Annotated in this window: 58 protein-coding genes, 1 tRNA gene and 1 pseudogene (1 of these 60 cut by a window edge); 24 read left to right on the top strand and 36 right to left on the bottom strand. The window is 72.3% G+C overall.

Annotated elements, in window-relative coordinates; translation table 11 throughout:
* Positions 1-51 precede the first annotated feature (51 nt).
* A complete protein-coding gene (locus EYW40_RS03720) occupies positions 52-492 on the bottom strand; it encodes a luciferase domain-containing protein (protein WP_161973154.1) in 441 nt (146 codons plus the stop codon).
* Positions 493-532: 40 nt separating this feature from the next.
* A complete protein-coding gene (locus EYW40_RS03715) occupies positions 533-808 on the bottom strand; it encodes a DUF7967 family protein (RefSeq protein ID WP_135820261.1) in 276 nt (91 codons plus the stop codon).
* Positions 809-880: 72 nt separating this feature from the next.
* Here EYW40_RS03715 and EYW40_RS03710 point away from each other — a divergent pair, with 72 nt between their 5' ends.
* Positions 881-1,186, top strand: coding sequence for a DUF8142 family protein (locus EYW40_RS03710; protein ID WP_135820260.1), 306 nt, complete (start codon positions 881-883; stop codon positions 1,184-1,186).
* Positions 1,187-1,200: 14 nt separating this feature from the next.
* On the opposite strand, the gene EYW40_RS03705 is transcribed toward EYW40_RS03710, so the two are convergent.
* Positions 1,201-1,779, bottom strand: a complete 579-nt coding sequence (locus tag EYW40_RS03705) for a GNAT family N-acetyltransferase (RefSeq protein ID WP_135820259.1) — start codon at positions 1,777-1,779, stop codon at positions 1,201-1,203.
* 94 nt (positions 1,780-1,873) lie between these two features.
* Here EYW40_RS03705 and EYW40_RS03700 point away from each other — a divergent pair, with 94 nt between their 5' ends.
* On the top strand, positions 1,874-3,883 hold the full coding sequence (locus EYW40_RS03700; RefSeq protein ID WP_135820258.1) for an AMP-binding protein: 2,010 nt from the start codon (positions 1,874-1,876) through the stop codon (positions 3,881-3,883).
* A gap of 27 nt (positions 3,884-3,910) precedes the next feature.
* On the opposite strand, the pseudogene EYW40_RS03695 reads toward EYW40_RS03700, so the two are convergent.
* The 7 genes and pseudogenes from EYW40_RS03695 to dnaJ form a co-directional block, all read right to left on the bottom strand.
* A pseudogene (locus tag EYW40_RS03695) lies at positions 3,911-4,321 on the bottom strand (GNAT family N-acetyltransferase); the annotation flags it as partial.
* Between the two features lie 21 nt (positions 4,322-4,342).
* Complete coding sequence (locus tag EYW40_RS20365; RefSeq protein ID WP_310732449.1) at positions 4,343-4,474, bottom strand: hypothetical protein; 132 nt, start codon at positions 4,472-4,474, stop codon at positions 4,343-4,345.
* Positions 4,474-5,049, bottom strand: coding sequence for a GNAT family N-acetyltransferase (locus tag EYW40_RS03690; protein ID WP_135820257.1), 576 nt, complete (start codon positions 5,047-5,049; stop codon positions 4,474-4,476). The genes EYW40_RS20365 and EYW40_RS03690 overlap by 1 nt, the downstream gene beginning before the upstream one ends.
* Positions 5,049-5,615, bottom strand: coding sequence for a GNAT family N-acetyltransferase (locus EYW40_RS03685; protein WP_135820256.1), 567 nt, complete (start codon positions 5,613-5,615; stop codon positions 5,049-5,051). Before EYW40_RS03685 ends, EYW40_RS03690 begins: the two co-directional genes overlap by 1 nt.
* Positions 5,615-6,154: a GNAT family N-acetyltransferase gene (locus EYW40_RS03680; RefSeq protein ID WP_135820255.1), complete on the bottom strand. Its 540-nt coding sequence runs from the start codon at positions 6,152-6,154 to the stop codon at positions 5,615-5,617. The genes EYW40_RS03685 and EYW40_RS03680 overlap by 1 nt, the downstream gene beginning before the upstream one ends.
* A gap of 60 nt (positions 6,155-6,214) precedes the next feature.
* On the bottom strand, positions 6,215-6,928 hold the full coding sequence (locus EYW40_RS03675; protein ID WP_135820254.1) for an acyl-CoA synthetase family protein: 714 nt from the start codon (positions 6,926-6,928) through the stop codon (positions 6,215-6,217).
* Positions 6,929-6,980: 52 nt separating this feature from the next.
* Positions 6,981-8,144, bottom strand: coding sequence for a molecular chaperone DnaJ (gene dnaJ / locus EYW40_RS03670; RefSeq protein WP_135820253.1), 1,164 nt, complete (start codon positions 8,142-8,144; stop codon positions 6,981-6,983).
* A gap of 135 nt (positions 8,145-8,279) precedes the next feature.
* Between dnaJ and EYW40_RS03665 the strand changes: the two genes are divergently transcribed.
* Positions 8,280-8,489 (top strand): hypothetical protein, encoded by a 210-nt coding sequence (locus EYW40_RS03665; protein ID WP_135820252.1) that lies wholly within the window; start codon positions 8,280-8,282, stop codon positions 8,487-8,489.
* A 24-nt stretch (positions 8,490-8,513) separates the two neighbouring features.
* Here EYW40_RS03665 and EYW40_RS03660 read toward each other — a convergent pair whose 3' ends face one another.
* Both EYW40_RS03660 and EYW40_RS03655 read right to left on the bottom strand, forming a co-directional pair.
* On the bottom strand, positions 8,514-10,061 hold the full coding sequence (locus EYW40_RS03660) for a 2-isopropylmalate synthase (RefSeq protein WP_135820251.1): 1,548 nt from the start codon (positions 10,059-10,061) through the stop codon (positions 8,514-8,516).
* Between the two features lie 80 nt (positions 10,062-10,141).
* Positions 10,142-10,516, bottom strand: coding sequence for a DUF192 domain-containing protein (locus EYW40_RS03655; protein ID WP_135820250.1), 375 nt, complete (start codon positions 10,514-10,516; stop codon positions 10,142-10,144).
* A gap of 134 nt (positions 10,517-10,650) precedes the next feature.
* On the opposite strand from EYW40_RS03655, the gene EYW40_RS03650 reads away from it, so the two are divergent.
* Positions 10,651-11,205, top strand: a complete 555-nt coding sequence (locus tag EYW40_RS03650; protein ID WP_135820249.1) for a DUF7097 family protein — start codon at positions 10,651-10,653, stop codon at positions 11,203-11,205.
* Between the two features lie 80 nt (positions 11,206-11,285).
* Positions 11,286-11,723, top strand: a complete 438-nt coding sequence (locus EYW40_RS03645) for a VOC family protein (protein WP_135820248.1) — start codon at positions 11,286-11,288, stop codon at positions 11,721-11,723.
* A gap of 28 nt (positions 11,724-11,751) precedes the next feature.
* On the opposite strand, the gene EYW40_RS03640 is transcribed toward EYW40_RS03645, so the two are convergent.
* Positions 11,752-11,949 carry a DUF5800 family protein gene (locus tag EYW40_RS03640; protein WP_135820247.1) on the bottom strand — a complete coding sequence of 66 codons (198 nt, stop codon included), beginning with the start codon at positions 11,947-11,949 and terminating at the stop codon, positions 11,752-11,754.
* Between the two features lie 130 nt (positions 11,950-12,079).
* Between EYW40_RS03640 and EYW40_RS03635 the strand changes: the two genes are divergently transcribed.
* On the top strand, positions 12,080-12,934 hold the full coding sequence (locus EYW40_RS03635) for a polymer-forming cytoskeletal protein (RefSeq protein ID WP_135820246.1): 855 nt from the start codon (positions 12,080-12,082) through the stop codon (positions 12,932-12,934).
* A 114-nt stretch (positions 12,935-13,048) separates the two neighbouring features.
* Here the strand turns inward: EYW40_RS03635 and EYW40_RS03630 are convergent, their stop codons facing one another.
* Complete coding sequence (locus EYW40_RS03630) at positions 13,049-14,038, bottom strand: transcription initiation factor IIB (RefSeq protein ID WP_135820245.1); 990 nt, start codon at positions 14,036-14,038, stop codon at positions 13,049-13,051.
* A gap of 319 nt (positions 14,039-14,357) precedes the next feature.
* Between EYW40_RS03630 and EYW40_RS03625 the strand changes: the two genes are divergently transcribed.
* Complete coding sequence (locus EYW40_RS03625) at positions 14,358-15,539, top strand: redox-regulated ATPase YchF (RefSeq protein WP_135820244.1); 1,182 nt, start codon at positions 14,358-14,360, stop codon at positions 15,537-15,539.
* Between the two features lie 19 nt (positions 15,540-15,558).
* Here the strand turns inward: EYW40_RS03625 and EYW40_RS03620 are convergent, their stop codons facing one another.
* A complete protein-coding gene (locus tag EYW40_RS03620; RefSeq protein WP_135820243.1) occupies positions 15,559-16,149 on the bottom strand; it encodes an NADPH-dependent FMN reductase in 591 nt (196 codons plus the stop codon).
* Between the two features lie 149 nt (positions 16,150-16,298).
* Here EYW40_RS03620 and EYW40_RS03615 point away from each other — a divergent pair, with 149 nt between their 5' ends.
* Complete coding sequence (locus EYW40_RS03615; protein WP_135820242.1) at positions 16,299-17,096, top strand: aldo/keto reductase; 798 nt, start codon at positions 16,299-16,301, stop codon at positions 17,094-17,096.
* On the opposite strand, the gene EYW40_RS03610 is transcribed toward EYW40_RS03615, so the two are convergent.
* From EYW40_RS03610 to EYW40_RS03595, 5 genes are all read right to left on the bottom strand, one after another.
* The gene (locus EYW40_RS03610; protein ID WP_135820241.1) at positions 17,093-17,944 is read right to left on the bottom strand and encodes a UbiA family prenyltransferase; all 852 of its coding nucleotides are present in this window, start codon (positions 17,942-17,944) and stop codon (positions 17,093-17,095) included. The genes EYW40_RS03615 and EYW40_RS03610 overlap by 4 nt on opposite strands.
* A gap of 60 nt (positions 17,945-18,004) precedes the next feature.
* Positions 18,005-19,126, bottom strand: coding sequence for a pyridoxal phosphate-dependent aminotransferase (locus tag EYW40_RS03605; protein ID WP_135820240.1), 1,122 nt, complete (start codon positions 19,124-19,126; stop codon positions 18,005-18,007).
* 49 nt (positions 19,127-19,175) lie between these two features.
* Positions 19,176-20,564, bottom strand: a complete 1,389-nt coding sequence (locus EYW40_RS03600) for a two-component system sensor histidine kinase NtrB (RefSeq protein ID WP_135820239.1) — start codon at positions 20,562-20,564, stop codon at positions 19,176-19,178.
* A 51-nt stretch (positions 20,565-20,615) separates the two neighbouring features.
* Positions 20,616-20,762 carry a hypothetical protein gene (locus tag EYW40_RS19810; protein ID WP_202614419.1) on the bottom strand — a complete coding sequence of 49 codons (147 nt, stop codon included), beginning with the start codon at positions 20,760-20,762 and terminating at the stop codon, positions 20,616-20,618.
* Between the two features lie 121 nt (positions 20,763-20,883).
* Positions 20,884-21,624 carry a proteasome assembly chaperone family protein gene (locus tag EYW40_RS03595; protein ID WP_135820238.1) on the bottom strand — a complete coding sequence of 247 codons (741 nt, stop codon included), beginning with the start codon at positions 21,622-21,624 and terminating at the stop codon, positions 20,884-20,886.
* Positions 21,625-21,742: 118 nt separating this feature from the next.
* Between EYW40_RS03595 and EYW40_RS03590 the strand changes: the two genes are divergently transcribed.
* Complete coding sequence (locus EYW40_RS03590) at positions 21,743-22,651, top strand: RsmB/NOP family class I SAM-dependent RNA methyltransferase (protein WP_135820237.1); 909 nt, start codon at positions 21,743-21,745, stop codon at positions 22,649-22,651.
* Positions 22,648-23,151: a DUF7122 family protein gene (locus EYW40_RS03585; protein ID WP_135820236.1), complete on the top strand. Its 504-nt coding sequence runs from the start codon at positions 22,648-22,650 to the stop codon at positions 23,149-23,151. Before EYW40_RS03590 ends, EYW40_RS03585 begins: the two co-directional genes overlap by 4 nt.
* Positions 23,152-23,173: 22 nt before the next feature.
* On the opposite strand, the gene EYW40_RS03580 is transcribed toward EYW40_RS03585, so the two are convergent.
* On the bottom strand, positions 23,174-24,682 hold the full coding sequence (locus EYW40_RS03580) for a DUF790 family protein (RefSeq protein WP_135820235.1): 1,509 nt from the start codon (positions 24,680-24,682) through the stop codon (positions 23,174-23,176).
* A gap of 112 nt (positions 24,683-24,794) precedes the next feature.
* On the opposite strand from EYW40_RS03580, the gene EYW40_RS03575 reads away from it, so the two are divergent.
* Positions 24,795-25,265 (top strand): hypothetical protein, encoded by a 471-nt coding sequence (locus tag EYW40_RS03575; protein ID WP_135820234.1) that lies wholly within the window; start codon positions 24,795-24,797, stop codon positions 25,263-25,265.
* Here the strand turns inward: EYW40_RS03575 and EYW40_RS03570 are convergent.
* Complete coding sequence (locus EYW40_RS03570; RefSeq protein ID WP_202614418.1) at positions 25,262-26,659, bottom strand: DEAD/DEAH box helicase; 1,398 nt, start codon at positions 26,657-26,659, stop codon at positions 25,262-25,264. The two genes, EYW40_RS03575 and EYW40_RS03570, sit on opposite strands and share 4 nt — an antisense overlap.
* A gap of 140 nt (positions 26,660-26,799) precedes the next feature.
* Here EYW40_RS03570 and grpE point away from each other — a divergent pair, with 140 nt between their 5' ends.
* From grpE to EYW40_RS03555, 3 genes are all read left to right on the top strand, one after another.
* Entirely contained in the window at positions 26,800-27,678 is an 879-nt protein-coding gene (grpE, locus tag EYW40_RS03565) for a nucleotide exchange factor GrpE (RefSeq protein WP_135820232.1), read from the top strand.
* Positions 27,679-27,807: 129 nt separating this feature from the next.
* Positions 27,808-29,688 (top strand): molecular chaperone DnaK, encoded by a 1,881-nt coding sequence (dnaK, locus tag EYW40_RS03560; protein WP_135820231.1) that lies wholly within the window; start codon positions 27,808-27,810, stop codon positions 29,686-29,688.
* 232 nt (positions 29,689-29,920) lie between these two features.
* Complete coding sequence (locus EYW40_RS03555) at positions 29,921-31,096, top strand: tubulin/FtsZ family protein (protein WP_135820230.1); 1,176 nt, start codon at positions 29,921-29,923, stop codon at positions 31,094-31,096.
* Positions 31,097-31,151: 55 nt separating this feature from the next.
* Here EYW40_RS03555 and EYW40_RS03550 read toward each other — a convergent pair.
* Positions 31,152-31,236, bottom strand: a tRNA-Ser gene (locus EYW40_RS03550).
* Positions 31,237-31,333: 97 nt separating this feature from the next.
* On the opposite strand from EYW40_RS03550, the gene EYW40_RS03545 reads away from it, so the two are divergent.
* The gene (locus EYW40_RS03545; protein WP_135820229.1) at positions 31,334-32,284 is read left to right on the top strand and encodes an AAA family ATPase; all 951 of its coding nucleotides are present in this window, start codon (positions 31,334-31,336) and stop codon (positions 32,282-32,284) included.
* A gap of 7 nt (positions 32,285-32,291) precedes the next feature.
* Here EYW40_RS03545 and EYW40_RS03540 read toward each other — a convergent pair whose 3' ends face one another.
* Genes EYW40_RS03540 through EYW40_RS03525 form a run of 4 tightly spaced genes read right to left on the bottom strand, consistent with a single transcriptional unit; the run spans position 32,292 to position 35,699 of the window.
* Positions 32,292-32,792 (bottom strand): DUF7519 family protein, encoded by a 501-nt coding sequence (locus EYW40_RS03540; RefSeq protein ID WP_135820228.1) that lies wholly within the window; start codon positions 32,790-32,792, stop codon positions 32,292-32,294.
* Positions 32,789-34,165, bottom strand: a complete 1,377-nt coding sequence (locus EYW40_RS03535) for a DUF58 domain-containing protein (protein ID WP_135820227.1) — start codon at positions 34,163-34,165, stop codon at positions 32,789-32,791. Before EYW40_RS03535 ends, EYW40_RS03540 begins: the two co-directional genes overlap by 4 nt.
* On the bottom strand, positions 34,162-34,746 hold the full coding sequence (locus tag EYW40_RS03530) for a DUF7269 family protein (RefSeq protein ID WP_135820226.1): 585 nt from the start codon (positions 34,744-34,746) through the stop codon (positions 34,162-34,164). Before EYW40_RS03530 ends, EYW40_RS03535 begins: the two co-directional genes overlap by 4 nt.
* Positions 34,743-35,699: a DUF4129 domain-containing protein gene (locus EYW40_RS03525; protein WP_135820225.1), complete on the bottom strand. Its 957-nt coding sequence runs from the start codon at positions 35,697-35,699 to the stop codon at positions 34,743-34,745. The genes EYW40_RS03530 and EYW40_RS03525 overlap by 4 nt, the downstream gene beginning before the upstream one ends.
* Before the next feature lie 206 nt (positions 35,700-35,905).
* On the opposite strand from EYW40_RS03525, the gene EYW40_RS03520 reads away from it, so the two are divergent.
* From EYW40_RS03520 to EYW40_RS03490, 7 genes are read left to right on the top strand one after another with little or no spacing between them, the layout of a single operon-like run.
* Complete coding sequence (locus EYW40_RS03520; protein ID WP_135820224.1) at positions 35,906-38,179, top strand: type II/IV secretion system ATPase subunit; 2,274 nt, start codon at positions 35,906-35,908, stop codon at positions 38,177-38,179.
* Positions 38,176-40,089 (top strand): type II secretion system F family protein, encoded by a 1,914-nt coding sequence (locus EYW40_RS03515; RefSeq protein WP_135820223.1) that lies wholly within the window; start codon positions 38,176-38,178, stop codon positions 40,087-40,089. Before EYW40_RS03520 ends, EYW40_RS03515 begins: the two co-directional genes overlap by 4 nt.
* Positions 40,086-40,844, top strand: coding sequence for a DUF7289 family protein (locus tag EYW40_RS03510; RefSeq protein ID WP_135820222.1), 759 nt, complete (start codon positions 40,086-40,088; stop codon positions 40,842-40,844). The genes EYW40_RS03515 and EYW40_RS03510 overlap by 4 nt, the downstream gene beginning before the upstream one ends.
* A complete protein-coding gene (locus EYW40_RS03505) occupies positions 40,837-41,325 on the top strand; it encodes a DUF7266 family protein (RefSeq protein WP_135820221.1) in 489 nt (162 codons plus the stop codon). The genes EYW40_RS03510 and EYW40_RS03505 overlap by 8 nt, the downstream gene beginning before the upstream one ends.
* On the top strand, positions 41,322-42,002 hold the full coding sequence (locus EYW40_RS03500; protein WP_135820220.1) for a DUF7263 family protein: 681 nt from the start codon (positions 41,322-41,324) through the stop codon (positions 42,000-42,002). The genes EYW40_RS03505 and EYW40_RS03500 overlap by 4 nt, the downstream gene beginning before the upstream one ends.
* A complete protein-coding gene (locus EYW40_RS03495) occupies positions 41,995-42,402 on the top strand; it encodes a DUF7262 family protein (protein ID WP_135820219.1) in 408 nt (135 codons plus the stop codon). Before EYW40_RS03500 ends, EYW40_RS03495 begins: the two co-directional genes overlap by 8 nt.
* Complete coding sequence (locus EYW40_RS03490) at positions 42,390-42,986, top strand: DUF7261 family protein (RefSeq protein WP_237560558.1); 597 nt, start codon at positions 42,390-42,392, stop codon at positions 42,984-42,986. Before EYW40_RS03495 ends, EYW40_RS03490 begins: the two co-directional genes overlap by 13 nt.
* A gap of 2 nt (positions 42,987-42,988) precedes the next feature.
* Here the strand turns inward: EYW40_RS03490 and EYW40_RS19500 are convergent, their stop codons facing one another.
* Positions 42,989-43,132: a hypothetical protein gene (locus EYW40_RS19500; RefSeq protein WP_161973153.1), complete on the bottom strand. Its 144-nt coding sequence runs from the start codon at positions 43,130-43,132 to the stop codon at positions 42,989-42,991.
* A 190-nt stretch (positions 43,133-43,322) separates the two neighbouring features.
* On the opposite strand from EYW40_RS19500, the gene EYW40_RS03485 reads away from it, so the two are divergent.
* Entirely contained in the window at positions 43,323-45,254 is a 1,932-nt protein-coding gene (locus tag EYW40_RS03485; RefSeq protein ID WP_135820218.1) for a PAS domain S-box protein, read from the top strand.
* A 272-nt stretch (positions 45,255-45,526) separates the two neighbouring features.
* Positions 45,527-47,104, top strand: coding sequence for a CARDB domain-containing protein (locus EYW40_RS03480; RefSeq protein ID WP_135820217.1), 1,578 nt, complete (start codon positions 45,527-45,529; stop codon positions 47,102-47,104).
* Here EYW40_RS03480 and EYW40_RS03475 read toward each other — a convergent pair.
* From EYW40_RS03475 to cobT, 8 genes are all read right to left on the bottom strand, one after another.
* Positions 47,069-47,644, bottom strand: coding sequence for a DUF8054 family protein (locus EYW40_RS03475; RefSeq protein WP_135820216.1), 576 nt, complete (start codon positions 47,642-47,644; stop codon positions 47,069-47,071). The two genes, EYW40_RS03480 and EYW40_RS03475, sit on opposite strands and share 36 nt — an antisense overlap.
* Entirely contained in the window at positions 47,641-48,414 is a 774-nt protein-coding gene (locus tag EYW40_RS03470) for a nucleotide-binding protein (RefSeq protein ID WP_135820215.1), read from the bottom strand. Before EYW40_RS03470 ends, EYW40_RS03475 begins: the two co-directional genes overlap by 4 nt.
* A gap of 227 nt (positions 48,415-48,641) precedes the next feature.
* A complete protein-coding gene (locus EYW40_RS03465) occupies positions 48,642-50,141 on the bottom strand; it encodes a cobyric acid synthase (RefSeq protein WP_135820214.1) in 1,500 nt (499 codons plus the stop codon).
* A 6-nt stretch (positions 50,142-50,147) separates the two neighbouring features.
* Positions 50,148-50,765 carry a cob(I)yrinic acid a,c-diamide adenosyltransferase gene (locus EYW40_RS03460; protein ID WP_135820213.1) on the bottom strand — a complete coding sequence of 206 codons (618 nt, stop codon included), beginning with the start codon at positions 50,763-50,765 and terminating at the stop codon, positions 50,148-50,150.
* Positions 50,766-50,785: 20 nt separating this feature from the next.
* Positions 50,786-52,099: a cobyrinic acid a,c-diamide synthase gene (locus EYW40_RS03455; protein WP_135820212.1), complete on the bottom strand. Its 1,314-nt coding sequence runs from the start codon at positions 52,097-52,099 to the stop codon at positions 50,786-50,788.
* Complete coding sequence (locus tag EYW40_RS03450; protein WP_135820211.1) at positions 52,096-52,806, bottom strand: adenosylcobinamide amidohydrolase; 711 nt, start codon at positions 52,804-52,806, stop codon at positions 52,096-52,098. The genes EYW40_RS03455 and EYW40_RS03450 overlap by 4 nt, the downstream gene beginning before the upstream one ends.
* Positions 52,799-53,809 carry a threonine-phosphate decarboxylase CobD gene (cobD, locus tag EYW40_RS03445; protein ID WP_135820210.1) on the bottom strand — a complete coding sequence of 337 codons (1,011 nt, stop codon included), beginning with the start codon at positions 53,807-53,809 and terminating at the stop codon, positions 52,799-52,801. Before cobD ends, EYW40_RS03450 begins: the two co-directional genes overlap by 8 nt.
* Positions 53,806-54,759 carry the 3' portion of a nicotinate mononucleotide-dependent phosphoribosyltransferase CobT gene (gene cobT / locus EYW40_RS03440; protein ID WP_135820209.1) on the bottom strand. It continues 39 nt past the right edge of the window, so the window shows 954 of its 993 coding nt (coding positions 40-993); the start codon falls outside the window, past its right edge; its stop codon occupies positions 53,806-53,808. Before cobT ends, cobD begins: the two co-directional genes overlap by 4 nt.

Below are 54,759 nucleotides of genomic sequence, written 5' to 3'. Positions count from 1 at the left end.
GCGGCGGGCGGCGCTCCCGCGTTCGCGCCACGCGGCCCGTAGCCGCCCGAATCAGCGGCGTTCGAACGCGTCCCGGACCGCCCCGTCCGGGTCCAGTTCGTCGAGGTCGGCTGCGACGTCCACGTCGGCGAACTCCTCGGCACCCGCGGGCGTCCGCTTCAACGCGTTGACGTGGTAGAGGTACGACAGCCGGAGGAGCCACCGCGCGTGGTCGTAGTCGTCCGGGGACTCGACGTAGTACGTCGTCCAGCCCGACTCCGGCAGCAGGTGGTGGGGGCCGGTGTGGCCCGCGTCGACCAGGACGTCGCGGAGCTTCCGGAGGTACGCGATGTCGACCATCCCCCAGGCGTGGACGTGGCCTATCTCGCGTGGCCCGACCCGGAACTCCGTGCCGCCGAAGCGGTGCTCGCCGACCTGGACGTGCCGCCAGCCCCCCGCTTCGTCGACCAGGTCGTCGACGGCGTTCGCCACGGCCTCGCGATCGGATACCATGGTGAGCGGACGCGACGCGGCGAGTTAAACCCGGCAGGCCTCACACGGCGTCGCCGGGGTCGTGGACGGCGGCCATCCGCCCGGCTTCGGCGGCGTAGCGCTCCGTCGTCTCCGCGTCGCCGACGTTGCCGAGGCGCTCCGGGTCGACGTCGAGCGCCGCCGTCGTCTCCGGCCCCGCGGACTCGAAACTGGTCAGCGCCCGCTCCTTCCGGAGATAACGCTCGCCGTCCGACGTGGCGTACACGAGGATGATGATGTTCTGCTCGTCGTCGGAGTACGTGCGCTCGACCAGCCAGACCCGCTCCGTGTCGGCCATGTGTCGGGCTACGCGGGACGGCGTGAAACCTTCACCGGTCAGTTTTTGCCCGTGGCGGTCCCACCGTCACGTATGTCGACGCCCGCTCCCGACGACGAGGCCGCCGCTCCGGCCGACGGAGCGCCGATACCCGACGACGACGGCGCGACGAACCGCAAGCGCGCGGCGCTGTACATCGCGCCGTTCGTCGCGCTGGGGGTGGGGAACCTGCTGCTCATCCTCACCTGGGGGGTCAACCCGCTGTGGGGCTTTGCCATCCTCCCGCCGATCCTCTTTATCAGCGTCATCGGCTGGGTCGCGTTCAAGGGCGGGTTCGTCCACGAGCGGGACGCCGAGGCCGACGCTCGCGAACACGAACACGAGAGCGCCTGGGACTGACCGGCCGGTCCCGCTCAGCCGCCGGTGTCGTACTTGTATGAGGCGCTCTCGGGATCGATGCCGAAGTCCTCCGGCGACTCCTCGGGTTCCTCGCTCCCGTCGAGGGCCGCGTCCTTGAACCGCTGCCGGAGGCGGTCGGGCATCACGAACTCGGAGACGGAAAGCACCATGGGGACCGCATCGGGCGCGGTCGCCTCGCGCTTTTTCTCCAGGCGGTCGCGGAGCCCGTTCGGGAGTTCGTCCTCGCCGATGCGCTCGAAGCCGAACTGCGCGAGGTAGGACGGCTCGTCGACCAGCGCGTACACGAACGAAAAGCCCTCGTCGCGGGCGTGTTCGACGAGGCGCTCGACGACGTGGGCGCCGACCCCCTGGCCCCGCCAGCCGTCGAGGACGCCGATGCTGGTGAGTTCGCAGACGTCGTCGCCCTCGGTCTTGTGGATCCGGATCCGGCCGAAGCCGGCCTTCGTACCGCTCCCCTCGTCCAGGGCGATCACGTAGTCGCGGGACCGAAACGCCGTCTCGTCCAGCCCCATCGCTTCGAGGTGGTCGAGCAGCCAGACTTCCTCCCTGTTTTTCGCGTCCCGGACGTACATGGGCACTCGTTGGCACCCCGCGGTGAAAAGCGTGTGCAGTGCTCGGAACCTCGGAAAGTTCTTGGTCGATCCTGCAAGACTTGCCAACGGGACCATGGAATCACTTGCCGACGTGGACGAGGTCGTCCACACGCCGAGCGAGGAGTTCGTCGAGGCAGCGAACGTGACGGCGTTCATGCGCGAACACGACATCGACGACTACGACGAGTTGATCCGGCGGACGACCACCGAGATAGCGGGCGTCGAGGCGTCGGGCGTCGACTGGTTCTGGGACGAGGTCGTCGACTACCTCGACGTGGAGTTCTTCGAGGCGTACGACCAGGTGCGGGACGACTCCGAGGGGCCGCAGTTCACCGACTGGTACCCCGGCGGCACCATCAACGTCGCCCACAACACGCTGGACCGCCACGCCGCCACCGACAGCGGGACGCGCAACAAGGTCGCCTGCATCTGGGAGGGCGAACCCGGCGACGTGCGGGAGGTCACCTACCACGAACTCCACCGTCAGTCGAACCAGGTGGCGAACGCCCTCGAAGCCCGCGGCGTCGGCGTCGGCGACACCGTCGCGCTGTACATGCCGATGGTCCCCGAGGTCGTGAGCATCCTCTATGGCTGTTTCAAGGTCGGCGCGGTCGCCGTCCCGATCTTCTCGGGCTTCGGCGTCGACGCGACCGCGACCCGGATCGCCGACAGCGAGCCGTCGGTGCTTTTCACCGGGGACGGCTTCTACCGCCGCGGCGATGAGGTGTACCTGAAGGGGACCGCCGACGAGGCCATCGCGGAGGCGGGCCACGTCGAGCACACCGTCGTGTACGACCGCCTCGGCGCCAGCGACCCCGACGCCGACGCGTCGATCCCGTGGGACGACGGCCGCGACGAGTGGTGGAGCGACGCCGTGGCGACCGAGTCCGACGAGTACGACACGAAGGAACTCCCCTCCGACCAGGAGTCGATGCTGCTGTACTCCTCGGGGACGACCGGCCGGCCGAAGGGGATCGTCCACACCCACGCGGGCGTGCTCACGCAGTGTGCCAAGGAGATACACTTCGGCTTCGACCAGAAGGACCACGACCGCTTCTTCTGGGTCAGCGACATCGGCTGGATGATGGGGCCGTGGACGCTGATCGGCAACCACCACTTCGGCGGCACCGTGTTCATGTACGAGGGCGCGCCGGACCACCCCGAACCGGACCGCTTCTGGGGGATGATCGACCGCCACGACCTCTCCGTGTTCGGCATCTCCCCGACGGCGATCCGCGCGCTCCGCAAGCGCGGCGACGAGTGGGTCGAGGGCCACGACCTCTCCAGCCTCCGGATACTCGGGTCGACCGGCGAGCCGTGGGACCCCGAGTCCTGGAAGTGGTTCCACGAGACGGTCGGCGGCGGCGACGCGCCGATAATCAACATCTCCGGCGGCACGGAGATCTGTGGCTGTTTCCTCATGCCGATGCCGACCCAGCCGCTCAAGCCCTGCACGCTCGGCGGCCCCGGCCTCGGCATGGACATCGACATCGTGAACCGCGCGGGCGAGTCCGTCGCCGACGACGACGAGCGGGGCTTCCTCGTCGCGCGCGACTCCTGTCCCAGCATGACGAAGTCGCTGTGGGAGGGCGACGAGCGCTACATAGAGGAGTACTGGTCGACGTGGGACGACCTCTGGGACCACGGCGACTGGGCCCAGCAGGACGCGGACGGCTTCTGGTTCCTCCACGGCCGGGCAGACGACGCCCTGAACGTCGCCGGCCGGAAGGTCGGCCCCGCCGAGGTCGAGGGCGCGCTCATCGACCACGACGCGGTGAACCAGGCGGCCGCCGTCGGCGCGCCCGACGACACCACCGGCACCGCCGTCGTCGCCTACGTCATCGTCGCGGACGGCGTCGAGGAGACGGACGACCTCCGCGAGGAACTGCGCGCGCAGGTCGGCGCGGAACTGGGCAAGCCATTCCGCCCCCGCGAGGTGCTGTTCGTCGACGAGTTCCCCAAGACCCAGTCCGGGAAGATCATCCGCCGGGCCATCGAGGCGACGTACTCCGGCGAGGACCTGGGCGACATGAGCAGCATCGAGAACCCCGAGGCGCTGGAGGGGATCGAGGCGGCGCGGTAGCGCGGTCGCCGGCGCGTCGGGGCCGCCCTACGACTCCCACTCGCGGCGCAACAGCCCGTACTGGATCCCGTCGCGGTACTCGCCGTCGACGTACCACGCGTTCCGCAGGCGGGCCTCCTGCCGGAACCCGAGCGATTCGAGCAGCCCGCGGGAGGCCTCGTTGTAGTCGTACGCGCCGGCGCTGACCCCGTGGACCGGGTGCGAGTCGAACACCTCGTCGACGACCAGTTCGACCGCCTCGCCGGCGTAGCCCTCGCCGTGGTAGTCGGGGGCGAGCCAGTAGCCGAGCCACGCCCGTTCGCCGTCGAGGCCGCGGACGTGGACCGCGCCGACGGGCGTCGTCTCGCCCTCGTCGGGGCAACCGGCCGGGGCGTCCGGGTCGTCCAGACAGACGAGGAAGCCGAGCGTCCCGTCGGTCTCCGTGTCTTCCTCGACCCGCTCTCGGCTCTCGGCCTCCGACTAGTGGGCGGCCATGCCGAGCGAGAACCGGACGCGGGGGTGGGTCGCGGCCGTCTGGAGGAACGCGGCGTCGTCGCGCTCGACGGTCCGGAGGGCGACGCGCTCCCCGGACGCGACGACCGGGCCGGGCATCAGTCGCCCTCCCACTCCCGGCGCAGCAGGCCGTACTGGAGTTCGTCGCGGTACGCGCCGTCGACGTAGCGGGACTGCCGCCGCCGTGACTCCTGTCGGAACCCGAGCGATTCGAGCAGCCCGCGGGAGGCCTCGTTGTAGTCGTACACGCCCGCGCTGATCCCATGGACCGGGTGCGAGGCGAAGACGTCGTCGACCGCGAGGCGCACCATCTCGGTGCCGTACCCCTCGCCCTGGTGTTCGGGGAGCAGCCAGTACGCCAGCCACGGGCGGTCGCCGTCGAGGCCGCGCGCGCTGACCATCCCGACCGGCGTCGTCGCGTCGGCCGCCTCGTCGTCCGGCCGCCCGGCCGGCGCGTCCGGGTCGTCGACGCAGGCGAGGTACGCGGCGACGCCGTCGGTCTCCAGCCACCCCTCCATCCCCGCCTCCTGCTCGGCGCGGCTGCCGGGGTACATCGCCCCGAACGGGAACCGGATCCGCGGGTCCGTGCTCCCGCGCTGGACGAACGCGGCGTCGTCGCGCTCGACGGTCCGCAGGACGAGGCGGTCGCCCTCCCTGACGATGGGTCCCGGCATCAGCGGTCCTCCCACTCCTCGTGAAGCAGTCCGTACTGGGACACGTCGCGGTACTCGCCGTCGACGAACAGCACCTCGCGGTTGCGGCCCTCCTCGACGAAGCCGATCTCCTCGACGCGGTCGCGCGCCCGCTCGTTGCCGGCGACGACCTCCGTCCCGACGGTGTTGGCGTCGTACGTCCGGAACACCGTGTCGACCGCGAGTTCGAGCGCCTCGACGCCGTACCCCTCGCCGCGGAACTCCGGGGCGACCCAGTGGACGAAGCCCGGGCGGTCCCGGTCGACGTGGGTCGCGACGACCAGTCCGACGGGCGTCGTCTCGTCCTCGTCGGGGTGGTCCCAGGGCGCGTCCGGTTCGTCGACGCAGGCGAGGTACGCCGCCGCGTCGCGCTCCTCGAACTCCTCCTCGAGTATCTCCTCGACCTCGGCGCCGTTCTTGTGGCCGTGCTCGTGGAAGCCGACCCGCGCCCACCGGTCCGCGTAGAGGCGCTGGACGAACGCGTCGTCCTCGCGCTCGACCGTGCGGAGGACGACGTCGTCGCCGGTCTCGACGATGGGTCCCGGCATCAGCGGTCCTCCCACTCCTCGCGGAGCAGTCCGTACCACACGACGTCGACGTACTCGCCGTCGCGGAACCGGGCGTCGCGCAGCGTCCCCTCGTGGGTGAACCCGAGGTTCTCCAGCACGCCGACCGACCCCTCGTTCGGCGCGAACGCCTGCGCCTGCAGGCCGCGGATCTCTTGGGACTCGAACGCGTAGTCGACGAGGACGCCGACGGCCTCCGTGCCGTACCCCTCGCCGTGGTACTCGGGGAGGAGCCAGTACGATATCTCGGGCCGGGTGTGGTGGAGGTTCATCAGCGTCACCTTGCCGATGGGGGTCGGCCCGTCGCCGTCGTCGAGGCAGGCGAGCAGGCTCACGTTCAGCGGGTCGTCCTCGCCGCTCTCGATGTTGGCCTCGGCCTCGCTCTCGTTCTCGGGGCGGTCGAGCCCCAGCGATACGCCGACTTCCGGGTGGTTGTGGCCGCGCTGGACGAACTCGGCGTCCTCTCGCTCGACCGTGCGGAGGGTGACACGGTCGCCGCGGCGGAAGGCTGCTCCGGGCATATCACGGGGATCGAAAAGGGGGCCTAAATTCCTTCCGCGGGACTGTTACCCATTCCCACGTTACGGCGCGGCGTCCGCGGGGTCGACCGTCCGCCCCTCCGGCGCGTCCCCGGCCGCCACGGCGACGGTCCCGGCGGCCGCCTCGCCGGGCAGCGACACCGCAGCGCCCGCGAGCAGCGGCGCGACGACGCCCGCGACGACGGTGCCCGGACGAGCGAGCGGCGCGCGGACCGCGACGGCGTCCTCGTCGGTCAGCCCCGCCGACTCGACGACGCGCTCGGCCGCCGTCAGCAGGTCGCGGTGGGAGTAGGTCGCCCCGTCGGCCGCCAGCACGGCCGACTCGGGGTCGCGCTCGACCGGCGGGAACGAGGGGTTCTCGCTCCAGACGTCCCGCCCGAAGTGGGCGACCGCGGGGTCGGTCGGCTCGTCGCCGTAGCCGACGCGGTTCGTCCGGGCCGGGACCGTCGCGGCGTCGGCGGCGGCCGCCGGGTAGACGACCGCCTGCACGTCGCCGGGCGACTCGGCCGGGTCGACGAAGCGCGTCGCGCCGCCGAGCATCGCCGTCCCGAGAAAGGTAAACAGCGGCTGGGAGGCGCGGTCGTCGGCGGCGGCGACGGTCACGCCCTCGCGGACGCCCTGGTGCCGCAGGAAGTTCCCCGTCTTCCAGGCCGTCGTCAGGAAGCGGTGGTAGTCGTACGTCGCCCCGTCGGCGACCGAGAGCGCCGTCGCCTCGCTCCGCCGGTCGCGAGCGAGGAGGTCGTCTACCGTCTCCATGCCCGACGCTTCGGCCCCCGCCGGAAAAAGCCCGCCGGGACGCCGTCGCCGGTCACAGCGAACTCTTTATCTTCTCGAAGAAGCCCTTGTCGACCTCTATCTCCTCGCCGCCGGCCTCGGCGAACGCCTCCAGGGCCTCGCGCTGTTCCTCGTTCAGGCTCTCGGGGGTGACGACCTGCACCGTGACGTGGAGGTCGCCGTGCCCGCGCCGGCGGAGGCGGGGCATCCCCTTGCCCTGCAGGCGGAACGTCTCGCCGCTCTGGGTGCCGGCGGGCACGTCGAGTTCGACCGGGCCGTCCATCGTCGGCACCTCGATGGTGTCGCCGAACGTCGCCTGCGGGAAGCTGATGGCGTGGCGGTGGTGAAGGTCGTCGCCGTCGCGCTCGAACTCGGGGTGGTCCGCGACCGACACCTCGATGAGCAGGTCGCCGTTGGGGCCGCCGTTCTCGCCCGGCGCGCCCTCGCCCTCCATCCGGAGGGTCTGGCCGTCCTGGATCCCGGCCGGGATATCCACCGAGAGCGTCGCCTCCCGGCGCACCTGTCCCTGGCCGCCGCAGTCGCTACAGGTCTCCTCGTACAGTTCGCCCTCGCCCTCGCAGCGGCGACAGGTGCCCGTCTGCTGGACCCGGCCCAGCGGCGTCTGCTGGACCTGTCGCGTCTGCCCGCGGCCGTTGCACTCGGGGCAGGTCCGGGCGTCGGTGTCCGGCGGGTGGCCCGCGCCGTCGCACGCCTCGCAGCGCTCGGGCCGGCGCACGGTGACGCTCTTCTCCGAGCCCTCGTACGCCTCCTCTAAGTCGATCCGGACTCGCGTCCGCAGGTCCGACCCCTGGCGGGCGCGGTTGCGACCGCCGCTGGCCCCGCCGCCGAAGAACTGCTCGAAGATGTCGCCCATCCCGCCGCCCCCGCCGCCGAACGGCCCGCCGCCGCCGAACGGGTCGCCGCCGGCCCCGCCGGCGCCGCCGCGGCCGCCGTCGAACCCGCCGCGCTTCTCGGCCTGTTCGAACCGCTCGTGGCCCATGCGGTCGTAGGCCCGGCGCTTCTCCTCGTCGGTCAGCACCTCCTTGGCTTTCTTCGCTTTCTTGAACTTCTCCTCGGCGTCCGGGTCGTCGCTGACGTCCGGATGGTACTCGCTCGCCATCTCCCGGTAGGCCCGCTGTATCTCCTCCTCGGACGCGTCCGAACTCACGCCGAGAACGTCGTAGAAATCCTCGCTCATCAGTTGTGCCACAGTACTGGGTTGAACTACTTGAAAAGCTTGGCTCGGGGGCGCGGGGCTGTGCCGGGGTGGCGACCGCTCCGTGACCCGCTGCGAGCCGCCACGCCTATTCGCCCCCGCGCCGACCGTCCCGGCATGCGCGTCCGCCTCCGCCGGTTCGCCGTCGCCATGTACGCCCTGTGGCTCGTCGCCGTCGTCCTCCACGTCGCCGCCCAGTTCACGCCGCTCCCGGCGCTGCCCGGCGTCTTCGCGGGCGTCGTCGTCGGGACGGCCGTCTTCGCCGTGGTCGGCGCGGCACAGATCGGTCGCAGGGGCGTCCGCGCCGTGAGAAAACGGGTCAGCTAACGGCGCGGCCCGCCGCGGTCGGCGTCAGTCGTCGGCCAGCGCCGGCCGCTCGTCCGCGCCGGGCAGCGTCAGCAGGCGGTCGACCGCGTCGACCATCGCCTGGACGCTGGCGCTCGTGATGTCGGCGTCGCTGGCGGCGACCGCGACGCTGTGGTCGCCGCGGGTCATCTCCACCTCGACGGTGACGACGGCGTCCGTGCCGCCGGTGATCGCGTCGACGTGGTACGACTCCAGCGTGGCGTCGGCCGCCGCGCCAAGCGCCTCGCGCATCGCGGTGACGGCGGCGTCGACCGGCCCGGAACCGGTGCCGCTGGCGACGCGCTCCTCGCCGTCGACTTCGAGGCGGACGCTCGCGGTCGGCGTGCCGCCGCCGCTGGCCGCGGTGAGGTCCTTCAGTTCGACCCGGCGCTCGCGGTCGCGGCCGGTCACCTCCTCGGCGATGGCGAGCAGGTCCGCGTCGGTGACGCGCTTGCCGCGGTCGGCGATGGTCTTGACGCGCTCGACGACCTCCGTGAGGTCCTCGTCGCTCACGTCGAGGCCGTGCTCCGCCAGGGCGGCCCGCGCGCCGGCCCGGCCGGTGTGCTTGCCGAGCACGATCCGGCGCTCGCGGCCCACCTTCTCGGGCGGGTACGGCTCGTACATCGCCTCGTCCTTGAGCGTCCCGTCCGTGTGGATGCCGCTCTCGTGGGTGAAGGCGTTGTCGCCGGTGACGGCCTTGTTCGGCGCGGTCTGGACGCCCGTCGTCCGGGCGACCGTCTGACCCAGCTCGTACAGCTGGGTGGTGTCGACCGTCTCCACGCCGTATGCGTGGTCGAGCGCGATGGCGACCTCCTCCAGCGCGACGTTGCCGGCGCGCTCGCCGAGCCCGTTGACCGTCGCGTGGACGAGGTCGGCTCCGGCGGCGACGCTGGCGAGCGCGTTCGTCACGCCCATGCCGAGGTCGTCGTGAGTGTGGGCGCTGACCGGCCCGAGTTCGGCGAGCCGGGAGACGGCCTCGACGCAGCGCTCCGGCCCCGCGTGGCCGACCGTGTCCGCGAAGCAGACGCGGTCCGCGCCGGCGTCGAGCACCGCCGCCATGAGGCGTTCGAGGAAGTCCAGGTCGGCCCGGGAGCCGTCCTCCCCGATCACCTCGACCCAGAGGCCGTGGTCCGTGGCGTACTCGACGAGTTCCACGGCGTCCCGGACCACCTCGTCGCGGGTGGTGTCTATCTTCGTCTCGACGTGGCGGTCGCTGGCGGGGACGACGAGGTTCACGCCGTCGACGCCGCAGTCTATCGCCAGGTCGATGTCGTTGCGGACGCCCCGCGCGAAGCTGGTGATCCGGGCGTCCAGGTCGAGGTCCGTGACGCGCCGGATCGTCCGGCGCTCGCCCTCGCCCGTGCAGGCGCTCCCGGCCTCGATGGTCGAGACGTCCGCCCGGTCCAGCGCCGCGGCTATCTCCGCTTTCTCCTCGGGAGTCAGCGAGATACCCGGGGCCTGTTCGCCGTCCCGGAGCGTCGTGTCGAGAAGCTGTACGTCGGCACCGTCAGTGAGATTAGTTGATTCGGGAGGAACCCCGAATAAATCGGCCACCGGTCATGAGTAACCAGTTGGTCGTTACGAGCCACGCCGGTATAAACCGTCCTTTGTGACAGATATTGCTGTCGGCCCGCTCAGTCCGCGAGTCGGACCGCGTCACCGGCGCTTACGCCCGCCGCGCCCCCGGCCGCCAGTTCGACCACGGCGTCGGCCTCGGCGGTCGCGACGCTCCGCCAGGGGGCGAGCGTCTCGACGCGGGTCACCGTCCCGTTTGCCAGCCACACCACGTCGATGGGGACCCGGACGAACGCGGTGTGGATGCCGCGGCGCTTCGTCGCCCCGAACGGGAAGTACAGCGCGTAGTCCTCGGGCACCTCCCGTCGGAACATCAGGCCGCGCGCCCGGGCCAGCCACGAGTCGGCCCGCTCCACGTCGCTGGCGAGCGTTCGCGCCCCGTCGCCGGCGTCCCGGGCTTCCTCGGCGTCGGCGGGTTCGTGGACCAGTCGCACGACCGAGCGGTGGCGCGGCGGCGGCAAATGGCTTGCCCTCCGGTGCGGCCGCCGGCCGCGCGGGCCGACTCGGGGACGGACCCGGGCGGTGCCGGAGGCGAGCGATTGAAACCCGTCGACGCCGATCCCCGCCCATGGAGAAGACGCCACAGGGCACGACCGTCGGCGTCGACGACCCGTACGAGCACGCGGGGGTCTGCGACCACCTCACCGACGACGGGCGCTGCCGGTTCGCGTTCGAGCACCCGGAGCAGGACCGGGAGTTCGCCCGGGAGCGCCGCGCCGACGACTTCGCGTGTCCGGTCGTCGCCGTCGGAACCGACTCGGCGGGGTTTGCCGACGACGCGGACGGCGACCCGGAGTGGGCCGACTGCCCGCACTTCCGTTCGCGCAACCGCGACCGCGAGTGCGTCCGCTGTGGCCTCGCCGAGCGGCGGATGGCCCACTCCGACGAGCGCCCGCTGCTGGAGGAACACCACCTCTCCTACGCGGGCACCGGCGAGAACCTCTCCCACGAGATCACGGTGTACCTCTGTCGCTGGTGTCACGCGAAGGTCCACGACTCGTGGGCGCGGATCACCGACGACGCCGCACCGGACCCCGAGGCGGTCGCGGCCGCGGAACAGCGGCGGAGCCGCGAGCAGGACGAACTTGGCTTCGAGTCGGCGGCCGACCGGTACGACCCGTAGGGGTCGCGTCACCGGCCACCGGCCGCGGCCGGTCCGACCGCGGCCAGTCGACTTTTCACCAAGAACGCCGGATCGCCAGCATGAGCGAACCGCGGCCCGACCGCGTCGGGCACGTCCACCTGAAGGTCCGGGACGTCGAGCGGGCGCTGTCCTTTTACACCGACGCGCTCGGCCTCGACGTCGAGGAACGGTACGACCGCTTCGCCTTTCTCTCGTGGGGCGAGCGCCACCACGACGTCGCGCTCCAGGCGGTCGGCGAGGACGCACCGGCACCCGGCCCGGGCGTCGGACTGTACCACGCGGCGTTCGAGGTGCCGACGCCCGCGGCGCTCCGGGCGACGTACGAGCGCCTCCGCGAGCGGGGCGTCGACGTCTCGCCGGTCGACCACGGGATCAGCAAGGCGATCTACTTCGACGACCCCGACGGCAACGGGCTGGAGGTGTACCTCGACACGCGGGGCGAGGGTGGCGACGAGTGGGACGGGCACAACCGCCGGTTCGACCCGACGTCGCTGTAGGCAGGCGGGCGGTGCCGACCGCCGACGCCTACCGGAGGATGTCGTCGACGCGCCGGGGTTCGCCGTTGAGGTCCGGGTTCTTCTCGACCATCTGCAACACCTCGTGGTCGGTCGTGTCGCGGTACTCCTTCCCGACCGCCTCCTCTATCAGCGCCTTCTCCAGGCGGAACTCGGTGCCCTGGTACACCACGTCGACGCCGGACTCGTCGAAGGAGAGCGTAGTCATGGCGTCGGATACACCGCTCGCGAATAAAAACCCCGCGAGACGGGGTCGCCGAGCGGTTCGCGGCCGCCGCGTCTGACGCCCGTCTGACGCCGACGGGGGCTTTATTATCGCCCGACGGCGAGTGTACCCCGTGCCGTTCAACAGCTCCCCCCTCGACGAACTCGCCATCCCGGACGGGACCACCGTCGAGGAACACGACCTCGTGACCGACGGCGACGTGGTCGTCGGGAGCCGCAGCACCGTCGAGTTCGGCGTCCGGGGCCGGAACGTCCTCGCGGGCGAGGGCGTCGAGTTCGGCGGCGACATCGAGGCGGAGGGCGATTGCCGGCTTGACATGTGGTGTGACGTCGCCGGCAACGTCCTCGTCGGCGAGGACGCCTACCTCGGCGAGCGCGTCCACGTCGGCGGCCGGCTGATGGTCAGCGGCGACCTGGACATCGGCGACGACGTGGAGATAGAGGAGGGGTTCGAGGCCAACGGCTGGATCGTCATCCGGAACCCGATGCCGACGATCGTCTTCCTCTTCGTCTACCTCTCGCAGCTACTGCGGATCGGCGAGGACGAGGCCGCACAGGAACTCGTCGGCGAGGTGTTCGACGACGACGACCCCGAGCACGATCCGCTGGTGATCCCCGGCTCCGCGACCGTCGGCGACGACGCCTGGCGCGTCTCGACGCCCGCGACGATCGGCGACGACTGCCGGATCCACGGCAACATCCGCGCCGAGGCGATCACGGTCGGCGAGGACAACAACGTGTTCGGCAGCCTGCGCGCCCGCGGCGACATCCACGTCGGCCAGGGCACGCGGATCCACGGCGACGTGACCACCCGTGACGGGCAGGTCGAACTCGCGCCCGACGCCGAGGTGCTCGGCGACGTCTCCTGTGGCTCGCTGGAACTCGCCGACGGCGCGGCCGTCGACGGGACGATGCGCGCCAGCGGCGAGATCCGGATGTTCCACCCCGACGGCCGCGAGGTCGAGTAACCGCGCGGACGGCGACGCGGCTTCCGACCGATACCGATAGCCACCGCTGGCAGCGGACGCGTTCGACGGCGGGACGGCCTCAGAGAAGGAGCGACGCGAGCGGCGCGACCGTCATCAGGCCGGGGCGATAGCGCCCTCGGCCTCCAGCAGCTCCTTGTAGCGGTTGCGGATGGTGACCTCGCTGATGTCGGCCACCTCGCTGACCTCGCGCTGGGTGATCTGCTCGTTGGTGAGCAGCGGGGCGGCGTAGACGGCGGCGGCCGCGAGGCCGACCGGCGACTTCCCGCTGTGGACGCCCTCCTCCTTCGCGTTCTTCAGCAGTTCGCGGGCGCGGTGCTCGGCCTCGTCCGAGATGTCGAGGTCGCTGGCGAAGCGCCCGACGTAGCTCTCGGGGTCGGCGGGCTGGACCTCGAGGCCCAGTTCGCGGACGATGTAGCGGTACGTCCGCTTGAACTCCTGGTCGCCGATCCGGCTGACGTTCGCCACCTCGTCGATGCTGCGCGGCGTGCCGGCCTGTCGGGCGGCGGCGTACAGCGAACTGGTTGCGACGCCCTCGATGGAGCGACCCGGCAGCAGGTCCTCCTCGAGCGCGCGGCGGTAGATGACGCTGGCGGTCTCCCGGACGTTCTCGGGCAGGCCGAGCGCCGACGCCATCCGGTCGATCTCGCCGAGCGCCTGCTTGAGGTTGCGCTCCTGGGAGTCACGCGTACGGAACCGCTCGTTCCAGGTGCGCAGGCGCTGCATCTTCTGGCGCTGGCGCGAGGACAGGGAGTTGCCGTAGGCGTCCTTGTCCTGCCAGCCGATGTTGGTCGAGAGGCCCTCGTCGTGCATCATCTTCGTCGTCGGCGCGCCGACGCGGGACTTCTCGTCTTTCTCCTTGGCGTCGAACGCGCGCCACTCGGGGCCGCGGTCGATCTCGTCCTCCTCGACGACGAGGCCACACTCCGCACAGATGGTCTCGCCGCCCTCGGCGACGAGGTCGCCGCCGCACTCGGGGCAGACGCGCTCCTGCTCGTCGGTCTCCTGCTCGCTGGTTTTCTCCTCTGTTCGTTCGGGAGCAGTTACGCTCCCCTGCTCGGTCGTTCGGATGCTCGTATCTGTCATTGGTATCACCGTGAGAGGGCGGGGACTACCGGTGGGGAAAAACCCGAAGAAGCCCGGAAGCCACGTCTTCCTGTGTACGTACTCAGGACCGATAGCTACTTAAATCTTTCGTCGATATTGCGCTCGAATTGCAAACCTGTCTGCCGCAGTCACCCGGTGTTTCCCGGCTAATTGCGGGGGAACGTCCCCGCCGATCCGCCCGAAATCCCTCCGGTTTCTTGCCTGACGGTATTGCAAAACGTGTACATTAGTGAATGACAACCGTTCACACCCGCGGGCGGACCGAAAGGCAGTTTTCGCCGACCCGGGAACTGTCCGTATGCTCTCAGTCGCGCTTGCCGGCAAGCCAAACGCCGGCAAGTCCACGTTCTACACCGCGGCGACCCGCGCCGACGTCGACGTGGCGAACTACCCCTTCACCACCATCGACGCGAACCGCGGGGTGAGCCACGCCCGGACCGACTGCCCCTGCCTCGACCGCGAGGAGCGCTGCGGCGACGACCGCTGCCGCGACGGCAAGCGCTACGTCCCGATCGAACTGCTCGACGTCGCCGGCCTCGTCCCCGGCGCGCACGAGGGGAAGGGCCTAGGCAACCAGTTCCTCGACGAACTGACCAACGCCGACGCGATCATCAACGTCGTCGACGCCAGCGGCGCGACGAACGCCGAGGGCGAACCCGTCGAGGTCGGCGAGCACGACCCGCTGGACGACATCGACTTCGTCGAGGAGGAGATGGACCTCTGGCTGGCGGGCATCGTCGACCGCAACTGGGAGTCGGTGACGCGCAAGTCCCGCTCGCCCGACTTCGACATCGACGAGGCGCTCGCGGAGATGCTCACCGGCTTCGGTGCGACCGAGGCCGACGTGGCCGCCAGCCTCCGCTCGCTTGAGTACCCCGAGGACCCCCAGCAGTGGACCGACGAGCACCGCGAGGAACTGGCCCGCGACGTGCGCCGACGCACCAAGCCCATCGTCGTCGCCGCGAACAAGATAGACGTCGCCCCCGAGGAGAACGTCGAGCGCCTGCTCGACCTGGACAAGCCCGTCATCCCGACGACCGCCGAGGGCGAACTCGCGCTCCGGAACGCGGCCGACGCGGGCGTCGTCGACTACGACCCCGGCGACCCCGACTTCGAGATAGTCGGCGACGTCAGCGACCAGCAGCGCGACGCGCTGACGGGCCTGCGCGGGACGATGGCCGAGCACGGCGGCACCGGCGTCCAGGCCGCGCTCGACGAGGCCGTCTACGGCCTGCTCGACCGCGTCACCGCCTTCCCCGTGCAGGACGCCTCGAAGTGGACCGATGCCTCGGGCGACGTGCTCCCCGACGCGTTCCTGCTCCCCCCCGGGTCGACGCCGGTCGACCTGGCCTACGCCGTCCACAGCGACATCGGCGACGGCTACCTTCACGCGGTCAACGGCCGGACGGACCGCGAGGTCGGCGAGGGGTACGAACTGGAGGAGGGCGACGTGATCAAGATCGTCAGCACGGCGTCGTAGGAACGGTCGACGTCCCTTTTTACTCCCCGGGCGCGCCCGCGATCGGACTGCCCTGTCGGGCGGCCAGTTCGGGATACTCCTCGACGCCGGCGTACTCGGCCAGTTCCCGCCCGAGTTCGCGGACGCGGTCCGCGACGCCGTCGTCGTCGATTCCGTCGGTTCCGACCGTCGAGGAGGCGTTCGGGATGCCGACCTCCAGCGGGTGGGTCCAGGCGTTCAGCGTCCGGCAGACCGCCCGGAGGTGCGCCAGCGCGGGCTTGGGGTAGCTCCCGCCCGCGACTTCCAGCAGGCCGACGAGTTTGCCCCCGAACTCGTCGCGGCCGAGGTGGTCCAGCGCGTTCTTCAGGTGGCCGGCGTACGAGCCGTGGTAGTTGGGCGTGCCGAGCAACACGGCGTCGGCGTCCGCAACGATCCGCGCGAGGGCCTCGGCGTCGGCGGGGGTGGGCGCGTCGGGGTCCAGCGGCGGCAGGTCGTACTCCCGGAGGTCGACGAGTTCCGTCGTCGCGCCGGTCCCGGCCGCGGCGTCGAGCGCCGCGCGGAGGGCGACCCGCGTCCGGCTCTCGTCGCGGCGACTACCGCAGATCGCCACGACGTGGGTGTCGCGTTCCATCGTGTTCCTCACTTACGGACACACCCACTAAAGGGCACGCTGAACGGGATTTCCGTAGAAATACTGACACTCGACCGAACCCGTGTCGGTTCGGTTACGAAAACGCGCGCCCGGAAACCGTCTTGTGCCCCACAGAAGAACGGTCGTACATGACCGACCGGATCCCGGATGTCGGCATCGGGACGTACGAGAACTCGGACCCGGAAGTCTGCGCCGAGAGCGTCGCGACGGCGCTGGACGCGGGGTACCGCCACGTCGACACCGCCGAGATGTACGGCAACGAGGCGGCCGTCGGCGAGGGGATCGCCCGCGCCGACGTCGACCGCGAGGACGTGTTCGTGGCGACGAAGATCGACTCCAGCAACCTCGCGTACGACGACGCGCTGGCGAGCGCTGAGGCCTGTCTCGACCGCCTCGGCGTCGAATCGGTCGACCTGCTGTACGTCCACTGGCCGATCCGGACGTACGACCCCGAGGAAACCCTCGCCGCGTTCGACGAACTGTACGACCGCGGTCTCGTCCGAAACGTCGGCCTGTCGAACTTCACGCCCGACCTGCTCGACGAGGCCATCGACCGCCTCGACGCGCCGCTCGCCGCGCATCAGGTCGAGTGTCACCCCCTGCTCCCGCAGGACGAACTGCGGGCCCACGCCGACGAACACGGCTACCGCCTCGTCGCGTACTCGCCGCTGGCGAAGGGGCGGGTGTTGGAGATGCCGGAACTGGTCGAGCTAGCCGAGGAAAACGACGCGACGCCCGCGGAGGTGAGCCTCGCGTGGCTGCTCGCGAAGGGTGCGGCCGTCATCCCGAAGTCCTCGTCGTCGGACCACATCCGGGAGAACCTCGCGGCGCGGGACCTGACGCTCGACGCCGAGGAACTGGCGCGGATCGACGCCATCGACCACCGGGAGCGACAGGTCGACTTCGACGCCGCCCCCTGGAACTAGGCGAGCGGTTCGAACCACACCGCCGCGACGAGCACCGCGAGGAACACGTACGACCCGCGAACGAGCAGCATCGTCGCCAGTTCCGGGTCTGCGCGGCGGGCGAAAAGCGCCACCGCGCCGAACGCGACCACCGACAGGGCGGCCGAGGGCGGGAACAGCCGCGCCGCCGCGAACGCGACGACGGCGACGAGCGCGGCGGCCATGAGCAGGTACGCCAGCGTCCGGGCGCGCTGCCGGCCGAGGACGACTGCGACGGTGCGCTTGCGGATCGAGCGGTCGTAGTCGTAGTCCTGCGCGTCGTCGATCACCTTCACGCCGGAGAGCAGGACGAGGAAGACGGCGGCGAAGGCCAGCGCCGTCGCGCCGACGCCCCCGGCCTGCACGTAGTGCCCGCCGGCGACGCTCAGCGCGATGCCGAGCGGGTAGCCCGTCGTCGCCGTCACGGGGTTCGTGTCGAGCTGCGGCGCGTGGCCGTAGCCGATGAGCCACGTCGGGAGCGTGATCAGCGCCGCGCCGACGCCCGAAAGCGCCCACAGCGCCGCGAGGCAGGCCGCGAACAGCGCCGTGGACCCGGTGAGCGCGAGCCGACAGCCCCGTTCGGTGAGCGGGTGGTCGTCGTCCTCGCCGCGGACGTGGAAGTCGACGTAGCCGTCCTTCACGTGGGCCGTGTACACCGCGGCGAAGATGGCCGTCGCGTGAACCGCGGCGAGGGGCGGGTCGAACCTGCCCGCCAGCACGCCGCCGAACAGCGAGGCGGCGACCGGCGGGAGCATGAACACCGGGTGCACCTGCGACAGGAGGGCACGGAGCGCCGGTTCCGGTCCGCGTCCGCGGCGCGAAAGTGGCATATGTTCCCACACGGACGGGACGAGTATAACGTTCGGGGCGGGACTCGCCCCCCGCTCCGCTTACCGCACCGCGTCGGCCGCCTCGCCCATGACCGCCAAGGCCTCCTTCAGCGTCTCCACGTCGGTCGCGTAGGAGATGCGGGCGTACCCCTCGCCGCCCTCGCCGAACGCGCCGCCGGGGACGACGACGACGCCGCGGTCGATGCACTCGTCGACGAACCCCTCGGGCACCTTCGGCATCGCGTAGAACGCGCCCTCCGGGGTCGGCGTCTCCAGCCCGATGTCGGCGAGGCCGTCGAGCAACACGTCGCGGCGCTCCTCGAAGGCGGCGACCATCTCCTCGACCGGCTGCTGTGGCCCGGTAAGCGCCGCCTCCGCGGCGTACTGGGCCGGCGCGCTGGCGCAGGCCTGCACGTACTGGTGGACGCGGAGCATGCGCTCGACCCGGCGGTTCGACCCGGTCACCCAGCCGAGCCGCCAGCCCGTCATCGAGTAGCTCTTCGAGCACGCGCCGATGACGACCACGTTGTCGCTCTCGGCGTAGGTCATCGGCGAGTGGTGCTCGCCGTCGAACACGATGTACTCGTACACCTCGTCGGAGATACAGAGCACGTCGTGCTCGTCGGCGATGCGGGCGAACTCCCGGATGTCCGCCTCGCTCTGGACCGTGCCGGTCGGGTTCGCCGGGCTGTTGACGACGAACGCGGCGGTGTCCTCGGTGATCGCGTCCTCGACCGCCGCCGGGTCCATCGTCAGGTCCTCGCGCAGGCCGACGGGCTTGGGCGTCCCGCCGGCGATGCGGGTCAGCGCGTCGTAGGCGACGAAGCCGGGGTCGGGGAAGATGACCTCCTCGTCGGGGTCGACGTGGGCCTCCATGGCCAGGTGGAGCGCCTCGCTCCCGCCGGCGGTGGCGATGACGTGGTCCGGGTCGACGGCGAACGTGCCGTCCCGGTCGTACTTCGCGGCGATCGCCTCGCGCAGTTCGGGGATCCCCTTGTTCGACGTGTAGGCGTCGCCGTCGCCGCGCTCTATCGCGTCGACGGCCGCCTGCCGGGCGTGCTCGGGCGTCGGGAAGTCCGGCTGGCCCAGTCCGAGGTTGATCGCGTCGTCGCCCGCCGCCTCGAACACCTCGCGGATGCCGCTGATCGACACTTGCTCCACACGCCGGGAGAAGTCCGTCATGTGCACTACCGGCACCGCGGACGGCATAACTCTTGATGCTCCGACGCCGTCAGTCCGGCGTGACGGCCGTCCGGAACTCGAACCGGGCACCGCCGTCGTCGCTCTCGCCCGCCTCGACCGTCCAGCCGTGGCCCGCCGCGATCCGCCGGACGATCTTCAGCCCGAGTCCGGTGCCGTCGTCGGCGGTGGTGTACCCCCGGTCGAAGATCCGCTCGCGCTCCGTCGCCGGGATCCCCCGGCCGTCGTCGGCCACGAAAAAGCCCCCGTCGGTCGCGCCGACGCGGACGGTCACGCCGTCCGTGCCGCCGTCGCCCCGCACGTCGGCGTCCGACGCCGCCGCGCCGTGCTCGACGGCGTTGCGGAACAGGTTCTCCAGCAGCTGCCGGAGCCTGGTCCGGTCGGCCCGCACCGTCGGGTCGCGGTTGGGCAGGTCGATCGCGGCGTCGGCCGTCGGGACCCCGTTCCAGGCGTCGGCGGCGACGTCCGTCAGCGACACCGGGTCCGGTTCGCTGACGACCTTCCCCTGCCGGGCGAGGCGGCGCAGGTCGGCCAGCAGTTCGTCGATCCGTTCGACCTCGCGTTCGATCACGTCCAGGTGGTGCGGGTCGTCGTCCTCCCGTGCCAGTTCCAGGTGGCCGTCGATCACGTTCAGCGGGTTCCGGAGGTCGTGGGTGACGGTGCTGGCGAACTCGTCCAGCCGCTCGTTCTGCCGTTCGAGCGTCTCCGTCCGGCGCTTGCGCTCGGTGATGTCGCGGATGACCCCGACCGACCCCTCGACGGCCCCGCTCTCGTCGGTGAGGAGGGCGACGTTGTTCTCGGTCGGGGTGGTCGCGTCGCCGGCCCCGACGGACCACATCTCGTAGGTGTCGCGGTCGCGCCCGTCGTCCGCGGCCAGCGACCGGAGCAGTTCGGTCCCGCGTTCGTAGTCCTCCTCGGGCATGAACTCGGTCGCGTGGCTCCCGACGAGCGTCGCCCGGTCGCACCCGAGCGCCTCCGCCATCGCCTCGTTGGCCATCGTGATCCGCCCGTCGGCGTCGAGCATGTACATGGCGTCGCCCACGGTCTCGACCAGGGTCCGATACCGGTCGAGTTCGCGGTCCTCGACCGCGCTCCGCACCCGCCGCCGGACGACCGTGGGCGGGGCGTCGGCGCGCACGTAGTCCGTCGCGCCGGCCTCGACGGCGCGGTCGACCCCCTCGCCGTCGAGCGTCACGAACAGCGCTGGCGGCGACCCGTCGCCGGTCACGTCCCGGAGCAGGGCCGGCCAGCCCGCGACCCCCTGCTCGACCACGACGAGCGACCGGGCGGTACGGTCGAGGGCCGCCCTGGCCGCGTCGGCCTCCTCGACCGTGCGCACGCTCACCCCGTCGACGGACGCCGCGGCGTCGGCCACCGCGCCGCCGCCGACGTACAGCAGCGACGTCCCCTCCCCAGTCATGTTGGGGTAGTAACGTGTGGGATACGATATAAAGGATTCGCCTGCCGCGCGCTACTCGCTCGCCTCGCGCAGTTCGTCGAGGTGGGTCTCCAGCCGCGACAGCGCCGCGTCGGCGTCCATGTACCCCCGTTCGTACTCGCCGTACACCGTGTCGGCCTCGTCGATGAACTCGTCGACCGCGGTTTCGAGGTCGCTCATGCGTCCCCGTCCGACCGCCAGCGTGAAGTGTCGGTCGGTCTGCGCCGGCGGCGGTCGGGGTTCGGCTGCACCGGTCCGGCTGCCGCCGGCAGTAGCGGCCGCGACACGTCGCCCGGCGCGGTTACTGGAACATCCGCAGCGGCTGGGCCTGCGAGCTCTCGGCCTCCCCGGCCTCCTGCATCCGGCGGGCCAGTTCCTCCTTCTGCTTGCGGATCTCCTCGGCGCGGTCGACGAGGTGGTCGACGGACGGGTCGACGCCGGCCAGCGGGCCGATGCCGCGGTCGATGAGGACCCGGGCGGCCTCCGGGTCGGGGAACTGCGGGTCGCTCTCGACCACCAGCGCGACGCTGTCGGTCTCGGTCTCGGCGGCCCGGCCGACGAGCGCGCCCGTCGGCCCGGCGATCGCGCCGTTCTCCTCGGGCCGGTCGATGCCCTGCTCGTCGAGCAGCGTGCCGCCGGCCCCCGTCCCGATGCCGAACAGGGAGGGGACGCCCTCTTTCTCGGCCGGGCGGCCGCTCAGGTACAGCGGGGTGACGTCGTTGTCCGCGATCCACGACGTGACGCAGGCGGCGAACTCGTGGGCGGCGTTTGCCGACACCGGCACGTCGCTCTGGAGGGCCAGCAGGTCGCGCTCCTCGTCGGCGTACAGCCGAACGGGCGGGCGGACCGTCCGGTCGCCGTCGCCGTAGACGGCGATCCGCGGGATGCCGTCGCAGTGAACGCTCGCGTAGTACTCCATGTCGAACTCCTCGACCAGGTGGTCGGTCGCTATCTTCCCGACCAGCCCGACGCCGGGCATGCCCTCGACCAGCCACGGTTCGTCCAGGTCGACGCCGTCAGTCCGGATCTTGACGCGAGCCATGTTCCGAATGTCCCGCGGCGGCGGCTTAACGATGCGGGGTGGAGCGACCGGACGGCTCCGCCGCCGTCCGACCGCCGCTCCGAAACCCACAAGCGACCGCCGGGCGAACGGCGGCGTAATGGACCCACTGGACCGGTATCGGCCCCTCGTCGACGACTTCGAGGCGTTCCTCGACGCGTGCCGGCGGCCGCTCCCCTCGGCCGTCCGGGTCAACACGATCAAGGCGTCGGTCGAGCGGGCGACCGCGGCGCTGGACGCCGAGGGCGTCGGCTGGGAGCAGGCGGCCTGGAACGACCGCGTCATGACGGTGGACACGGACCGCCCGGGCAACACCTGGCCGTACTACCACGGCTGGCTCCACGGCCAGGAGGAGGTGTCCGCGCTGCCCGCGACGGCGCTCTCCCCGGAACCGGGCGAGCGCGTCTGGGACGCCTGCGCCGCGCCGGGGAGCAAGACCACCCACCTCGCCGCGCTGATGGACGACCGCGGCCTGCTGGTCGCCAACGACAGCAACCTCGGCCGCCTCTCGGCGCTGCGCTCGAACGCCGAGCGCCTCGGCGTGACGAACGTCGCGGTGACCAACCAGGACGCCCGGAACTTCTCGCTGAAGCCCTTCGGCGGCCGGGAGTTCGACCGCGCGCTGGTCGACGCGCCCTGCTCCTGCGAGGGGACGATCCGCAAGAACCCCGACGCGCTCGACGGGTGGACGATGGACCACGTCCGCGGCGTCGCCGGCGTCCAGAAGGGGATCCTCCGCCGGGCCGTCCAGGCCACCCGCGCGGGCGGCACCGTCGTCTACTCCACCTGCACGTTCGCCCCCGAGGAGAACGAGGGGGTGCTCGACCACGTCCTCCGCGAGGAGGACTGCCGGCTGGTCGACCACGGCCTCGACGTCGACTGCATCCCCGGCGTCACCGAGTGGGACGGCGAGACGTACGACGACAGCGTCCGCAAGGCCGCCCGCATCTACCCGCACTTCCAGGACACCGGCGGCTTCTTCGTGGCGAAACTGGAGGTGGGCGCATGAGCGAAAACGACGGGAACCGGTTCGACCGCCTTCCGGCGACCCCCGAGGACCGCGAGGTCGAGGGTCGCGCTTCGCGGCGGGAGATCGTCGACTGGTGGGACGAGCGCTTCGGCGTCCCACCGGAAACCTTCGCCGACCACACGTTCTGGGAGAAGGGCGCGGGGAAGGTCTGGATATTCGCCGGCGACGTCGACTCCCCGGTCGAGGTGGAGGGCCTCGGTATGACGTTCATGCGCACCCGGCAGGAACACTGGAAGCCCACGACCGAGGCCGTCCAGCGCTTCGGCGAGCGCGCCGAGCGGAACGTGATCCGCCTCTCCCGCGAGGAGGCGACGCGGTTCGTCGCCGGCGAGGACCAGGAACTCGACTGGGACGGCGACTGGGGCTACCTCATCGCGGCCCACGAACTCGCGGGCGGCGACGCGCCGCTCGGCGTCGGCCTGTACGTCCACGGCGAACTCCGGTCGCGCGTGCCGAAGGGCCGTCGGCGGGAGTTCTGACGGCCGGTTAGTCCCGCGACCGCTACTCCCGCTCCCGCACCGTCCCGCCGCCCAGCCCCTCCCACTCGACGCGGTAGCCCAGCCTCGACAGCGTCGCGCTCGCGTCGTCGATCCCGCGCTCGTCCAGCAGGGCCTCGGCCTCGGACAGCGACATCCCCGCGGCTATCTCGCCGGCGAGTCCCTCCAGTACCGCGGGCCGCACCAGCGTCCGGCCGACCATCTCGTGCTCGGGGAACGCCTTCCCCTCGACGGCGGCCTCGCCCACGCGGTGGCGCTCGGCGAGTTCGGCGAGCGTCACGACGTCGTCCTCGGGCGCGAGTTCGGCGGGGAGCGCCGCGGCGCTCTCGGCGACCAGTTCGTCCTCGTAGCGCCGGAGCGCGTCGCGCACGTCCTTGATCCGCACGCTCCCGGCGTAGGGGATCGCGCGGTGGTCCCGGGCGACTATCTCCTCGCCGACGCCGAGGCTCTCGTCGACCGCGACGAGGAGTTCGACGTCGTCGACGGCGTCCAGTTGCGCGAGCTTCTTCTCGACGTACTCCGGCGTCCAGAAGCCCATGATCTCGAAGAAGACGCGGAAGTCGGCGTGGGCGTACTCGAACGCGAAATCGGGGATCATCACCCGCGACCCCGCCGCAAGCGGCTCCGGCTCGCGGACCAGGTCCCAGTCCAGGCCCAGCGACTCGAACCGCGCGGCGAAGTCGGCCTCGACGCCGCTGTCGTAGCTCACCTCCGTCACGGGCTCGGCGTCGGGCACCCGCACCGGGTCGTCGGAGGAGAGCCGGAGTTCGCGCTCGGTGCCGCGGTCGTCTATCGTCGCGGTCAGCCGCCACTCCTCGGCTTTCGCCAGCGTCCGCAGGAGGCGGGCGAAGCGCGTCCCGTAGCGCCGCGTCGACCGGAACAGCCGCGTCGGCCCCGTCACGACCACCTCGCGTTCGCCGCCGTCGAGCCGGACCACCTCGTACATCAGGCGGAGGCGCTTGACCGCCGAGACGAGCGCCTTCGGGTCCGACGAGCGCGCCCGGACCTCCGTCGCGTCGAACAGCGCGGTCTGGGCCAGCGAGAGGTTGTACTGCGCGACCAGTTCGTCGGGCGACCAGCGCGCGTCGAACGCGGCGAGCACCTGCCGGTCCTCGCGGTCGGCGTACAGCGCCGTCTCGACGGTGTCGGGGTCGGTCCCGAGCGCGTCGGCCGCCCGCGACAGCGCCGTCCCGCGCTCGGCCTCGGTGACCACGCCGACCGCCTCGCCGGCGGCGAACGCCTCGCGGCGCGCCCGTTCGGGGTCGACCCCCGCGCGGGTCTCGAACCGCGCCTCCCGCCCCAGCAGGTGCGCGAACCCCCGGACGAGCTTGAAGTCGTCGGCCTCGCGTTCGAGCGCCGTCAGCGCGTCGTCCAGGTCCGCCCGCTCCTCGCCGACGTGGCCCTGGAACGTCCCGAGGGCCTTCGCGGCGAGCGGCCGGTGTGCCCGGTCGGCGAACTGCGGGGAGTAGCCGCCGCCAGCCCGCGAGACGCGCAGGAGGTCCTTCGTCAGCATCCGCCCGGGTGTCGGCGGGCCAGGGAAAAAAGCGGTCGGGTGCCGGGTGCGGTCCCCGTGGCGGCCGGCCGAGGTCACAAGACATACGTCCCCCTGCCCCGACCCCTCGCGTATGCAACGGCGGGAACTCCTGCGGTCGCTCGCCGCGCTCGGCGCCGCCGGCCTCGCCGGCTGCGGGCGCAACGAGGAGGGCTGGAGCCGCCGGCAGGGCCCGCCCGAGCCCGGCGACTACCCGACGCCGACGGCCGAGTCCACCCCGGTCGACCCCGGCGGCATCACCGTCGGCACGACGCCGAGCCCCGGCCGGTGGTTCGCCTTCCGCGAGACGTCGTACGGCGAGACCGAGGACGGGTACATGACGGTCACGACGACGCTGGAGAACACCGACGCCGAGCGCCGGGCCGCGGTGCTCGTCTACGAGATCACCGCCGACGGGACGACGTACGCCCGGCGCCGCACCGTCCGGCTCGACCCCGGCGAGCGGGTGACCTACGAGTTCGTCTTCGACGTGACCCGCGACGAGTACCTGGCGGCCGACAGCCGGAGCATCAGCCCGCGCTGGGAGTCGGTCGACGGCCCCTAGCGCCGCCGGGCGGAGACTCGTTTTTCCGCGGTCCCCTCGCTCACCACCTCGTACAGCAGCGCGCGCTCCCCCAGCCCCGAGCCGTCGTCCGCCTTCGGGCGGAGGATCCGGCCGAGCCGCTGGGTGAACTCCCGCTCGCTGCCGCTGCCCGAGAGGACGACTGCGACGTTGGCGTCCGGCACGTCGACGCCCTCGTCCAGCACGTTCGACGTGACGACCCGCGAGTACGTGCCGTCGCGGAACCCCTCGATGACCTCCCGGCGCTCGGCCGCGCTCGTGCGGTGGGTGACCGCCGGGATCAGGAACCGCTCGGAGATGCGGTACGCCAGCTCGTTGTGCGCGGTGAAGACGATGACGCGGTCGTCGCGGTGGTCGTCGAGGATCCCGGCGAGCCGGGTGACCTTGTTCTCGCTGCCCATCATGATCTCACGGGCGCGCTGCTTGGCCAGCAGCGCCTCGCGCGCCTCCGGGTCCGACCCCGACCGCTTGACGAGTTCCTGGTAGTCGCTCCCGCTCCGCAGTTCGACGTTCGAGCGGGCGAGGTAGTCGGTGAACGTCTCCTGATTGTGCTCGTACTCCTCGCGTTCGTCGTCGGTCAGTTCGACCGCGATCCGCTTGACGTCGTACGGCGCGAGGTGCTCGCCCGCGAGTTCCTCCGCCGAGATCCGGTAGACGACCGGGCCGACGAGGCGCTCGACGACCTCGTGGGCGTCGTCCGGTCGCTCGAAGGTGGCGGTGAGCCCCAGCCGCGCCGGCGCGGCGAGCAGGCGGGCGATCTCGCGGTACCCCTCGCCGCCGAGGTGGTGGACCTCGTCGAACACGACGAGCCCGAACCGGTCGCCGACGTCGTCGCCCCGGAGGTACGCCGAATCGTACGTCGAGACGGTCAGCGCCTCGACGCGCTGCTCGCCGCCGCCGAGCTGGCCGACCGGGCGGTCGAACTCCCGTTCGAGTTCGCGCCGCCACTGCTGGAGGAGGTCGATCGTCGGCACGACGACGAGCGTCGGCGTCGCCAGTTCCTCGATGGCCGCGATGGCGATCACCGTCTTCCCGCTGCCGGTCGGGAGTTCGAGGACGCCGCGGCGCGGGCCGCCGCGGGCCGCCGCGTCCGCGCCGTCGACGGCGTTCCCGCCGTCGCGCCACGCGGCGAGCGCGTCGGCCTGGTACTCGCGGAGCTCGTACGCGGAGTCCAGCCCCGACAGCGGCTCCGTGTCGAGGACGCGGTCGTCGTAGGCGACGCCGCGCTCGTCGAGCCAGTCCCGCAGGTCGGCGTAGCGGTGGGCCGACGCCCGGCGGGTTCCCGAGCGGGGGTCGCGCTCGACGAACGGCGGGCAGTCGCCGTCGCCGTCGACGCGCACCGTCCCGTCCTCGAAGCGCAGCGTGAGGCCGCTCACGCGCGGCCGTTGGGACCGCCGGCATTTATCGCTCCCCCTTCGGTGCCGGACGCCAGCGCCGGGCGCGGCCACCCCGCGCCGGCCCCGTCCGCGACGGGCGCTTGAAAAAAACTAAACCCGCCCGACGGCTTCGTTCGCTCATGAGCGAGGACGAGGGCACGGACGCGGCGGCTCCGGCGGACGACGGCGACCGGACAGCCGACGTCGAAGCCGAGGCGGCCGCTGCGGAGTCGGATTCCGACAAGGAGCGAACGACCATCAGCGAGCAGCTCCCGGAGGCGGTCGCGGAGTACGACGAGGAACTGGGCGCGGACGTGCGCCGGCTGCTGGAGAAGGCCGTCGAACTCGACCGCCGCGTCGACGAACTGGCGGCCGAGCGCGACGAGTACGAGGAGCGGGCCGCGGAACTGGAGGACGAACTCGCCGAGCGCGACGAGGACGTCGAGGACCTGGAGGACCGCCTGAAGCGCAAGCAGGCGGACTTCCAGAACTACAAGAAGCGGGCGAAAAAGCGCCAGGACCAGATCCGCGACCGCGCGACCGAGGACCTCGTCGAGCGCCTGCTCGACGTCCGGGACAACCTGAACCGCGCGGTCGAGGACGACCACGACGACGTCGAGAGCATCCGCGAGGGCGTCGAGATGACCCTGAAGGAGTTCGACCGCGTCCTCGAGGACGAGGAGGTCGCCGAGATCGACCCCGACCCCGGCTCGGAGGTCGACCCGCAGCGCCACGAGGTGATGATGCGCGTCGAGAGCGACCAGCCGGCCGACGCCATCGCCGAGGTGTACACGCCCGGATACGAGATGAGCGACAAGGTGTTGCGCACGGCGCAGGTGACCGTCAGCGACGGCACGGGCGACGCCGACGAGAGCGACGCTGACGACGGGGCCGACGGAGACGACGCCGACGCGGAGGCAGACGACGACGAGGCGATCGAACTTGACGGTGCGGTCGACGAATCGGACGACGATGCCGGCGACGACGGGGACGGCGACGCTGACGACGGGGCCGCCTGACGCTTATAAAACCGCCCCGCTCGAACCGCCGCCGGTTTGTTTAATCCAGCCCCGTTCGCGTAGTTTTATTCGGCCCGCTCACCGAGTGTAGCAAGAGTTATACCGCCGAACCAGCAAACAACGCTCAAGATGGCGAGTAACAAGATTCTCGGAATCGACCTGGGGACGACAAACAGCGCGTTCGCAGTGATGGAAGGCGGTGACCCGGAGATCATCGTCAACAGCGAGGGCGAGCGGACGACGCCCTCGGTCGTCTCGTTCTCGGACGACGGCGAGCGACTCGTCGGGAAGCCGGCGAAAAACCAGGCCGTCCAGAACCCCGAGCGGACGCTCCAGTCCATCAAGCGCCACATGGGCGACGAGGACTACACCGTCGAGATCGACGACGAGGAGTACACGCCCGAGCAGATCTCGGCGATGATCCTCCAGAAGATCAAGCGCGACGCCGAGGAGTACCTGGGCGACGAGGTCGAGAAGGCCGTCATCACGGTGCCGGCGTACTTCAACGACCGCCAGCGCCAGGCGACCAAGGACGCCGGCGAGATCGCCGGCTTCGAGGTCGACCGCATCGTCAACGAGCCGACGGCCGCCTCGATGGCGTACGGCCTCGACGACGAGTCCGACCAGACCGTGCTCGTGTACGACCTCGGCGGCGGCACGTTCGACGTCTCTATTCTCGATCTCGGCGGCGGCGTCTACGAGGTCGTCGCGACCAACGGCGACAACGACCTCGGCGGCGACGACTGGGACCACGCCATCATCGACTGGCTGGCCGACGAGTTCCAGGACGAGCACGGCATCGACCTCCGCGAGGACCGGCAGGCGCTCCAGCGCCTCAAGGACGCCGCCGAGGAGGCGAAGATCGAACTGTCCAGCCGGAAGGAGACGGAGATCAACCTGCCGTTCATCACGGCGACCGACGACGGCCCGATCCACCTCGAACAGAGCCTCACCCGCGCGAAGTTCGAGTCGCTCACGGCCGACCTCATCGAGCGCACCGTCGAGCCGACCGAGCAGGCCCTCGAGGACGCCGGCTACGGCAAGGACGACATCGACGAGGTGCTGCTCGTCGGCGGCTCCACCCGGATGCCGCAGGTCGAGGAGCAGGTCGAGGAGCTCACCGGCAAGGAGCCCAAGAAGAACGTCAACCCCGACGAGGCCGTCGCGCTGGGCGCGGCGATCCAGGGCGGCGTCCTCTCCGGTGACGTCGACGACATCGTCCTGCTCGACGTGACGCCCCTCTCGCTGGGCATCGAGGTCAAGGGCGGCATCTTCGAGCGGCTCATCGAGAAGAACACGACCATCCCGACCGAGGAGTCGAAGATATTCACCACGGCCGCGGACAACCAGACCTCCGTGCAGGTCCGCGTGTTCCAGGGCGAGCGCGAGATCGCCGAGGAGAACGAACTGCTCGGCGAGTTCCACCTGACCGGCATCCCGCCGGCCCCCGCCGGGACGCCCCAGATCGAGGTGACGTTCTCCATCGACGAGAACGGCATCGTCAACGTCTCCGCCGAGGACAAGGGCTCCGGCGAGAGCGAGGAGATCACCATCGAGGGCGGTGCCGGCCTCTCCGACGCCGAGATCGACCAGATGCAGGCCGAAGCCGAGGAGCACGCCGAGGAGGACCAGCGCCGCCGCGAGCGCATCGAGGCCCGCAACGAGGCCGAGGCCTCGGTCCAGCGTGCCGAGTCGCTGCTGGAGGAAAACGAGGAGGAGGTCGACGCCGACCTCCGCGAGTCCATCGAGGCAAAGATCGACGACGTCGAGGCCGTCCTCGAGGACGACGACGCGACGAAGGAGGAGATCGAGGACGCCACCGAGAGCCTGAGCTCCGAACTGCAGGAGATCGGCAAGCAGATGTACCAGCAGCAGGCCCAGGCCGGCGCGGGCGGTGCGGGCGCGGGCGGTGCCGGCGGCATGGGCGGCGGCCCGGCCGGCGGTGCGGGCGGCGACGAGGAGTTCGTCGACGCCGATTTCGAAGACGTTGACGACGAGGACGACGCGTAAGCGGTCGACCCCGCCGACTCGATAGACGCGGTAGCGATTTTATCGGCGTTTCGACCCCCGACGAAGCGACGAAACCAGCTCCTGTTTCTTCCGTCCCAACGATCAGCGTTCCCGTTTTCGTCCGCTGGGGCGGCCGCTGCCTGACAGACTGGTAACTATCCCGGAACGGACCGGCCACATCTTGTGACGTACTATCATACGAGTCGGTGTTGGCACCTCCCACGGGAGACCTATGCAGTTAGCACTCATCGCAGTCGGCCAGGCCGGCGGCAAGATCGTCGACGAGTTCCTCGCGTACGAGCAGCGGGCCGAGGCCGACTTCATCACGGCCGCGACGGCGATCAACACGGCCCGCTCGGACCTGCAGGGCCTGCAGTACGTCCCGGAGGACAACCGCGTCCTCATCGGCCAATCCCGCGTCGGCGGCCACGGCGTCGGGGCGGACAACGAACTCGGCGCGGAGATCGCCGCCGAGGAGTCGACGGAGGTCGTCGCCGCGACCGACGACGTCCCGGTCAGCCACGTCGACGCGTTCCTCGTCGTCGCCGCGCTCGGCGGCGGCACCGGCAGCGGCGCGGGGCCGGTCATCGCCAAGGAACTCCAGCGCGTCTACTCCACCCCCGTCTACGGGCTCGGCGTCCTCCCGGCGACCGACGAGGGGGGCATCTACACGCTGAACGCCGCCCGCTCGTTCCAGACGTTCGTCCGCGAGGTGGACAACCTGCTGGTGTTCGACAACGACGCCTGGCGGAAGTCGGGCGAGACGCTGACCGCCGGCTACGACGAGATAAACCAGGAGATCGCACGCCGCTTCGGCGTGCTGTTCTCGGCCGGCGAGACCGGCGGCGGCGACGTTGTCGCCGAGAGCGTCGTCGACGCCAGCGAGATCGTCAACACGCTGGAGGCAAGCGGCGTCTCGGCGGTCGGCTACGCCTCGGAGGAGTTGGTCCCCGAGGACGAGGGCGGCCTGCTCTCGCGGTTCACCGGCGGCGGGTCGAACGCCGAACCCGACCCGAGCGAGGCGACGAACCGGATCACCAGCCTCGTCCGCAAGGCGACGCTGGGTCGACTGACGCTGCCCTGCGACGTCGACAGCGCCGAGCGCTCGCTGTCGGTCGTCGCCGGCCCGCCGGCCCACCTCAGCCGGAAGGGCATCGAGGAGGGCCGCCGCTGGCTGGAGGAGGAGACCGGCTCCATGGAGGTCCGGGGAGGCGACTACCCGACGAGGTCGGACTCCGTCGCCGCGGCGGTGCTACTCTCCGGCGTCACGGAGGTCCCGCGCATCAAGAAGCTCCAGATCATCGCCAACGAGACCCAGGACAACATCGAGGGCCAGCGCCAGGGCCAGGAGAAAGCCGAGGAGCAACTGATCGGCGACCAGGGCGAGGACCTGGACCCGCTGTTCTGACGCGAGTGGTCCCACGCCGCCACTGACGGCTCTCACCGGCGAGGGTCGTAGAAAGCGCCGAGGAGGAGATTTGAACTCCTGAGTCCTTGCGGACAGTTGCTCTCGAAGCAACCGCCTTGGCCGGGCTAGGCTACCTCGGCTCCATCAGGCGCTTCACCGTTGCCGACTTTATGGATTTCGGTTCGGCCGCGGGGCGACGATCACCAAAAATAAATCGGGGCCGTGCGGACGGGGACCATGGAAGTCCCCGACGCGAACGAGGAAGCACAGGCCGTCCTCGACACGGTCGGCGACGCAGTCATCGCCGACCGCGAGTTCCTCCGAACGGTGCTGCTGGGCGTGATGGCCCGCGGCCACGTCCTGCTGGAGGACGTCCCCGGCACGGGCAAGACCCTCACCGCGCGGTCGTTCGCGACCGCGTTCGGGCTCTCCTTCAGCCGGGTGCAGTTCACGCCGGACCTCCTCCCCTCCGACGTAACCGGCACGCACGTGTTCGACGAGGACTCCGCCGAGTTCTCCTTCAACGAGGGGCCGATCTTCGCGAACATCGTGCTGGCCGACGAGATAAACCGCGCGCCGCCGAAGACCCAGGCCGCGCTGCTGGAGGCCATGGAGGAGGGGCAGGTCACCGTCGACGGTGACACGCACGACCTGCCCGACCCCTTCTTCGTGATCGCCACGCAGAACCCCGTCGAGCAGGAGGGCACGTTCCCGCTGCCCGAGGCCCAGGTCGACCGGTTCATGGTCAAGACGAGCCTCGGCTACCCCGACCTGGACGGCGAGGTCGAACTGCTCCGCCGGCGGCGTGCCCGCGACACGCAGAGCCCCGACGCCGAGCGTGTGCTGACCGACGAGGCCGTCGATCAGCTCCGCCGGGTGCCCGAGTCCGTCCGGATCGAGGACGAACTGCTGGAGTACGTCGCCCGGGTCGCCCGGGCCACCCGCGAGGACCGCCGCGTCGAAGTCGGCGTCTCGCCGCGTGGCACCCAGCGGCTGTTCGAGACGGCCCGCGCCGAGGCCGTGCTGGCCGGCCGGGAGTTCGTCACGCCGGACGACATCAAGCGCGTGGCGCAGCCGGTGCTCGCCCACCGCCTCGTGTTGACGCCGGACGCGACGGTCAACGACGTCGAGAAGGGCGCGGTCGTCGAGAGCGTGCTGGACCAGGTGCCGGTGCCGACGCTGGAGTGAGCCGGCCTCAGGACCGCAGCACGGACGTCAGCGCCACGGCCCCGAGCAGGAGGAACACGAGCGCCGCGAGCGGGCGGCCCCCGCCGGCGACCTGATACAGGCCGTAACTGCACAGCGAGACGACCGCGCCGACCGAGACGCTGCCGGCCGCGTGGACCAGTTCGGCCCGGCTCGTGTCGGCCTCGCGGCCGAGCTGTTCGCCCAGCGAGACGGCGTTGTCGAGGAGGTCCCAGGCGACGACCGAGCCGCCGACGCCGGCCACGACGACGACGGTCGGCGCGCCAAGCACCCCCGAGACCATCGCCCCGAGGAACAGGAAGACGCCGGTGAGCGTCGCCGCCCGCCGCCAGCCGCGGAACGTCGTCCCGGCGGCCGCGACCATCGCGAGCGCGCCGAACGGCGCGGCGTAGAGCGAGTACAGCCCCAGCAGCGCCGTACACAGGCTCGCCACGACGACCGCCGCCATCCCGCTGTTGACCGGCGGCAGCCGGTCTATCTCGACGGTCACCGCGACCACCTCTTGCCGGCGCGGGCAAGCGCCGCCTCGGTGCTCATCTCCGCCGGTAGCTCGGCGACCCTGATGCCGCCCTCACGGAGCCCGGTGATCCGCTCGGCGCGTTCCGCGGCGGCCAGCCGGTGGCCCGCGGTCGCCGACGACGTCGGGTCCGGGCTAAGCACCGTGACGAGGTGGCCGTGGGCGTCGAGCAGCCGGGCCAGCCGGACGACCTGGTCGTCACACAGCGGCGAGAACAGGATCACCTGCGCGTCGTCGGGGAAGCGCTTGCGGAGCCGCCGCAGCCTGACCGAGAAGTAGAACGGGTCGTCGGGCACCTCCGGCGAGAAGGCCGGGTTCGCGGTGAACAGCTCCTGTGCCCGCGCGCGGTGGTCCGCGCCGAGGCCGGGCGGGAGCCACACCTCCGTCGGGCCGAACGCGGCGACCCCGACGCGGTTTCCGGCCTCCAGCAGCGCGGGGAACACAGACGTCGCGGCCGTCATCCCGCGGTCGACGGCGTGGGGGCTGTCGTCGTCCGGCCGGACGTACGCCTCCTCCCGGACGTCGAGCAGGAGCACGACCGTCGCGGAGCGCTCCTTCCGGAACCGGAGCGTCGCCAGTTCGCCGGTGCGGGCGTGGCGGTTCCAGTCGATGCGCGAGAGCGAGTCGCCCGCGCGGTACTCCCGCGTGGAGTGGAACTCGACCCCCTCGCCGCCGTCGTCGGTCTCGACCCGGCCGGCGTGGCGCGTCGTCAGCGAGCGGAGCGCGACCGACGACACCGGGTCGAACGACGGCTGGCACGACAGCCCGTCGTTCGTCGGGATGCGGACCCGGCGCTCGACCGCGCCGCTTGCCCCCCGTGCGATGGCGGTCAGCCGGTCGAACTCGTGGCTGCCCCGGGTCGCGAGCACCGTGTACTCGAACGACGCCGACTCGCCCGGCCGGAGCGCCGTGCCGAGCCGCGGGACGCCGTCGACCACACCGAGCGCCTCCGGGACGCCGTCGACGATCCGGAGGTCGAACAGCGGGGACGACCCCTCGTTCGTCACGGTGACCGTCACGGTCACCTCGTCACCGGGCTCCGGGTCGCGGTCCGAGAGCGTCCGGGCGACGGCGAGTGACACCTCCGGCGCGGTTCCCGCCCGCGCGTAGGCGGCGTACGCGACGCCGACGACGCCCGCGAGCAGCAGCGACGGCCGGGAAAGCGCCATGCCGAACCCGCCCGCCACGAACGCGATGGCGCTGACGCCGCGCCAGCGACGGGTCTCGGTCGTGTGTGTCTCGACCGGGTCCGCCGCCGCGTCGTCGGCCGCCGTCCCCGCCGCGTCCTCGTTCCCGTCGACGGCCGGGGTCTCGTCGCTCCCGGTCCGCGTAGCGCTCGCCGTCATTCCGACTCCCCCTCCGGTCGGTCGTCGACGCCGCGGAGGTCCGCGACGGCGTGTGCGGCCCGGCGGGCGCGGCGGTCGAACGTCGGTTCCATGGAGAACGTCTCTCTGAGCCGCCGCCACAGCGTCGACCCCTCGGGCCGGCCGGTCGAGAACATCGCCGCGGCCTGCGGGTCGTCGGTCCAGGTCCCGGCCTCAAGCATCTCGCGTGCGGTCGCCTCGGAGCAGTCCTCGGCGTAGGTGATCGCGTCGACCGCGGCCTCTTCGAGGCGGTCGCCGACCCGGTGTCTGCGGGCGGCCCAGCCGCGGCCCTTCCGGGCGGCAAGCCCCTCGTCGAACCCGTCGCCGGGCGTCGGGAGTTCCTGTCGCGTCTCCGGGTCCGGCGTCTCGAACTCGCGGGTCGACGACCGCCGCCGGGCGCTCACGACGCGATACCCCTGCAGCAGGGCCAGGAACCCGACGGCCACCACGATGCTCTCGGTCAGGCCGATCCCCGCTGCGGCCGACGGCACGAACACGAAGACGAAGCCAGCCGCCGCGGCGAGGAGCCCGAAGCCCGCGACGAGGGTCCGGAGCCGGCTCATCGGTCACCCCCTGCGGCCTCGCTGTCGTCCGCAGCGTACTCCCCCTCGATCCGCCGCAGCGCCGCGACGGCCCGCTGCTCGCGGTCCTCGGTCGGCGACGCGCCGCCGTACCGAACCTCCTCGAACAGCCGCGTCAGTTCGCCCACGTCCGACCCGGACATGCCGGCCTCGACGGCGGCGTCGGCGAACTCCGACGGCGTGCTCGACTCGGGCCGGTCCACGTCGAGGTGGTCGGTCATCTCCCGCCAGGCGCGGTACACCTCGTTTTCCACGTCCACGTCGTCCTCGATGCGGTCCGCCGCCCGCCCGGCGGCGCGGCCGATCGCCTCCCGCTGTTCGGCTGCGGTCTCCGCGTCCTCCTCCTGTGGCTCGTCGTCGCGGTCGTCGCTGGCCAGGTAGAGCCCGACGACCGTGACCGCGGCGACGCCGAGGACGAGCAGGATGAGCACCGGCGGGGCGGTCGGGTCGGTCACGTCCCCATCGCCGCTGCCCAGCGGCGCGCTCGACCCGTTCCCGTCGCCGACCGTCGGGGTCATGTTCATCCCCGGCTGTCCGGCGGGAAAGTCGCCGGCACAGCCCGCGGTCAGCACGACCACGAGCACGAGCAGCGGAATACCGACGGCCATCGCCATCCCGAATCCGGTCAACCAGCCGTAGCGCAAGTAGTACGGCACGCCGACGCCGAGCACGATGACCGCGAGGACCAGATACGGGCCCGGCCCGGAGAGTATCTGTAGGCAGATCGGGTCGATGCCGAAGTTGCCGCCGCCCGAGCTACCGGGGTCGTCGTCGCCGACGCCGCTCGGTTGCTGGTCGGGGGTGTCCGATGCGGGGGTGATACCGCCACCCCCACCGCCGGTGTCGACGGGGGAGGTGAGCGTCGCCGCCGCCAGCGCGATGGCGAGCACGCAGACGACGCCGATCAGGGCGGGGCGGAGGGCGTCTCTATCCACACGCCGTCTTGCCTCATTGTTCACTTATGCTTTCCGTCTTTTCGGTGACAGCTCCGCCCCGCGACCGCTGTACCGGCGGCTCTTCCCCTGGACGATCGGGCCGTCACGGGCTGGGTCGGCTGGTTTGTACCGGGGAACTGGAAAAATAATTCCTCAGTTTAATTTGTGGATCAAGATTTAAATACAAAGGAGAACCACACCGGTCCATGACCGATTCACCCACGCTCGAACTGGCGACGGAGGCCGAACGGTCGCGCGACGACCCCGCCGGCGCCGTCCCGCCGCCGCTGCCGCCGGACGACCCGGAAGCGTGGTACGCCCCCGACGTGCGGTCGCAGTACGAGATCCACCCGGACGTGGTGGCGACGGTCCGGGAGACCGACGACGCCTTCGCCTACGACGTGCGCGAGCCCCGGCTCTCCGCGGCCGACCGGGACGCCGTCGAGCGCGTCGTCGAGCACTTCGAGCGGGCCACGCTCCGCCGACCGCTCACGCGGGAGGGCACCGCCGAGCGCATGCGGGAGGGGTTCGCGCCGAAGTACCGCCGCGCCATCGACCGGTTGACCGACGGGTCCGCGGCCGCCCGCCGCCGCGTTGGCTACGTCGCGCTCCGGGACGTGCGCTGTCTCGGTGACCTGACGCCGCTGGCGCTGGACGACGCCATCGAGGTGGCCGACACCGCCGGCGACCGCCTGGCGGTCCACACGGCCGACTACGCGCCCGCCGAGACCGAACTGCCGGCCGACCCCGAACACATCGAGCGGTTCGTCAGCGAGCGCGCCGACACGTACACCGTGTCGTTCCGAGGCTTCGAGGTGCCGGTCGTGCTGTACCGCGAGCACCTGCTCGGGACCGACGCGTTCACGACGAAGTACGCGGTGATAGAGCCGGACCTCCTGCCGGGCGACGAGCGCCTCGTCGAGGAGTGCAAGGAGCGCGTCTGGGAGGCGAACGTCGACGAGGTGATCGACGGCCCCTCCGCCGACGGCGGCGACGCCCGCGAGGCGTTCATCCGGGACCGCGCGTCCCGCTACCTCTCCCGCCAGCTCACGGCCCGGAACACCCGGGCGTGGCTCGACGCGGCGACCCACCGCGCGAAGGCCGCGCTCGCCGAGTACGGCGTCGGCGTCCCGCCGGTCGACGGCCGCTACGCCGAGGACCGGCTCTCCGACCTGGTGTACTACGTCCTCCGGGACTTCGTCGGCCACGGGAAGCTCACCGTCCCCATCCGGGACCCGAACCTGGAGGACATCGAGGCCAACCGCGTCGGCGAGCGCGTGAAGGTCGTCCCCCGGGACGGCGTCGACGGCGGGAGCCGGGTCCCGACCAACCTCGCCTTCGAGGACGAGCGCGAGTTCGTCAACGTCGTCACGCAGATCGCGGCCGCCGACGGCACCGAACTGAACGCCAGCAACCCCAGCGCGAAGGTGAACCTCCGGCCGCCGGGCGTCGACGACGACGTGACGATCCGCTGTGCGGTCGCGCTCCCCGTCATCAGCGAGGACGGCCCCCACGTCTCGATCCGCAAGCAAGCGCCCGATGCGATGACCCCGGTCGACCTCGTGGAGGGGAACAGCCTCCCGACCGAACTGGTGGCGCTGCTGTGGATGCTGTACGAGCACCACTGCGTCGTGCTGTTCTCCGGCCCGACCGGCGTCGGCAAGACGACGCTGATGAATGCACACATGCCCTTCATCCCCTTCGAGGACCGCCCGATCAGCATCGACGAGGGCTCCCGGGAGGTCCGCCTGCCCCACGAGACCGGCGTCTCGCTGACGACCCGCGACCACGAGAACGAGTTCAAGCAGGTGTCGATGGCCGACCTGATGACCGAATGCAACTACCTCAACCCCGACGTCGAGGTGATCGCCGAGATCAACACGCCGGCGAGCTTCGAGACGTTCGCGGAGACGCTGAACACCGGCCACGGGGTCATCGGGACGACCCACGCCGAGGACGTCGAGAAGCTCGTCAACCGCGTCGTCGAGCAGGGGCTCCCGCCGTACCTGCTCACCGAGATCGACCTCGTCGTGTTCCCGAAACACGTCGACGGCGAGCGCTACGCTGGCCGCGTCGTGGAGTTCCTCGGCGGCGAGGCGTTCGACGACCTCGGCGACGGCTCCGACCGCGGCACCGTCGAGAAGGGCGACACGACGGTCTGCTGGAACACGGTCGCCAGCCGCGGGAGCGACGGCGGGTTCACGTTCGACTACGCCCACCCAGACATGCCCGGGACCGACGCCGCGGAGCGGCACAACGGCCTCCGCGTGTTCCACCGGCTCGCCGACCGCACGGACCGGTCGGTCGAGGCCGTCGAGGCGGAGTTCCACCGCAAGCACGGCTACGTCCAGTACCTCGTCAGGGAGGGCGTCCGCGACTTCGACGCGCTGTTTGACTTCCTCGCTGACCTGGAGACAAACGAGGCGGCGACGGTCGAGCGGGCGGCGAGCGACCGCGGCCCCGTCGGTGGTGAGGGATGACCGGCGCGGAGGCCGCCGGCCGGTCGAACGCGTCGTCCCGTCGGCTCGGCCGGCCGATGGCCGCGCTCGACCGGCTGCTGTACGCGCTGTTCTCCAGACACGCGGACGGGGCGCGCCACGACGCCGACCGCAAGCAGTACCGGGGAACGGACCTGCAGGTGAGCTTCGGCGTGTACGTCGCCCGTGTGTACGCGCTCTCGTGGGTCGCCTTCGCCGCGCTCGCCGCCGCCGCGTTCGCCGTCGGGATGACGGTGCCGGCGGAGCGCGTGGCGGCGGTCGCCGCGTTCGTCCACGACGGCCTGCCCGTGGTGAACCGGGTCGCGGTCGGCGGCGTCCCCCGGGTCGTCCTCGCGGCCGGCGGCGCGGCGCTCGCCGGCGCGCTCGGGAAGCGGGCGACGGTCGCGCTCGGCAGCCGGTATCTGGGCTGGCTGGCGCGCTCCCGGCGTGCGAACGTCCGACGGACGCTCCCCGGCGCGGTCCGCTACCTCCACGCGCTCTCGACGGGGAGCGACAGCCCGCGGACGATGCTGCGCAAGGTCGCCGACAACCGGAGCGCGTACGGCGACACCGCCGTCGCGTGCCGGAAGGCGCTGAACAAGGCGGCGCTGACGGGGAGCCTGGACGAGGGCCTCCGGATCGTCGCCCGCGACACGCCCTCGCGGGACACCCTGGCCCCGTTCCTGCTGAAGTTCCGCGAACACGCCGACCAGGGCGCGGACGAGCTGGCCTCCTACCTGCGGCTTGAGAGCCGGATGCTCTCCCACCGCCAGCAGCGCGCCCGCGAGCAGGCCGAGGGTTTTCTCGAACTGCTCGCGGAGCTGTTCATCGTCCTGCTGGTCCTCCCGGCGCTGCTCGTCATCGTCCTGACGGTGATGAGCGTGCTCTCGCCCGAACTGAGCGCGCCCGTGGCGACGCCGGTCGGGACGGCGACGGTCCGCGGCCTGCTCGTGTACGGCAGCGCGGCGTTCGTCCTCGTCGTCGGCGCGACCGCCGCCTGGCTGGTCGGCGCGCTCAGGCCGCCGGGGCAGTCGCTGCCCCGCTACCGCCGCCCCGAGGGCGCGCTGGCGACGCTCCGCTCGGTCACGACGAACCCGGCGAGCGCGACGCTCGCGGCGACTCCGCTGGCCGTCGCGGTCGCGGGACTCCTCCTCGCACTGGCGTACGACCCGGTCGACGTCGCGGTGCTCGGCTACGCGACGTTCGCCGTCCCCGTCGGGCTGGTCGCGGCGCGGCGGGCGCGGATCGACGACGCGAAGGACCGCGAGATAAAGGACTTCGTCCACGCGGTGTCCAGCCACGTCAGTTTGGGCCGGCCGCTCTCGGAAGCGGTCGCCGTCGTCGCGCGGGACGTCGACCTCGGGGCCCTGGACGACGACGTGGCGGACCTGGCGTTCAACGCCAACCTCACGACGTACGACGGCGACCTCCGGACCGCGGCGCTCGACCGGTTCGTCGACCGCGTCGGCACGCCGCTGGCCGAGCAGACGATGGGACTGGTCACCGGCGCGCTCGAGGCCGGCAGCGACGCCGAGGACGTGTTCGACACGCTCCAGACCGAGGTGGGGCGGCTCTACCACGAGAAGAAGGCGCTGCGGAACGCGATGCTCGTCTACGTCGCGGTCGGGTGGACGACCGCCCTGCTCATCGTCGGCATCGTCGTCGCCGTCGACGGCTACGTCATCGACGGCTTCGCCCAGCTATCGGCCGTCGGGGACGTCTCGACGTTCGACCCGAACGCGATAGACCCCGCCCGGGAGCGCCGACGCTTCTACGTCGTCACGCAGGCGACGATGCTCGCGAGCGGCTGGTTCGCCGGCATGGCGAGCCGCGGCCGGTACGACGCGCTGCTGCACTCCGGCCTGCTCGTGCTGGTCGCGTACTTCGTGTTCGCGGGGGTGGGGATGACGTGATTCGCGGCCGTGACGCACCGAACGGGGCGGCCGGCCGCGGCCAGTCGAACGTCGTCGGCGTCGCCGTCCTCCTCGGGATCACGGTGATCGCGCTCGGCGCGCTGACGGCGAGCATCGGCGCGGTCGTTCAGAGCAACGCGGCGACGGCGGACGCCGACCGCGTCGCCGACGGCTTCGAGGAGGCGATCCGCCCGGTCGAGACGACCGGCCACCGGCGCGGCCGGGTCGCCGTCTCCGGCGGCACGTTCTCGACCGCTGACCGCGACCTGCGGGTGCTGAACGGCTCCGGCGTCGCCGCGACGGTGGCCGTGGACGCGCTGGTGTACGAGTCCGGCGACCGGACGGTGCGGACGCTCTCGGGGGCCGTCGTCCGCGGCGACGGCGGCGGCTCCCGGATGTACCGGCCGCCGCCGATCACCGCCAGCCGGCGGGCCGGCGGCGTCCTCGTCGTCGGCGCGGCGCGGTTGAACGCCGACGACTACTCGGTCGGGGGCAACGCCGGCACCGACCTCGTCCTCCGGACGAACGTCAGCCACGACCGGCGGGCGCTCGGGAACGGGACGTACCGCGTCGCCGTCGAGACGCGGACGCCGGCGGCGTGGCGCTCGCACTTCGAGCGGCTGAACGCCACCGTCGTCGCCGCAGATCGCGACTTCGACGGCGACGGCGTCGGGAGCGTCGTCGCGCGGTTCCCCGGCGACCGGACGGCGTACCTCGTGGTCCACGACGTGCGCCTGGAGGTGGGCCATGGCTGACCGCCCCCCGGGGACGAACGGCCGCCGCGGGCGGGCGGCCGACCGCGGCGTGACCCCCGTCGTCGGGAAGGCGCTGGAGGTCGCGGTCGTCGTCCTCTACGTCTCGCTGCTGACCGCGTCGCTGTACGGCAACGCGGTGCCGGAGTACCGGAACGCGGCGGGGGCCGAACTCGGGGACCGGGCGCTGGCGACGGCGGCCCACGGCGTCCAGCGGGCGGTGCCGTCGAGCCCGGCCGTCGACTCGGCGCGCGTCCGTATCGACCTCCCGGACCGGATCCGCGGCGACCGGTACCGGGTCCGGGCCGACGGCGAGGCGCTCGTCCTCGACCACCCCGATCCTGCGGTCGGCGGGCGGTCGCGGCTCGCGCTCCCCGCCTCGGTCGACTCGGTGAACGGGACGTGGGCGAGCGACGGCGAAACCGCCGTCGTCGTCGAGCGGGTCGACGGCGGCTTCGCGGTCCGACTGGAGGGCGACGCATGACCCGGGGCCAGGCGAACATGCCGGCGCTCCTGGTGGCGCTGCTCGCGCTCTCGACGGTCGCCGGCGTCGGGCTGTTCGTCGCGGACGACGCGGTCGGGAGCGCCACGCGGGACGCCGGCGAGCGCCGCGTCGCCGTCGCCCTCTCCGAGCGCCTCGTGAGCGCCGACGGGCCGCTGGCCGTCCGCGGGAACGTGCTCGACGCCGGCGCCGTGGCGTCGCTCGACGACGCCGCGTTCGAGTCGCAGTACCCCGTCGCCCGCGACCGCGCGGTGCGCGTGACCATCGACGGCGAGACGCTCGTCCGCACCGGCGACGCAGACGGGGGCACGACGATCCGGCGGGTCGTGCTCGTCGAGCGCCGCGAGCGCGTGACCCGCACCCCGTCGCTCGGGACGAACCGCGAGCAGTCGGTGACGCTCCCGCGGCGGACGCCGAACGCGACGCTGACGCTGTCGCCGCCGAACGGTACGACGGTGGACACGGTCCGGGCGAACGACCGGGTCGTGTTGCACAACGCGTCCGGGATCACGGGCACTGCGACCGTCGACCTGTCGCGGTTCGAGACGGCGACGCTCACCGTCGAGTCGAGTGCCCGGCTCCCCGCGGGGAGCGTATCGGTGACCTACTACCCGTCGCGGACGCGGAAGGCCGTCCTGGGGGTGACCGTCGATGGATAGCCGGGCACAGCTGTCGCTCCCGGCGGTTGAGGTCGGGGTCGGCGTCGTGCTGGTCGTGGGCGTCATGACGACGTTCGCGCTGGGCGTGCCGGACGCCGACACCCGGGAGCCACAACTGGACGCGTACGCCGAGGACGCCGCGACGGTGCTGTCGGACGAGTCGCCTCGCCACGCCGGCGCGACGCGGCTGGCCGAGGTGGTCCGGACGCCCGGGAGCTTCGAGCGCGAGCGGGACGCGCTCGAACGGCGGGTCGACCGCATCCTCCCGGACAACCTGCTGTTCCGCGTCGAGACGCCCCGGGGGGCGGTCGGCTACGAGCGGCCGCCCGGCGTCGCGGTGGGCTCGGCGACGGTGACGACCGCGAACGGCGACGTGACGGTACGGGTGTGGTACGCGTGATCCGCGACGACGGCGACCGCGGCCAGCTCGTCCTCGTCGCGGCCGGCGTGCTGGCGCTCGCGCTGGTGCCGATCGCCTTCGCGTACCTCCAACTGGGCTACCACGCCGACGTCCGGGCGGGCGCGGGCTACGACGACCCGGCGCGCAACGCCGAGCGCCTGCTCGAACGCGGGACCTACGAGGCGAGCGCGCCCGTCCGGGGGGAGTACGAGTGGTGGCAGCGCGAGGACGCCGTCGCCGAGGTGCGGGCGGGCCTCGCCCCGCGGCTGGAGACGCTCCGTTCGGCCCGCGTCGACCGCGGGACGGCCTACGAGGTGGCGTACAACCACAGCGCCGCGGCGGCGTGGGCCGCCCGGCGCTGTCCGTCGGGACCGGACAGGCGGTTCGGCGACTGCGAGGCGATAGACGGCGTCGTCGTCCAGGACCGCGCGGGCGAGACGGCGGTGCTGGCGGCGGCGTTCGACGTGCGCGTGACGAGCGACGACGGGCGGTCGCGGGCGACGCTGGTCGTGCGAGCGGGAGGGCGGTCGGCCGCCGACGCCGGAACCCGGTCGCCGTCGCCGCGCGTCGCCCGGTCGAACTGAAGCTATCTCGCCTCGCTCCACCGCGACGCGAGATACGAGAACGCCGCGAGCGCAAGTGCGAGGAGCAGTTTGCGGGCGATGCCGCGCTTTCCCGTGCCGTCGGCCGTCGACCCCGAGTCGCTTCCAGGATTGTGGCGGTAGTTCACGGTCGTAGTACGGCCTGCGGGGGGATACGTGTTCCGCGCCGCCGTTCCACCCCCGGCTTGCCGTCCGGTGTTTCACGCCGTCCGAACGGTAGTTAATCGGCTTCACCCACCGATATTTATATCCGCGTCGCGAAACTATCGACGCGTTGATGATGCGAGTGAACTGTTATCCGTCGATAGCTCGGCCGGGATGACCGGCGAGCATCGCGAGCGCGTGTACGACGCGTTCGCGGACCGGAGCGTCACGGTGGAGACGGCGATACGCCGGGCGCTGGAGGCCGGTCGGGAGAAACTCGGCGTCGGAGTCGGGTTTCTCACGCGGGTGGAGGACGGCGTCCAGACGATCGAGCGATCGGTCGGCTCGCACGACGGCATCGCCCCCGGCGAGCGGTGTCCGCTCGACGAGGCGTACTGCCGCCGGACCGTCGAGACGGAGGGGCTGACGAGCGTTCAGGACGCCGGGGCCTCCGACCTCGTGAAGGACGTCGCCTACGACCGGTTCGGCTTCGGCTGTTACATCGGCGGGAAAGTCGTCGTCGACGACGCGGTGTACGGGACGGTGTGTTTCGCGGACGGGGCCGAGCGCGACCGGCCGTTCTCCGAGGCCGAGGAGCTGTTCGTCGAACTCGTCGCGCGGCTCACCGGTGCGGCGATAGAGCGACGCCGGCGGGACCGGCGGCGGGACGAACGGCTCGCACGCATCGAGCGGGAGCGGCGGCAGTTCGAGGGGATCGCCGACGCGAGCCCCGACGTGATCTACCGGGTCGACGCCGACGGTCGGTTCACGTACGTCTCCGCGGCCGTCGAGCGGATGCTCGGGTACTCGCCGGACGAACCCGTCGGTGAGCCGCTGCGGGCGCTCGTCGCGGAGCGGGACCGCGAGCGGGCGGCCGACCTGCTGGAGAACGCGGCCGAGCGCCACCCGGTGCGGAACGCGCAGTTCGAACTGCTGGCCGCCGACGGCGAGCGGGTGCCCGTCGAGGTGAACTCGTCGCTCGTCTCGGCCGACGACGAGTTCGCGATTCAGGGGATCGCCCGCGACGTGACCGAACGGGAGGAGCGGATCCGGGACCTCCGCCTCAAAAACAGCGCGGTCGACGCCGCCCGCGTCGGCGTCACCATCGTCGACGTGACCGCCGACGGCGACCCGGTGGTGTACGCGAACGAGGCGTTCCGGGAGCTGACCGGGTACGACACCGACGAGATCGTCGGGCGGAACTGCCGGATCCTGCAGGGGCCGGGGACCGCCGAGGAGCCGGTCCGGCGCCTCCAGGAGGCGGTCGAGGCCCGGGAGCCCGCGGTCGTCGAACTGTTGAACTACCGCGACGGCGGGACGCCGTTCTGGAATCGGGTGTCGATCACGCCCGTCACCGACGGCAACGGAGCCGTCACCCACTTCGTCGGGTTCCAGCGGGACGTCACCGCAACGCGGCGGACGACGCGGCTCATCGAGGTGTTGAACCGCGTGCTCCGGCACAACCTCCGCAACGGGATGAACGCGGTCCAGGGGTACGTCGACCTCATCGAGTCCGGGGGCGACGTCGCCGCCCACGCCGCCCGGATCCGGGAGTCGACCGAGGACCTGGTGCGCCTCAGCGAGCGCGCCCGCGTCCTGGAGTCGTACGCGACCGCGGACGCCAGCCCGGAGCGGATCGACACGGCGTCGCTGCTGACGCGGGTCGCAGACGAGTACCGCGACGCCGACGGCGCGCGCCTGACCGTCGACGCCGCCGACGCCGCCGACGTCTGTGCCGGGATCGAACTGGAGCGCGCCGTTCGGGAGCTCGTCGACAACGCGGTCCGGCACGACCCCGACCCGCCGACCGAGGTGACGCTGCGTGCAGACGCCGACGGCGAGTGGGTCGAACTCGCGGTGGTCGACGACGGCGCCGGCATCCCGGCCGAGGAGGCGGCCGTCATCGAGAGCGGGCGCGAGACGCCGCTGGAACACGGGACCGGGCTGGGCCTGTGGCTGGTCAACTGGATCGCGACGCGGTACGGCGGCTCGTTCCAGATCGACCCGACGCCGTCCGGGACCGTCGCGGTCCTCCGGCTGCCGGCGATCCGCCCCGACGAATCGGTGGCCAACGCCGCGAAGCCGCCGACGACCCTGTTCCGGTAGCCGTCACCGACGCCGGCGGGGGCGGTGCCCGTCGGCTCCGGGCGCGCCGGCGCGGGGTCGGCACACCGGTTCCGGCTCCTCCCGGCGCGGGGACCTGTCTCCCGCCGACGACCGGCGCGAACCCCTCCGATACCCAACCAGTCCCGAGACGGCTTCGACCGCGATAGTGCCGCGTAGAGTGCCTCTCGCGCGCGATCGTGCCGTATCGAACCCAACGTTTCACCTCCCCCGGTATTCACAACGGATGCCGTTGAGAGTCCTCGGTGACCCAGATGGGCGACGACAGTCACGCGGAGGGACGGCTCGTATCGCTCGCGCTCGCGGCCACCGCCGTCGGCGTCGCGCTCGCGGCGCTGCCCGCGGCCGGCGCTGCCGGGGTGCCCGGCGCGGCGAGCGCAAGCGACGTACAGACCCCGCCGGACGCCGATGTCTACGCCGTCACGCAGGGCGGCAACTGCGTCGAGGTGACGCCGTTCGGCGACGACGCCCGGTCCGTGTCCGACTTCTACGAGTACGGCCTCCACACCGGGCTGTACAGTTCACAGGGGACCCGGGAGCTCCAGTCGTACGACGAGAGCCAACTGTTGCTCTACGACGGGAGCGAGGGTGGGAGCGTCGTCTTCATCCACGGCGCGGCCGGCAGCGAGACCGGCGGCAGCGTGGCGACGGTGCGCATGTCCGGCCTTCCGTCCGGCGGCGAGTGGGCCGTCAGGGACGACAACTACACGAACCGGATGGACAATTTCACGCACGAGGGCTCGACCGCCCGGGCCGACTGGTGGTGGGAGCGCAACCGCACCGACGGCGGCGCGTTCCGCGGCCTCGAACGCGGCGCCTACGGGGAGATAACCATCGAGCCGGCGTTCAACCGCGACGCGCCCTACGCCACGCTCGACACGAGTGCGACGATAGACGACTGGCTGCTCCGGAGCGCCGACGGCCGGACGGTCCGGCTCGCGATGGACCGCCCGGTGACGATCCGCCCCGGGCGGTGTGACGACGCGTCAGTTCAGGTCGCGCGAAACGACACGGAGCGCTACGACGCGACCGTGCGCAACGCCCCCGCGGCCGACGAGACGACGTTCGACCCCTCCATCGCGTCGGACCGCGGTGCGGCTCTCGACGGCGTCAGCGTCGGGCACGGCGACGCCGACTGGTTCCGGTTCGGGCTGAACCGCACGAACGCGACCGCGGCCGCCGACGCGCCGCTGCCCGCGGACCCGCTGTTGACGGTCGCTCCGGAGGGTCCGACGGCGGACAACGCCGGCGACGTCGCGTACGCCTTCTCGGTCGCGCGCGACCGGTTCGAGGAAGTCGACCGGAGCGTCGGCGACGTCGCGCTGTTCCAGTACCGCGACGGCGAGTGGCGGCGCCTGGACCACCGGACGGAGCGCGACGGCGACGCGGTGCGGTTCCGGACGGCGGACGCGAACGAGAGTGGACCGGTCGCGGTCGGGCTGTTACGGCCGTCGATCCGGGTGACGAACCTCTCGCTGTCGCCGACCGAGGTCGATCCGCACGAGGACGTGTCGGTAACGGCCACGGTGGCAAACGACGGCGAGGGCAACGGGACCCGCGAGGTGCGCCTCTCGATGTTCGGGCAGACGGTCGACCGGCAACAGGTCCGGGTCCCGCCGGGGGAGACGCGCACGGTGACGTTCTCCCGGGCCGTCGAGTCGCCAGGGACGTACGACGTCGCCGTCGGCGACGCCGAGCAGGAACTCGTCGTGGAGGGGGACGGGGGCGGCGACGGCACGTTCGCCGCCGACGGGGCGGTCCCGCCGACGCTGCTGGTCGGCGCGGTCCTCTCGCTGCTAGTCGCCGCCGTCGTCGGCCTCCGCGCCGGGTGAGTCGGCCAGCGCGTCGGTCAGCCCCCACTCCTCCGCGCGGTCACGGGCCTCGGCCCGGGCCTGCTCGCGGATCGCCGCGACCTTCTCCTCGTCGTCGAGGAACGCGGCGACCGGCGACGACGCGTCCTCGTCGGCCCCGACGCGCTCGTCCGGCGCGACGGCGCGGGTCCGGTCCGCGAGGTCCGGGTCGCCGGCGAGGCGCTCGGCGGGCAGCCCCGGCGGCACCCGCAGTTCCGGCGTGTCGTGGAGGTCGGCGAGCGCGTCCCGGTTGAGTTCGAACGCGTCGACGCTGTAGGGGCCGGGGACCGCGAAGTCGGCGATGGCGTCCGCGCCGCCGGCGTCGGTGCCAGTGTGGTAGGCAAGCACCGGCACGCCGTCCTCGAACGTGAGCACGCCCCGGCCGTCCGCGTCGAGCAGCAGCGACTCCCCGGGTTCGAACACGACGTAGCCGGTCAGCGCTCGGTCGAGCGCGGCCGACAGCGCCGTCGCCGGGTCGCCGACGACGCGGGAGCGCACCAGTTGGCCGCGGGGCAGCCTCATGGTCTGTCCGGGACGACGGCGCTCCGGAACCGGTCGGCGACGGCCGCGGAGTCGCCGGGTTCGACGGTCAGCGCGTCGGCCGCCTCACGGAACGCCCCGGCCGCCGGCGAGTCGGGCGCGTGGGCCAGCAGCGGCTCGCCGGCGTCGCGGGCGTCGCGGACCGCCTGGCTGTCGGGCACCGTCGCCAGCGTCGGGCCGTCGAAGTACCGCTCGGTCCGCTCGGCGACGCGGTCGACCGCCCCCTCGTCGCGGACCTTGTTGAACAGGACGCCCGCGCTCCCCGTGCCGTACGACCTGGCGTACTCGCCGACCTTCAGCGCGTCCGACAGCGCCGGTATCGTCGGCTGGAGCACGGTGACGATGCGGTCCGCCAGCACGATGGGGAGGACGGCGCTTTTCGACCCGAGCGCGGCCGGCGAGTCCAGCAGGAGCACGTCCGCGTCGGCCGCCAGCCTCGCCACCACCTCCCGGAGCCGCGTCGGGTCGGCCGCCTCGAAGTCGGCGAGGCTCGTGCCACAGGGGACGACCCGCATCCCGAACCGCTCGTAGGTGGCGTCGTCGACGGCCGCGTCGGTATCGGCCAGAAGCAGGTCGTGCAGCGTCACGTCGACGTCGGCGAGGCCGGCGTGAAACAGCAGGTTCGCCAGGCCGGTGTCGGCGTCGACGACCGTCACCTCGTGGTCCGCGGCCAGCGCCATCCCGAGGGCCAGCGTGCTCGTCGTCTTCCCGGTCCCGCCCTTTCCGCTCGCCACGGCGAACGCCTCGACCATCGGTGTTCGATACGGGCGGTTTCGGTGTTAAAATTTCCGTCGTAGCACTACCGCGAAAGGAGCGTGATAGGGGCCCCACGCCGCGTGGGGAAAGGGGGAACGATCCGGGGAGATACCGCCCCGGCAGCGTGGCGTCGCCGGGGGTGGGGGGAAGGGGGGAAGTCGGCGACTGCCACATGAAAGGGGTGAAACGGCGTAAGTGTAAATGTTTTGGCCGATATGGTCGGTCACTCCCACTCCCCCCGGGCGATATCGCCGGGATCGAGCGGGAGGTTCCCGTCGACCAGCGCCGCGGCGTCGTCGTACGGCGTCCGCTCGCGGTCGCCGGAGGGGCGCTTCCCGTCGAACAGCGGCCGGAGCAGCGCCGTCCGCGCGGCGGCGTTCCCGAACAGGCCGTGGAGGTACGTGCCGAGCGCGTTCCCCCGTGCGGCCCCGCGGTCGGCGAAGGGGCGCTCGACGGGGCCGACCGCGCGGGTCTCGCCCGCGTGGATCTCGTACCCCGTCACGGCGGCGTCGGCCTCTGCGAGGGGGCCGACCCCGCGGAGGCGGCGGGTCGCCCGGGTCACGCGTTTCTCCCGGGAGAAGCGGGTGACGACCGGCAGCAGTCCGAACCCCTCGACGACGTCGCCCCCGTCGGTCGCCCGCTCGACGCCCGCGTTCTCGATGCGCTCGCCGAGCATCTGGTAGCCGCCACAGAGGCCGACGACCGGGCCCTCGAAGGCGGCCAGCGCGTCGCCGAACCCCGCCTCGCGGAGCGCCAGCAGGTCGTCGACCGTGTTCTTCGACCCGGGGAGGACGACCGCGTCCGCCACATCCAGCGCGGCGTCCGGCGGAACGTACGCGACCCGGACCCCCGGCTCCCGGGCCAGCGGTTCGAGGTCGGTGACGTTCGAGGCCCGCGGCGTCCGCGGAACCGCGACCGTGACGGCCTCGCGCTCGGGCACGCCGTCGTCGGCCCCGCGGACCGCCCGCTCGCCGACGGGCGGGAGCGAGAGGCTGTCCTCCGCGGGCAGGCCCGGGTCGTCGTGGGGCAGGACGCCGAGGACGGGGACGCCGGTGCGGTCCTCGAACTCGGCGATCCCGGGCTCCAGCAGCGAGGCGTCGCCGCGGAACTTGTTGACGACGCAGCCGACGACCCGGTCGCGGACGTCGTCGGGCAGCAGTTCGAGCGTCCCGACGAGGCTGGCGAAGACGCCGCCGCGCTCGATGTCCGCAACGAGCATGACGTCGGCGTCGGCGAAGCGGGCCGTCTCGACGTTCGCCAGGTCGCGGTCGTGGAGGTTGATCTCGGCGATGGAGCCCGCGCCCTCCGCGACGACCACGTCGTGGGCGGCCGCCAGCCGGCGGTGGGCCTCGACCGCGGCGCTCCGGGCCCGCTCCCAGTATTCGTCGTAGTAGTCGCCCGCCGCGTAGTGGCCGACCGCCTCGCCGTGGACGACCAGTTGGCTCTCGCCCTCGCCGCGGGGCTTCAGCAGGACGGGGTTGTGGTCCGTCGTCGCGGGCACCGCCGCGGCGCGGGCCTGCACCCACTGCGAGACGCCGATCTCCCCGAAGCCGTCGCCGTCCGGGCCGGCGGTCGGCACCGCCCGGGCGTTGTTGCTCATGTTCTGTGCCTTGAACGGGGCGACGTCGACGCCGTCGCGCGCCAGCAGGCGACAGAGCCCGGCCGCGACGGTGCTCTTGCCGACGTGGGAGGCGGTGCCGGCGACGAGTATCGTCCGCGCCATTCGCCCTCAGTACTCCGTCCCCTTCCGGGCGGGCTGGCCGGCGTCGATGGGGTGTTTCCCCTTACGGATCTCGGTGACGAGGTCGGCGTGGTCGGTCACGTAGTCGGGGCGCTCGTGGCCGCCCGTCAGGACGAGTTCGAGGCCGTCGGCCTTCCGCTCGATCAGGTCGACCACGTCCCCGGGGTCGACGAGGCCGCGGTTGGCCGCGTACAGTATCTCGTCGACGATCAGCATGTGGACGCGCTCGCCGTCGATTTCGGGGTCGTCGACCAGTTCCCGCGCCCGGGCGAGGCCGCCCCTCGCGCGGGCCTCGTGCTCGTCGTCGTCGCTGGCCCCGAAACCGTGCCAGCCGTAGTGGCCGCTGTTCTCGAAGGAGTACCGCGGCATCTCGGCGATGGCGTTGTACTCGCCGCGGACGTCCTCGACGGTGCTCGTCCCGCCTTTCATCAACTGGACCATGTGGACCCGGTAGCCGTGGCCGGCCGCCCGGAACCCCATGCCCATCGCCGCCGTGCTCTTGCCCTTGCCGTCGCCCCAGAAGGCCTGGACCAGGCCGAACTCCTCGGGGGCGGACGGTTCGATCGGCTGTGCGTCGACCGTGTCGGTGGAGTCGTCTCGTGTCATGGGTCGGGTTTCGTCGGGTGTCACAGTTCGTCGACGAACGCGTCGAACGCGCCGCTCTCGGGGTGGACGTGCGCGTAGGTGCCGAGCGTGCGGTGCTCGACCAGCCCGTCGCGCTCGCCGTCGACGCCCTCGCCGCGGACGACGTCGAACGCGAAGCGGGCGTCCCGGTCAGGGGCGCAGTCGGAGTAGTGGAACTCGTGGCCGCGGAGCCGGTCGCCCGCGGCGGCGGTCAGCGTCCCCTCGCGCGCCCGGAGTTCGACGTGGTCGAGCGCCCGGTAGCGCTCCCGCATCGTCACGTCCGCGGGGAGGACGCCCGCCATCGCGTGTGTCCCCCCGTCGGTCGTCGTCAGCGAGCGCGACAGCGCTATCAGCCCGCCGCACTCGCCCAGCACCGGCAGCCCCTCGGCGGCCCGGTCGGCGAGCGTCGCGAGGGCCGGGCCATCCGCCAGTTCAGCGGCGTGGAGCTCCGGGTAGCCGCCCGGCAGGTAGACGCCGTCGCACTCGGGCAGGTCGTCCCCGGCGGCCGGGGCGAACGTCACGACGTCGGCGCGCTCCCGCAGGCGCTCGACCGTCGTCGGGTAGCAAAACCGGAACGCGTCGTCCCGCGCGACGGCGACGGTGCGGTCACGGGCGGGCCGCTCCCGCCCCGCGGACTCCGGCCTCGGCGGCGCTCGCGCCAACTCGACCAGCCGCTCGGCGCGGACCGACTCCGCGGCCGTGTCGAGCGCGTCCTCCGGCACCGTCGCTTCGCGGCCGCCGTACAGCCCGAGGTGGCGGTCCGGGAGTTCGAGGGCGTCGTCGGGCGGGACCCGCCCGAGGTACGCCAGTTCGTCCGGGAGCGCGTCGCGGATCCCCGCCTCGTGGCGGCCGCCGTGGGCCCGCTGGGCGAGGACGCCGACCACGTCCGCGTCGGCGTCGACCCGGTCGGCGTACTCGTGGAAGCCGAGCGCCGTGGCGGCGACGCTCTCCATGCCGGCCGACGCGTCGACGACGAGGACGACGGGGAGGCCGAGGGCCGCCGCGACGGCCGCGGTGCTCGCGGCGTCGCCGTCGTACAGCCCCATCATCCCCTCGACGACGCAGACCTCGTCCCCGGTCCCGTCGGCCCCCCGGTAGTAGTTCCGGCGGAGGCCGTCCTCGCCCTCCAGCCACGGGTCGAGCGTCCGCGAGGGGCGGCCCGCGACGGCGGCGTGGTGGCTCGGGTCGATGAAGTCCGGGCCGGCCTTCGCCGGGCGCGGGTCGTAGCCCGCCGCGTCGAGCGCTCGGAGCGTCGCCAGCGCCGCCACGGTCTTGCCGACGCCGGAGGCCGTCCCGCCGATGACGACGCCCCTCACGGCTCGAACACCTCCGTCTCGGCGACGGGGTCGACGCCGTGGCGGGCCTCCGCGACGGACTCCGGGAGCGCCTCGTCGGCGTAGCGCGACGCGAGGCTGGCGCGAAGCGCGTCCCGGACGCAGGCCCGCGCGGCCCGCCCCACCTCGGTCCCGCTCCCGGAGAACGCGGCGCGCTCGCCGTCGGGGTCGCAGGCCGCGACGACGGCGTCGGTCGTGGTGCCGGGAAAGCCGGTCTCCCGGAGGAGCGTCGCCGCCTTCGCCTCCGCGGCGACGGCGACGAGGTTCGGGAGCGCGCCGGGCGCGAGCGAGCGCGCCGTGCCGACGACGACGTTGACCGTGCCCGTCGGCGGATGGTCGCCGGCCGGGTCGTCGTCGCCCCCGCCGCTCCCGTCCGGGCCGTCCGCCGCCAGCGGTGCGGGGTTCGACAGCCCCGCAGTGACGACCGCTTCGACCGGCCCGTGGCGCGCGCCGCGGGCGTGGCGCTGGGCGACGCCCGTCAGCAGCGCCGGCCCGTCGTCGGCGAACCCGGCCGCCTCCCGGCGCTCGGCGACGTACGCCGCCAGGTCCGTCCGGTCCCACCCCTCCGGGACCGTCACGTTGTACGCGGCGTCGGCGACCCGCTCGCCGCCGTCGAAGCCGGTGCTGAGCCAGCGCACCCCGGGCCGGCGGAGGCGCGTGACGCCCTCGCTGACGGCCGTCTCAAACATCCAGCATCGCCTCCGCGAGCAGGTCGTTCTCCTCCGGCGTGCGGACGGCGACGCGGACGTGCGAGTCCAGCCCGCGGAACGTCGTCGCGTCGCGGACGGCGACGCCACGCTCGCGCAGGGCGGCGACCAGCGCCCCCACGTCGCGCTCGCCCACGTCGACGAGCAGGAACGGGGCCGCCGAGGGTCGTACGTCGAACCGCTCGTTCAGCGCCGCGCGAAGTCGCTCGCGCTCGCGCTCGACGCGCTCGCACGTCTCCGCGACGAACGCCTGCTGGCGCAGGCAGTACGCCCCGACGGCCGCCGCGGGCGCGCCGAGGGTCCAGGCGCGGCGGGCGCTCTCCAGCCGGCTCAGGCGGTCGCCGGTCGCGACGGCGAACCCCGCGCGGAGGCCGGGCGTGCCGTACAGTTTCGTCAGCGAACGCGCGACGACGACGCCGTCCGCGCCGGCGAGCGACGGGCGCTCGGTGAAGCCGAGGAACGCCTCGTCGACGAGCAGGGTCGTTCCGGCCGCCCGGCAGCGCGCGGCGAAGTCGCGCAGGTCCCCGTCGTCGTACGCATGGCCGGTCGGGTTGTTCGGGTTGCAGACGACCGCCAGCGCGTGGGGAGCGGGGTCGGCGTCGAGCACCGCCCCCGGAGAGACGAACGTCGGCTCCGCGCCCTGGAGCCGCACCTCGCGGGCGTACTCGCCGAAACCGGGCGCGGGCACGAGGACGGAGTCGCCGGCGCTCACGGCCGTCTCGACGGCCAGCCGGATCGCCTCCAGCCCGCCGGCGGTCGGGACGACCTGCGCCGGGTCGCAGCCGACGGCGTCGGCGGCGGCGGCGCGGAACGCGGGGTACCCGTCGTCGGGGTATCGGCCGATGTCGTCGTAGGCCGACTCGTAGGCGTCGGCGGTGCCGGGCGGTTTCTCGGGGTTGACGTTCGCGCTGAAGTCCACGTCGTCGGGGTCGTCGCTCCCGCCGTGGGGCACCCGGCCGACCGCCGCCGCGGCGTCGGGGTTCACGGTTCACCCCCGAGGTAGTCGGCCAGCGCCTCGACGCGGTCGCGCACGTCCGCCATCGGCACGCCGGCGCGGTCGGCCAGCGCGAGCGCGCCGCCCATCCCGACGCCCTCCTTCGCCTCGCCGGCGACGTACCGCGCGAGCGCCGGGTGGTCGCTACGGTCGAACCCGGGGTCCGTGACCGTCAGGTCCAGGTCGAGCGAGTCGGCCGCGCCCGGGAGGTCGACGCGCCCGTCGTCGGCGACGAACGACGTGGTCGCCAGCGAGAGCGGCGCGTCGACGCCGGCGTGACGCACGAGTGCGGCGGCCGCGAGCAGCTGGGTCCCGCCGGCCAGCGTGACGGGGGTGTCCGTGTCGAGCGCGCCCGCCGTCAGCCCCGCAACGACCGCCAGCACGGGGTCGCCGAGGTAGCGGACCGCACCCCGCGGGTCGCCCGCGAACTCGCCCGGTTCGGCATCGCTCGCGGCGAGCGCGGCCTCGACGACCGCGCGCTTGCGCTCGATGGGGTTCTCCGGGAGCGACGAGGAGACGGCGACGTCCTCGCCCAGTGCGGTCAGGACGCCCAGTGCCGTCGTCGTCCCGCCCGGTATCGTCTCGCCGACGAACAGTTCGTCGTCGGGCAGCGCCCGCCCGAACTGCCGCGCGGCGGCGAACGCGCCGGGGCCGGTCGGGACGGGGTCCGGCTCGCGGATGTCGTCGCCGGGCGACGCGCCCACGGTGACGGTCGGCGCGGCCGTCGGCTCCGCGAGGCCGGCGTCGACGACGGTCAGGTCGAACCCCAGTCCCTCCCGGACCGCGCGGGTGACGACCGCGGGCGTCGGACAGCCCGTCGGGCTCACCGGGACGACCGTCGCGCGGACCGGCTCGCCGTAGGCGACTATCTCGGCGTCGGCGCTCGGCGTGTGGTAGCGCAGGTCCGGGTCCGCGCCGGCAGCGCTGATGCCCTCGATTTC

It is taken from the genome of Halostella litorea (assembly GCF_004785955.1).
GTDB lineage: Archaea > Halobacteriota > Halobacteria > Halobacteriales > Natronoarchaeaceae > Halostella > Halostella litorea.
The sequence above is the reverse complement of the archived record's forward strand: the minus strand, read 5'-3'. Positions and strand labels throughout refer to the sequence as shown.

Bases quoted from the DNA above. Each gene is read 5' to 3' on its own strand.
- EYW40_RS03555 (WP_135820230.1), top strand. From the start codon at position 29,921: ATGCAGTTAGCACTCATCGCAGTCGGCCAGGCCGGCGGCAAGATCGTC.
- EYW40_RS03615 (WP_135820242.1), top strand. From the start codon at position 16,299: ATGACCGACCGGATCCCGGATGTCGGCATCGGGACGTACGAGAACTCG.
- grpE (WP_135820232.1), top strand. From the start codon at position 26,800: ATGAGCGAGGACGAGGGCACGGACGCGGCGGCTCCGGCGGACGACGGC.
- EYW40_RS19810 (WP_202614419.1), bottom strand. From the start codon at position 20,762: ATGAGCGACCTCGAAACCGCGGTCGACGAGTTCATCGACGAGGCCGAC.
- EYW40_RS03475 (WP_135820216.1), bottom strand. From the start codon at position 47,644: ATGAGGCTGCCCCGCGGCCAACTGGTGCGCTCCCGCGTCGTCGGCGAC.
- EYW40_RS03520 (WP_135820224.1), top strand. From the start codon at position 35,906: ATGACCGATTCACCCACGCTCGAACTGGCGACGGAGGCCGAACGGTCG.
- EYW40_RS03595 (WP_135820238.1), bottom strand. From the start codon at position 21,624: ATGGCTCGCGTCAAGATCCGGACTGACGGCGTCGACCTGGACGAACCG.
- EYW40_RS03630 (WP_135820245.1), bottom strand. From the start codon at position 14,038: ATGACAGATACGAGCATCCGAACGACCGAGCAGGGGAGCGTAACTGCT.
- EYW40_RS03680 (WP_135820255.1), bottom strand. From the start codon at position 6,154: ATGCCCGGAGCAGCCTTCCGCCGCGGCGACCGTGTCACCCTCCGCACG.
- EYW40_RS03650 (WP_135820249.1), top strand. From the start codon at position 10,651: ATGGAGAAGACGCCACAGGGCACGACCGTCGGCGTCGACGACCCGTAC.
- EYW40_RS03645 (WP_135820248.1), top strand. From the start codon at position 11,286: ATGAGCGAACCGCGGCCCGACCGCGTCGGGCACGTCCACCTGAAGGTC.
- EYW40_RS03700 (WP_135820258.1), top strand. From the start codon at position 1,874: ATGGAATCACTTGCCGACGTGGACGAGGTCGTCCACACGCCGAGCGAG.
- EYW40_RS03495 (WP_135820219.1), top strand. From the start codon at position 41,995: ATGGATAGCCGGGCACAGCTGTCGCTCCCGGCGGTTGAGGTCGGGGTC.
- EYW40_RS03715 (WP_135820261.1), bottom strand. From the start codon at position 808: ATGGCCGACACGGAGCGGGTCTGGCTGGTCGAGCGCACGTACTCCGAC.
- EYW40_RS03530 (WP_135820226.1), bottom strand. From the start codon at position 34,746: ATGAGCCGGCTCCGGACCCTCGTCGCGGGCTTCGGGCTCCTCGCCGCG.
- EYW40_RS03600 (WP_135820239.1), bottom strand. From the start codon at position 20,564: ATGACTGGGGAGGGGACGTCGCTGCTGTACGTCGGCGGCGGCGCGGTG.
- EYW40_RS03485 (WP_135820218.1), top strand. From the start codon at position 43,323: ATGACCGGCGAGCATCGCGAGCGCGTGTACGACGCGTTCGCGGACCGG.
- EYW40_RS03610 (WP_135820241.1), bottom strand. From the start codon at position 17,944: ATGCCACTTTCGCGCCGCGGACGCGGACCGGAACCGGCGCTCCGTGCC.
- EYW40_RS03585 (WP_135820236.1), top strand. From the start codon at position 22,648: ATGAGCGAAAACGACGGGAACCGGTTCGACCGCCTTCCGGCGACCCCC.
- EYW40_RS03465 (WP_135820214.1), bottom strand. From the start codon at position 50,141: ATGGCGCGGACGATACTCGTCGCCGGCACCGCCTCCCACGTCGGCAAG.
- EYW40_RS03665 (WP_135820252.1), top strand. From the start codon at position 8,280: ATGCGCGTCCGCCTCCGCCGGTTCGCCGTCGCCATGTACGCCCTGTGG.
- EYW40_RS03470 (WP_135820215.1), bottom strand. From the start codon at position 48,414: ATGGTCGAGGCGTTCGCCGTGGCGAGCGGAAAGGGCGGGACCGGGAAG.
- EYW40_RS03675 (WP_135820254.1), bottom strand. From the start codon at position 6,928: ATGGAGACGGTAGACGACCTCCTCGCTCGCGACCGGCGGAGCGAGGCG.
- EYW40_RS03575 (WP_135820234.1), top strand. From the start codon at position 24,795: ATGCAACGGCGGGAACTCCTGCGGTCGCTCGCCGCGCTCGGCGCCGCC.
- EYW40_RS03545 (WP_135820229.1), top strand. From the start codon at position 31,334: ATGGAAGTCCCCGACGCGAACGAGGAAGCACAGGCCGTCCTCGACACG.
- EYW40_RS03625 (WP_135820244.1), top strand. From the start codon at position 14,358: ATGCTCTCAGTCGCGCTTGCCGGCAAGCCAAACGCCGGCAAGTCCACG.
- EYW40_RS03690 (WP_135820257.1), bottom strand. From the start codon at position 5,049: ATGCCGGGACCCATCGTCAGGGAGGGCGACCGCCTCGTCCTGCGGACC.
- EYW40_RS03685 (WP_135820256.1), bottom strand. From the start codon at position 5,615: ATGCCGGGACCCATCGTCGAGACCGGCGACGACGTCGTCCTCCGCACG.
- EYW40_RS03605 (WP_135820240.1), bottom strand. From the start codon at position 19,126: ATGACGGACTTCTCCCGGCGTGTGGAGCAAGTGTCGATCAGCGGCATC.
- EYW40_RS03500 (WP_135820220.1), top strand. From the start codon at position 41,322: ATGACCCGGGGCCAGGCGAACATGCCGGCGCTCCTGGTGGCGCTGCTC.
- EYW40_RS20365 (WP_310732449.1), bottom strand. From the start codon at position 4,474: ATGCCCGGCCCGGTCGTCGCGTCCGGGGAGCGCGTCGCCCTCCGGACC.
- EYW40_RS03710 (WP_135820260.1), top strand. From the start codon at position 881: ATGTCGACGCCCGCTCCCGACGACGAGGCCGCCGCTCCGGCCGACGGA.
- EYW40_RS03535 (WP_135820227.1), bottom strand. From the start codon at position 34,165: ATGACGGCGAGCGCTACGCGGACCGGGAGCGACGAGACCCCGGCCGTC.
- EYW40_RS03640 (WP_135820247.1), bottom strand. From the start codon at position 11,949: ATGACTACGCTCTCCTTCGACGAGTCCGGCGTCGACGTGGTGTACCAG.
- EYW40_RS03450 (WP_135820211.1), bottom strand. From the start codon at position 52,806: ATGTTTGAGACGGCCGTCAGCGAGGGCGTCACGCGCCTCCGCCGGCCC.
- EYW40_RS03580 (WP_135820235.1), bottom strand. From the start codon at position 24,682: ATGCTGACGAAGGACCTCCTGCGCGTCTCGCGGGCTGGCGGCGGCTAC.
- dnaJ (WP_135820253.1), bottom strand. From the start codon at position 8,144: ATGAGCGAGGATTTCTACGACGTTCTCGGCGTGAGTTCGGACGCGTCC.
- EYW40_RS03720 (WP_161973154.1), bottom strand. From the start codon at position 492: ATGGTATCCGATCGCGAGGCCGTGGCGAACGCCGTCGACGACCTGGTC.
- EYW40_RS03505 (WP_135820221.1), top strand. From the start codon at position 40,837: ATGGCTGACCGCCCCCCGGGGACGAACGGCCGCCGCGGGCGGGCGGCC.
- EYW40_RS03515 (WP_135820223.1), top strand. From the start codon at position 38,176: ATGACCGGCGCGGAGGCCGCCGGCCGGTCGAACGCGTCGTCCCGTCGG.
- EYW40_RS03480 (WP_135820217.1), top strand. From the start codon at position 45,527: ATGGGCGACGACAGTCACGCGGAGGGACGGCTCGTATCGCTCGCGCTC.
- dnaK (WP_135820231.1), top strand. From the start codon at position 27,808: ATGGCGAGTAACAAGATTCTCGGAATCGACCTGGGGACGACAAACAGC.
- EYW40_RS03620 (WP_135820243.1), bottom strand. From the start codon at position 16,149: ATGGAACGCGACACCCACGTCGTGGCGATCTGCGGTAGTCGCCGCGAC.
- EYW40_RS03460 (WP_135820213.1), bottom strand. From the start codon at position 50,765: ATGACACGAGACGACTCCACCGACACGGTCGACGCACAGCCGATCGAA.
- EYW40_RS03705 (WP_135820259.1), bottom strand. From the start codon at position 1,779: ATGTACGTCCGGGACGCGAAAAACAGGGAGGAAGTCTGGCTGCTCGAC.
- EYW40_RS03590 (WP_135820237.1), top strand. From the start codon at position 21,743: ATGGACCCACTGGACCGGTATCGGCCCCTCGTCGACGACTTCGAGGCG.